The organism is Mesorhizobium sp. M0478 (genome assembly GCF_040321305.1).
Lineage (GTDB): Bacteria > Pseudomonadota > Alphaproteobacteria > Rhizobiales > Rhizobiaceae > Mesorhizobium.
In genome coordinates this window covers 1-57671 of sequence record NZ_JAMYRH010000008.1, presented here as the reverse complement: position 1 = coordinate 57671, position 57671 = coordinate 1, and the positions used below count along the sequence as shown (strand labels likewise).

Here is a 57671-nt window from a genome sequence, read left to right as displayed (position 1 = left end):
CAACGAACTCGCCGACCGGCACATCCGGGTTGTCGCGGTGCATGAAATAGAGGTCGACATGGTCGGTCTGCAGCCGGTCCAACGACTGGGCGAGCTGCTTGCCGATGACATCGGGATAGCAGAGCGGCGAGTGGGCGCCCTTGGCGATGATCACCGACTGCTCGCGCACGCCGCGATTCCTGAGCCACTGGCCAAGCAGCGTTTCGGTGTAGCCGCCGCCGTAGACGTAGCCGGTGTCGAACAGATTGCCGCCGGCCTCGAAGAAGGCGTCGAGCAGGATTGCGCCCGACGAGAAGGTGCGGAAATCCTCGAAGCCGAGCGCCACCACGGAGGCCGGCTTCGACAGGCCCGGAATCTTGCGCTTGCCGATGGCGGTGCCGCCGGTGCGCAGCGGCCGGCCCGAAAGGGTGTTGGTTCGCTTAGCCGGCTTTTCGATTTCATATTCGAGCCCTACGGCAGCGCGCCATTTGTCGAGCACACGCAGCGTGCCGAGACTGTCGGCCCAGCTCATGCCCGGCCAGGCGAACTCCTGTTTGCCGGCCAGGATCGCCTCGCCGGCGGCGTCGACCTCGAAGGAATAGAGATGGCGGGTTTCGTTGACGCTGATGGTCTCGCGCGTGTCGTCGGCGAGAATTACATCGATCCGGCCAGGGCCGCCATCGCGGTTGCCGCCGCCGGCGAACCAGAAATCCGGCACCTCGATGCGGCCCTTGGTGCCGAGGATGCGCAGGACATTGTCCTGTTTGAGCGAGATGCTGCAGGATACCTCGGCGACGATGCCACCGGGAAAATGCAGCAGCGCCGAGGCCCATTCGTCGACGCCGGACTTGCCGAGATGGGCGGTGCCGACAACCTTGTCCGGCTCGGCAAAGGGTTTTCCAGTCGCAGCCCCGGCAATCAGCCGCACCATCGAGACGGGATAGCCGCCAACATCGAGGATGCCGCCGCCGGCGAGATCGTTGGCGTAGAGCCGGTGCTCGGGCATGAAGCCCGGCATGGCGAAGCCGAAGCTCGACTTCATCAGCCTGACATCGCCGATGACGCCGCCCGACTTGATGAGTTCCACCAGCTTCGCCGTCTGCGGGTGCAGCCGGTACATGAACGCTTCGCCGAGGAAGGTGCCGGCCTTGCGCGCAGCATGGATCATGGCGTCGGCCTCGAAGGCGGTCAGCGCCAGCGGCTTTTCGCACAGCACATGCTTGCCGGCTTCCGCCGCCTTGATTGCCCATTCGGCATGGCCGGGATGCGGGATGGCGATATAGACGGCATCGACCTCGGGGTCGGCGAGCAGCGCGTCGTAACCGTCGAGGATGCGGGCGCCGGGAAACGTCTCGGCCAAGCCTGCCTTGCCGGGATTGCGGGCGCCGAGCGCCACGATCGTGCCGGTGCGCGAGCCTGCCACGCCGCGGGCGAACGCTTTGGCGATGTCGCCGGGCCCAAGTATCCCCCAGCGGATGGGCGCGGTTGCAGTCATGATCATTCTCCTTGCATAGCTGGAAGGTCAGCGCAGCCGCTGGCCGTTTTCATCGAACAGATAGGATTTGCGGATGGACACGGTGATCTCCTGGGTGTCGGGGACCTTTGCCGCGTCGCGCTGGATCACCAGGTCTTCGCCATGGGCGGTCCTGGCATAGATGAAGCTGGTGCCGCCGAGATGCTCGACCACGTCGATGCCGACAGTGAGGTCGGCGTCGCCTTCGCCGCCATTGCCGAAATGTTCGGGCCGCACGCCGACAATGACCTTGGCTCCTGTTTGCGGCACGGCGCCGGTCAATGGTTGCATAATGCGGGTCTTTTCCTCGCCCACCAGCTCGACGGTGACGCTGCTCGTGTTGCGCCCGACGACGCGGCCCTTGATGAAATTCATCTTCGGCGAGCCGACAAAGCCGGCGACGAACTGGTTGTCGGGATTGTCGTAGAGATCGAGCGGCCGGCCGATCTGCTCGACATGGCCACCGCGCAGCACCACGATCCGGTCGGCCAGCGTCATCGCTTCGGTCTGGTCGTGGGTGACATAGATCATCGTCGTGCCGAGCTCCTTGTGCAGGCGCGAGATCTCGACCCGCATCTGGACGCGCAGCTCGGCGTCGAGATTGCTCAACGGCTCGTCGAACAGGAAGACTTGCGGTTCGCGCACGATGGCGCGGCCGATGGCAACGCGCTGGCGCTGGCCGCCGGACAATTGCCTCGGCCGCCGCGCCATCAACTCTGTGATGCGCAGGATTTCGGAGGCCCGCTTCACCCGCCGCTCGGTGTCCTCCTTGGGGTTGCCGGTCATCCTGAGGCCAAAGCTCAGATTCTGCTCCACGCTCATGTGCGGGTAGAGCGCGTAGGACTGGAACACCATGGCGATGCCGCGCTCGGCCGGCTCGACATCGTTCATCACCTTGCCGCCAATGGCGATCTCGCCGCCGCTGATATCCTCCAGCCCGGCGATCATCCTGAGCAGCGTCGATTTTCCACAACCCGACGGGCCGACAAAGACGACGAACTCGCCATCGGCGATATCGATGTTGGCGCCATGGATGATCTCATAGACGCCGAAGCGTTTTACGACATTGGTGAGGGTGACTGCCGCCATATTCTGTTGTCCCTACTTGACGGCGCCGGCGGCGATGCCGGCGATGAAATGGCGCTGCAGCAGCACGAAGACGACCAGCATCGGTACGGTCAGCATGACGGCGCCGGCCATGATGCCGCCCCATGAGACCTTGGTCAGGCCGATCAGCGTGCCGAGCGCCACAGGGGCCGTCATCGCGCCGGGCTGGCTGTTGATCAAAAGCGGCCAGAGATAATTGTTCCACGAGGCGAGGAACAGGATGATGGCGAGCGCCGCCAGCATCGGCCGCGCCAGCGGCAAAGCGACGAACAGGAAGATACGCCATTCCTTGACGCCCTCGACACGTGCCGCGTCGAAAAGGTCGGCCGGCATCATCGAGAAAGCCTGGCGCATGAACAGCACGCCCAGCGAATTGAACAAGGGTGGCACGATCAGCGCAATCCAGGTGTTGGCGAGCTGGAAGTCGCGCGCCACCATGATGAATTGCGGGATCAGCACCACCGCATAGGGCAGCGTGATGGTGCCGAGGATGATCGCCACCACCGCGCCCTTGCCGAAGAACTGATAGCGGGCGAGCGCCCAGCCGGCCATCGAGGTCAGCAGCACCGAGAAGAAGGTGTAGGTCACCGCCACCGCCACCGAAATGCCGATAGCGCCGACGAAATTGGTGTCGCGCTGCAGGTTGTTGAAATTGTCGACGAAATTGCCGTGCGGCAGAAGCTCGATGCCGGGGCTGAAAATGCCGTTGTCGGGCATGGTCGAAAACACCACCATCATCCACAGCGGAAACAGCCAGATCACCGCCAGCGGTGTCAGGACCAGATGCAGCAGGACGCTGCGGCCGAGCCGGCGTTGCGACAGCGAACTCATTTCGGCTCCCCTCTCATTTCGGCTCTCGTGTCAGCCACAGCTGCACCAGCGTGATGGCGATTGCCAGCCCCGCCATGGTGTAGGCGACGGCCGAGGCGTAGCCGAAATTGAGCGAGCGAAAACCCTGGCGGTAGAGCAGCAGGCCAAGCGTCTCGGTGCCGCCGCCGGGGCCGCCGCGCTCCGTGATCAGGAACGGCTCGGTGAACAGCTGCATCGTGCCGATGATCGACAGCACGGCGCAAAACACGATGACCGGCTTGAGCAGCGGCAGCGTTATGTAGAAGAACTGCTTGAGCTTGCTGACGCGGTCGAGCGTCGCTGCTTCATAGACGTCCTCGGGGATCGACTGCAGGCCGGCGAGCAGGATGATGGCGTTGTAGCCGGCCCAGCGCCAGGTTACCGCGATCATGATCAGCGCCATGGCCGGTGTGACGTTGGAGAACCAGTCGATCTTGGCCAGGCCGACGCCGGCGAGGAGCTTGTTGATGATGCCGAAATCCAGGTTGAACATCAGCCGGAACACGGCGGAATAGGCGACCTCGCCGACCACCACCGGAGCGAAGAAGGCAAAGCGGTAGAGGCCACGTGCTTTCAGCAGCGGCGAGTTCAGCAGCACCGCCATGATGATCGCCAGCGAGATCATCACCGGCACCTGGATGACGAGGATGAGCAGCGTGTTCTTCAGCGCGTTGAAGAAAGCGGGGTCGCCGATCAGGCGGCCCCAGTTGAACGTCGGCGCAAAGCGCCAGGGCACCGTGCGCGTCGCCTGGAAGGAAATCATGAACGAGGAGATGATCGGCCACACCCAGAAGATGGCAAAGATCAGAAGGTAGGGCGTAAGGAAGCGATAGGCCGTGGCGTTCTGGTAGCGCATGGTTTCCTCCTCCTTCCTCTTTCCCGGTTGATATCCGGCGTGTTGTTAGCCGGCGGACGCCGCCGGCAATTGGCGAACTGTTGGGCGAGAGCGTCCCTTTCCCCGCCACTATACGGGGAGAGGATGCCGGCAGGCAGGTGAGGGGCAGCGCCAACAGTCCGGCAAATTGCCCTATATCTGGCCCGCCAGCATCACCGCCTTGGTCACTTGATCGGCAGTCCCGTCGCCGAAGCGATCTGGCTGGCGGCGTCGTCGAGGGCGGCCTTGGCATCGGGATAGCCGCCGCCGAGATATTTGGTCTGCACGGCGCGCATGATGATTTCGGCGTCGCTCTGGAAGGGCGTGCCGCGGCTCGGCACCACCTTGGGCAGCGTGGCGAGAATGTCCTTCCACACTGCCTGGCCGCCCCAATAGGGCAGGCCCTGCGAGACGTAGGGGTCGTCGAGGGCCGAGATCAGTGACGGCACCAGGCCGAAATCCCTGAGCATGGTGATCTGGCCTTCATTGGTCTCGAGCGTGTATTTCAGATAGGCGTAGGCGGCCTCCTTGTTCTTCGAGGCTGAGGTGATGGCGAGCGACGAGCCTCCGAGATTGGCGGCGCGCGGGCCGTCGGCGGTCAGGCTCGGCATCAGATAGACACCCCATTTGCCGTTTTCGCCGGCGGATTCGGTGCGGATGGTGCCCTCATACCAGCCGCCATAGACCTGGGTGGCGACGGTGCCGGCGGTGTTGTTGGTGATCTTGGTGCCCCAGTCGGCCGACGAGATGATGCCGGCGTCCTTCATGTCCTTGATCTTGGCCAGCGTGTCGACGCATTTCGGCTGGTTGACGGTGATCGACTGCCCATCGGCGGCGAAATAGCCGCAGCCCTGTTCGTTGGAAATCATGCGGAAAAATTCGGTGTCGCCGTTGAAATCGGCATTGGTCATGGTGACGCCGGGATTGGCGGCCTGGACCTTCTTGCCGGCGGCGATGAAATCGTCCCAGGTCTTGATCGAGGCCGGATCGACGCCGGCCTTCTCGTAGAAGTCGCGGCGGTAGAAGGCGGCTACCGGGCCGGAATCCCACGGCATGGCATAGGCCTTGTCGCCGACCTCCAGTTCGGTGCGCTTGAAGTCCGGGAATTTCTTCTGGTCGTCGGCGGTGTAGCCCAGCGTGTGCAAATCGACGAAGCAATCGGGGAACTGGCTCCAGTAATTCTCGGCCTCGCCGTTTTCGATCGAGACGATATCGGGCAGGCCGACGCCGCCGGCCGCGCAGCCGGCGATCGACTTGTCATAGGTCGGCTGGTTGCCGAGATCCTGAACGGTGACCTTGACGTCGGGATGCTGCTTGTTGAAGCCGGCCACCGTCGCCTTCAGCGACGAAGCGGCGATATTCCAGCTCCAGATCGTGATTTCGCCGGACTGCGCCAAAGCCGGGGTTGAGCCCAGGCCAAGCGCCAGCGCGGCACAGATCAGTGTCGTGCGCATTGAAATCCTCCCATTTCATTTGCTCTCTCTTCGCGAGCATGGCTAGACTAGGCGGCGCGGAAGGCTTGTCCCTGACAACGGGAATAAAAGATGGGCGGAAAGTAAGATGCCGGAACGGCCGTTTTACCAGCCTGGCGCCAGCAGCGTCGAAGGCCTGCCGATGGCTTTGCAGATGTTTCACAACCATCCGCTGGTGATGCTGAAGCCGCATTGGCATGCCCAGGTCGAGGTCAATTTCATCGTCCGCGGCAGCGTGCATTACCGCATGAACGAGCACGAGATCGCGCTCACGGCGGGCGACATGTGCCTGTTCTGGGGCGGGCTGCCGCACCAGATGGACGATCTCTCCGACGACGCCATCTATGCCGGCGCGCATCTGCCGCTGGTGCATTTCTTCCGCCTGCATCTGCCGACGGATGTCCGCCACAGGCTGATGACCGGCGCCACGCTGGTGACATCGGCGACCGACCAGGCCGACCATCACAATTTCGAGCGCTGGAACCGCTATTTCCGCTCGGGCGATGCGGCGATAACCGAGCACGCCGTGAACGAGCTGCTGCTGCGGTTGGAGCGGGTGCGCTTCGAGCCCTACCGGCTGGTGCCGGAAACCGCCATCGGCCAGGAACCCGGCGGCCCGTTCGACCAGCAATCGCTGCGCAATGTCGGTCGCATGTGCGACTTCATCGCCGAGAATTTCCTCTACGACATAGACTGCGTCGACATCGCGGCGGCGGCCGACATCCATCCCAAATACGCCATGAGCATTTTCAAGAAATCGACCGGCATGACGCTCAACGAATATATGAATCTGCTGCGGCTGAGCTACGCGCAGGCGCTGCTGATGCATGAAGACGCCAATGTGCTGCGCGTCGCCATGGATTCAGGCTTCGGCTCGCTCAGCGCCTTCAACAAATCCTTCCGCAAGCTGGCAGGGATGTCGCCCTCGGATTTTCGCCGGGGTGCGGTGGGCCGATAGGTTCAACGGTCATCTTGATCAACCCGCAGCCGTTCCGGGTGGAAACATGTGCAAGGCTAATCGCGACCGCCTTTGTCGGATGCGATCATCAACTTGGAGAAAGTTGTCAGCGACTTGGCGTTTCATGAGCGCCTTCCCCCACTCCGTCGCTGCTTCGCTCGACGGAGTGGGGTCGACCTGGCTCTGGCGTTGTCATTTCAAGCCGGGACCGGTGCCCTCCGCCCGAGGAAACCCGACAATTACCGCCAGCCCAGGCCGGCGATCCTCCAGCGCAATCGTTGCACCATGCAGGTCGGCGATTGCCCGCACCAGGCTGAGGCCAAGGCCGCTGCCGGGCGTGGTGCGGCTGGAGTCGAGCCGGTAGAGCCGCTGGAACACTTTTTCGCGCTCCTGCGCCGGGATGCCGGGGCCATTGTCGGCGACCTCAGCCAGAATGCGGTCGCCTTGCCGCCGCACCGATAGAAGGATTGCCGTGCCATCGGGGCAATGCCGCAGCGCGTTCTCAACCAGATTGGCAAACAATTGCGTCAGCAGGTCGCGGTCGCCGTGGACCAGGCATGGGGTGCCGTGGACGATCGTGGCCGACAGCGACTTGCCGTCATCCTCGGCGACACCGGCGTAGATTTCGGCAATGGCATCGATGACGCCGGTGAGGTCGAGATCGACAAAGCGCGACTTGCGGGCGCCGGCCTCGATCTGGGCAATACGCAACAGCGCATCGAAAGTATCGTTGATCTGCAGGCTTTCCCCACGTGCCTCCGCCAGCTCATCGGCAACGGCCTCACCCCGCGCGGTCCTGTCGGCCGCAGCTTCCAAAATCATCTGCAGCCGGTTGAGCGGCGTCTTCAGATCATGCGCGATGTCGGCGCTGACCTGGCGCATGCCGTCCACCAGCGCCGCCAGCCGCTCCAGCGCGGCGTTGACCTGGCGCGAGACGCCGTCAATGTCGTCGCCATTGCCGAGCAGTGGAATGCGGGCGTCGAGCCGGCCGTTGGAGACATCGTCCATGGTGGTGGCAATGCCGTCGAGGCGACGCTGCACACGCGACGCCAGCAAGGCGCCGCCAGCCACCGCCAGCCCTGAAATGATCAGGGTGGCCCAGCCGAAGCTCATCAAAACGATGCGTTCCAGCTCCTCGGTTTCGGAGAGCGAGAAGGCGATTGTCAGGCTGTTGGGCCCGACCGAACCGGTCCAGGCGCGGTACATAGTGTCCGGCGCAACGCCTGGCAGGGAAGCGGCAAAATCCGAAAAGCCATCGGGAAGGTCGGCGGCGGTGAAATTCCCGGCCAGGCGATTGCCGGCGGGATCGGTGAGCGAGAACAGCTGTTCCTTGCTCGGGCTGAGCGCGGCGTGGCTGTCGACTGCCGAAACCAGATCCTCCCGGTCGTTTCCGGCATAGGTCACCGCCACGACCGAATAGGTCTCCTTGACCGACTGGTCGAGCTGCTCGGCAAGATCCGCGCTCATCAGCTGGTAGACGATGGCGCCTGACAGGATGAAGGCGAGCACGAACAGCAAGGCGAAGGTCAGGGCCAGCCGAAACGGCGTGCTGCGCAGCAGGCGAGAGCCTGTCTCAGTCATAGTGCGTTTCAGTCATGGCAAGCTTCAGTCATGGCAAGTTTCTGTCATGCCGCGCCTCAGTCGTGAACACTGTAGCCAGTGTTGCGCACGGTGTGGATCAACGCGGTTTCGAACGGCCTGTCGATCTTGGCGCGCAGCCGGCTGATATGGGTTTCGACGACGCTGGTCTTGGGGTCGAAGTGAAAATCCCAGACCCGTTCCAGAAGCATGGTGCGGGTGATGACGCGGCCCTCGCCGCGCATCAGCACTTCGAGCAGGCTGAATTCGCGCGGCTGCAGGTCGATCGCCTGGCCCTGCCTGGTGACGCGGCGCTGGATCAGGTCCATTTCGAGGTCTGCGATGCGCAGCGTCGTCTTCAGCTCCTGCGCCGCAGGGCGACGGCCGAGCGCGTTGATGCGGGCGAGCAGTTCGGAAAAGGCGAATGGCTTGACGAGATAGTCGTCGCCGCCGGCCTCGAGCCCCTCGACGCGATCGTCGACGCCGCCGACCGAGGTGAGAAAGATCGCCGGCGTGCGCACGCCCGCTGCCCGCACCGCCTTGATCATCGACAGGCCGTCGAGGCCGGGCAGCATGCGGTCGACGACGATCACGTCATAGGCATCGCGTGTCGCGGCAAACAGCGCGTCGCGGCCATCGCGCCTGAGGTCGCAGATATGGCCTGCCTCGCCAAGGCCCTTGACGACATAGTCGGCGGTGCGTGGGTCGTCCTCGACAAGGAGAAGTCGCATCGTTGTTCCGATGGTTGGCGATTGAGCAGTTCGCGGCTCTCGAACCTTATCCGGTTGCGACAACAGGTCGACCACCAAGCACCCAGCCTTGCGGCTTTTTCTTGGCGGCAGATCGCTCCGCTCAGCAGGTTGCTCAAAGGAACATTGACACTCGAAAGCTGCGCTCTAGCGTGCGACACATCCGGTTACCCAATCAATTAGGCTAATCGAGTCAGGGGACAAGAAATGACGACGATTGCCGATGTCGCGCGCCATGCCGGAGTGTCGGTCGCAACCGTCTCGCATGTGATGAACCGCACGCGCCATGTCGAGCCGGAGACGGCCGAGCGCGTGCATTCGGCCATCGCCGCCTTGCGCTACAGTCCGAACACGCTGGCGCGCAGCCTGAGGCGCGGCGAGACCAAGACCATCGGCCTGCTGCTGCCGGACAATTCCAATCCGTTCTTCGCCGGCGTGGCACGCCAGATCGAGGATGCCGGCTTCCTTGCCGGCTATACGGTGATCCTGTGCAACTCCGACGGCAGCGCCGAGAAGGAGGAGCGCTACCTCCAGGTGCTGATGGCCAAGCAGATCGACGGGCTGATCTTTGCCGGCTCGTCCGATCATGCGCGGGTGTTCTCCAGCCTTCTGCCCGGCGTCCCGGCGGTGCTGATCGACCGCGAGATCCATTCGGTCAATGTCGATTCCGTGCTGGTCGATCACGATTATGGCGGCTATCTCGCCGGCCGCTATCTGGCCGGGCTCGGTCACGAGAAGATCGGCGTCATCGGCGGCCCGCGCGATTCCAGCTCCAGCCCCGCCCGCCTGCGCGGCTTCGCCAGGGCGCTGCAGGAAGCGGGCCTCGACCTGCCGCCGGCCTCGGTGGTGGATTCCGACTACCACTTCGCCGGCGGCCGCACGGCGATGGAGCGGCTGATGGCGCAGGCGCCGGGGATCACGGCGCTGTTTGCCTGTAACGATCTGATGGCCATGGGCGCGCTGACAGTGCTGCGCGGGCGCGGATTGCGGGTCCCCGGCGACATGTCGATGATCGGCTTCGACGACATACCCTATGCCGTCACCACCTGGCCGCCACTGACGACGATCGCACAGCCGGTCGAGAAGATCGGCACCCGCGCCGTCAGCCTGCTGCTCGAGCGGGTTGCCGAGCCGGCGGCGCATTCGCGCCGCGAAGTGCTCACCCCGGTGCTCGTCGAACGGGAGAGCTGCGCGCCGTTGCGCGGCTGAAGCCCTCAGGCGGCTGCCGGCTGCAGCGCTGCCCTGAGCAGCATGCCGAAGAGGTCGCGCGGCTCGTCGGGATCGGCGAGCAGGTCGAGCTCCTCGTAGAGGCCGGTGGCCTGAAGCTGGTCTCTGATATAGCGCAGTGCGGAAAAATCCTCGGTGGCGAAGCCGACGGAATCGAACAAGGTGATCTGTTCCGCCGTCTTGCGGCCTTCCGCCTTGCCGGTCATCACCTGCCACAACTCGGTCACCGGATGGTCGGCGTGGAGTTGCTGGATTTCGCCCTCGATGCGCGTCTGCGGCGGGAACTCGACGAAGATGTCGGAGCGCAAAAGGATGTCGCGGTGCAGTTCCGTCTTGCCGGGGCAGTCGCCGCCGACCGCGTTGATGTGCACGCCGGAACCGACCATGTTGTCGGTGAGGATGGTGGCGGACTGCTTGTCGGCGGTCACCGTGGTGATGATGTCGACGCCTTCCACCGCATCCTGGCCGGTGGCGCAGATGGTGATGTCGAAGCCCTTGCCGGCGAGGTTGCGGGCGCATTTCTCGGAAGCCGAGCGATCGATGTCATAGAGCCGCAGCCGGTCGATGCCGAGCAGCGCTTTGAAGGCGACAGCCTGGAATTCGGACTGGGCGCCGTTGCCGATGATGGCCATCGAGCGCGCGCCCCTGGGCGCCAGATATTTGGCAGCGACCGCGGAGGTGGCCGCGGTGCGCAGCGCCGTCAGGATCGTCATTTCGGTGAGCAGCATCGGATAGCCGGAGCCGACATCGGCGAGCACGCCGAAGGCGGTGACGGTCTGGCGGCCCTCGCGCATGTTCTTGGGGTGGCCGTTGACATATTTGAAGCCGTAGAGCCTGCCGTCGCTGGTCGGCATCAGCTCGATGACGCCGTCATGGCTGTGCGAGGCGATGCGCGGCGTCTTGTCGAACAGCTCCCAGCGGCGAAAATCCTCCTCGATATAGGCGGCGAGTTCGGTGAGGAACCGCTCGACGCCGATGGTCAGCACCAGCTTCATCATGCGGTCGACGCTGACGAAGGGGACGATGGCAAGGCGGGAAGGCTGGGTCATGCAATGCTTCCGGAATGGCTGCGGGTCGGGCGGTCCATGATGCGCCGGCCCATCAGGCTGGCGGCGAGGTCGACAATCAGCGTGGCGGTGCGGCCGCGCTCGTCGAGGAACGGGTTGAGCTCGACCAGATCAAGGCTGGAGACCAGGCCGCTGTCGGACAGCATCTCCATCACCAGATGCGCCTCGCGGAAGGTGGCGCCGCCGGGCACGGTGGTGCCGACGGCCGGCGCGATGGAGGGGTCGAGGAAGTCGACGTCGAGGCTGACATGCAGCAGGCCGTTTGCCTTTTCGACGATGGCCAGGAAGGCGCGCAGCAAAGGTGCGACGCCGTGCTCGTCAATGGTGCGCATGTCGTGCACGGTAACCCCCGCTTCGCTCAGCGCCCGGCGCTCCGCCGGATCGACGCTGCGCAGGCCCATGACGCAGATGTGGGCAGGGTCGACGGCGACAGGCAGGTCCGGGAAATAACCGTTGAAGCCCGGCCGGCCGCTGGCATAGGCGAGCGGCACGCCGTGCAGATTGCCGCTGACGGTGGTATCGAGCGTGTGGAAATCGGGATGTGCGTCGAGCCACAGCACGAAGAGCGGCCGGCCGCGTTCGGCGGCGCGGCGGGCTATGCCCGACACCGTGCCGGCCGATATCGCGTGGTCGCCGCCAAGGAAGATCGGCATGGCGTTCCGCGAAGCCGCATAGGCGGTCTCGGCTATCGCCGCGGTCCAGGCGGAAATCTCCGGTAGGGCCTTCAGCGCGAGATTGCCATGGACGATTGCGCGCACGGCGGCCGGTTGCACCGCGCCCCAGTCCTCGACCTCATGGCCGAGTTCCGACAGCACCGAGACAAGCCCGGCCGTGCGCAGCGCGCTCGGCCCCATCTCGCATCCCATCCTGCCGGCGCCGTCCTGCACCGGCGCGCCAACGATCCTGCAGCGCATGGTTTTTGGTGTCCTTGCAAATTGATTGGGCAATTGATGCGTGGAATGAACCATCCTGGACCGGCAGTTTGAACAGGCGAAATTGGCATTTCGAGAAGAATGATTTATCATTCCGATAAGTCGCTTTGGTCAAAGTGGGTAGAATCATGGACTTGCTTGACGAAAGGCTGGTCACGCTGCTCAGGCATGATGCCCGGCGCAGCATCTCCGATCTCGCGGTCGATCTCAGGGTGTCGCGCGCTACGGTCAGGGCGCGCATAGAGCGGCTGGAAAAGTCAGGTGAGATCATCGGCTACACGGTGGTGCTGCGCGCCGACGCCGTCGACCAGCGGATACGCGGCGTGATGATGATCGAGATCGAAGGCCATGCCGCGGATCGCGTGGTCCGGGCGCTTGGCGGCCTGGCCGAGGTTTCGACCATTCACACCACCAATGGCCGCTGGGACCTAGTGGTCGAACTCGGCACTGCATCGCTCACCGATTTCGACGCGGTGCTTAGGCGGATACGGCTCATCCCGGGGATAACCGGCAGCGAGACAAGTCTGCTGCTGGCAACGCCGAGGACGACAAGGGCAAGGTTGGCGTAGCCGTCCTTCCGGCCGGCGTGTTCACGCAAAGCTTTGTGACGGATCTGGCGAATGGGTCGCCTGGCTGACGAATCTCATTGGGGCCGCAGCTATCCTCCACATGACGGAGCAAGCCGGATGACGCGAGATTGCACCAGCTTGAACGGTGCAAGGACCGGACGCTTGCCACAGGCCAAGGCTGATGGCAGGATAAAAGGCCGCAACGTGCGGCCTCTGGCGGCCGTTGTGTTTCGATGGATTATGAAGCATTTTCCCAAGGTGCGGGTTCTCCTCACAATGTGCGGCAGCCTCGTTTCGCCTTGGTCGCCCTTGATTTTTCGCAATGTGCGCTTTGCCTGCCTCAGGCCGCAGGGCATTTAATTCCACGGGGTCAAGCCTCATGACAGAGATTTGTGCTCGGGCCGTCTATCGTCGGCGAAGACAAGGCATGGCGCCACAATCAGCGCCCCCTGGCATTCGTGACCAGGTGAAGAATGCCGTTGCGTACCTCTCGCCCCCATGTTTCAAAACAGGTCGATAGACCCGCGAGAATGGTTTCGAAGCCTGCGGGGTTGCCCACGGTCCGGCGAGAATTCTAAAAGACGTTCACAATGACACAGCACGCAAAAGACGCACGAATTCTCATGTACAGCCACGACACGTTCGGGCTCGGCCATTTGCAGCGTTGCCGAACGATCGCTCATTCGCTGGTCGGGGATTTCCGCGGACTTCAGGTGCTAATCATTTCGGGCGCCACCATCGCCGGCGCCTTCGACTACCGCGCCCGCGTCGACTTCGTGAAGATTCCCAGCGTCATCAAGCTGCGCAACGGCGAATACACCTCGCTGGAAAAGGACATCGATCTGCACGAGACGCTAAGGATGCGGCAGTCGATTATCCGCCACACGGCCGAGAGCTTCCGGCCGGATATCTTCATCGTTGACAAGGAACCGCTGGGGCTGCGCGGTGAGATCGAGGATACGCTGTCCTACCTCAAGACGCGGGGCACCACGCTCGTGCTTGGCCTGCGCGAGGTGATGGACGCGCCGCATTTGCTCGAAGCGGAGTGGGCACGCAGGGATGTGATGCGTAAGATTGGCCTGTTCTACGACAAGGTCTGGGTCTATGGCCCGCCGGATTTCTACGATCCGTTGACCGGCCTGGACGTGCCGCCGGCGGTCAGGGCAAAGATGAAGTTCGTCGGTTTCCTGCAACGGAGCCTGCAGCAGAACCAGTTGCCCGGCCACCGGCCCGAGGGCGACTATATCCTGGTTACCACCGGTGGCGGCGGTGACGGCGCCGACCTGATCCACAACGTCATCGAGGCCTATCAGCAGGATCCGCGATTGCAGCACCGGGCGCTGATCGTGCTTGGGCCCTACATGCCGGCGCGCAAGCGCAACAAGCTGGTCCGGAAGGGGGCCAAGATCCCCTATGTCAAGATCATCGAATTCGACAACCGGATGGAAGAGCTGATTGCCGGCGCCAAGGCGGTGGTGGCGATGGGCGGTTACAACACCTATTGCGAGATACTGTCTTTCGACAAGCCGGCGCTGATCGTGCCGCGCGTCACGCCGCGCGAGGAACAGCTGATCCGGGCACGGCGCGCAGCCGAACTCGGCCTCATCGAGATGCTTTTGCCCGAGGAGGCCGAGGATGCCCAGCGGTTTGCCGATGCGCTGCAGGTTTTGCCGGGCCGGCCGCGCCCATCGCAGAGCAATGCGCATCTGACGCTGGAAGGGCTGCCTCATATTTCCGAAATCGTCGCGGAACTGCTCGACCGGCGGGCCGGCCATCACCTTTCGGTCATTGAAGGCATGAACTGAGTTGCAACACCGCAAGATCGTCGTGGTTCTGAAGGGCTACCCGCGGCTGTCGGAAACCTTCATCGCGCAGGAGCTGCTCGGTCTGGAGCGTGCGGGGTTCGACCTGATACTTTTCGCGCTCAGGCGGCCGACCGACGCAAAACGTCATCCCGTGCATGACGAGATCAAGGCCCCCGTCCATTATCTGCCGGAATATCTGCACAGAGAGCCGCTGCGCGTGCTTCGGTCGCTGTTTGCCTGTCTGCCGCGGCCTGGCTTCTGGCGCGCGCTCAAATCGCTCGCTGCCGATATCCGCCGCGACTTTACCCGCAATCGCGCGCGGCGCTTCGGGCAAGCGCTGGTGCTGGCGGCCGAATGGCCGCAAGATGCCGGATGGCTGCATGCCCATTTCGCGCACACGCCGGCATCGGTGACGCGCTATGCCAGCCAGCTTCGTGGCTTGCCCTGGAGCTGCTCAGCCCATGCCAAGGACATCTGGACGTCGGCGGACTGGGATCTGGCCGGCAAGCTTTCCTCGGCGCGCTGGACGGTCACGTGCACGAAAACCGGCTTCGACCATCTGAAAAAACTCGCCAACGGCAGTTCGTCCGTGCATCTGAGCTATCATGGGCTCGACCTTGACCGCTTCGGCAGTTTCGGCGAGGCGCGAAAACAGCGTGACGGCTCGGCGCCGGCCGAACCGGTCATGATCTTGAGTGTCGGACGCGCCGTTGAAAAGAAAGGCTATGATACGTTGCTGGAGGCTCTTGCCCTCTTGCCTGGCGATCTGGCGTGGTGTTTCGAGCATATCGGTGGCGGCGAGGAACTGAAGCGGCTGAAGGCGCTGGCGCAAAGGCTCGGGCTGGAGGGGCGCGTCTCCTGGAAAGGCGCGCTGGCGCAGGAGGAGGTGCTTGAGCACTACCGCAGCGCCGACATCTTCGCTTTGGCCTGCAGGATCACCGCGGACGGCGACCGGGACGGCCTGCCGAATGTTCTGGTGGAGGCGGCCAGCCAGCGGCTTGCCTGCGTGTCGACCGATATTTCCGGCGTGCCGGAGCTTTTATCGTCGGATGAAACCGGGCTGCTGATTCCCTCGGAAAACCCGACTGCCCTGGCACAGGCGCTGGAGCGCCTGATCCGCGATCCCGTCCTGCGCGCCCGCCTCGGCGACGCCGCGGAGCGGCGCGTGCGAAGCAATTTCGACCATGTGGCAGGCATTGGACAGCTCAAGGAACTGTTCGAGCGGGAGTGGCGGGTCGCCGAATGAAGCGGCTGCGCGCTTTCTTCTATGTTCAGCACCTGCTCGGCATCGGCCATCTCGCGCGCGCCAGCCGCATTGCGGCGGCTCTGGTCGATGACGGGTTCGACGTCACCGTCGTGACCGGCGGAGCGCCGATCGCGGGATTTCCGGGATCGGGTGTAAAATCCGTGACCCTGCCGCCTGTCACCTCCGGTGACGAAGGGTTTTCCGGACTTGTCGACCTGCAGGGCAAAGCCATCGACGATGATTTCAAGACGCGGCGCTCAGAGATGCTGCTGCAGGCTTTCCGGAATTACAGGCCCGACATCGTCATTATCGAGGCGTTTCCCTTTGGACGCCGGCAGATGCGTTTCGAACTCTTGCCACTGATCGAGGCCATCGAAGCGACATCGCCAAGACCGCTGCTGGCGGCGTCCGTCCGCGACATCCTTCAGGAGCGCGTGAAGCCGAGCCGAAACGAAGAAACGGTCGATCTCGTCAACAGGCATTTCGATCTTGTCATGGTCCATGGCGATCCGGCTTTCGCAACCATCGACAAGACATTTCCGCTGGCTGGGGCGATCAGGGCCGAGGTCGCCTACACCGGGCTCGTTGCCGCGCCGCCGGCGCAAGCGGCCTCAGAGCGCTTCGACGTTCTGGTGTCGGTTGGCGGCGGGGCGGCCGGAAAGAGCCTTGTCAGATCCACCGTCGCGGCGGCGCGAAATGCCGATAACGCCTGGACATGGTGTTTGATCACCGGCCCAAACCTGCCGAAGGACGAGTTTGACGCGATTTCACGCGATGCCTCCCCACGCCTGTCCATCTTCCGGTTCCGCGAGGATTTCGCCAGCCTGCTGACCGGCGCCCGCCTGTCGGTCTCGCAGGCGGGTTACAACACGGTCTGCGATGTCATGCGCGCGGGGTGTCGCTCGCTGCTCGTTCCATTTGCAGCCGGCGGGGAAACCGAGCAGACGCGTCGCGCTCTGATGCTCGAAGAGCTCGGTCTTGCAACGGTGCTGACGGAACAGGACCTGACGCCTGAAGGTCTGGCGCATGCGATCGAGCAGGCGCTTGCCGGACCGCCGCCAGCCGCGCATCGTCTCGATCTGGAAGGGGCGCGGCGCTCGGCGCAAATCCTGTGCGAGCGCTTCAAACAGCTCCGATCAGCATGAAGCGTGTATAATTTTTTGTCGGCAATTCGCCGGAGAACCTGATCTGCCGCAGCGCCGCCATGGCTTCGAAGGCTGCAAGTGACGCCACGCAGTTGATGTGCGTCGGCTCGCTGAAATAATCGTTCGACTGCAGCAGCACGTTCGTACCCCGCGGAAGCAGGGCAAGCCAGGCGCTGAGATCGGCTATGTGTTCGCAGCTCGTATTGACCACCAGGTCAGGCCCGCCGGCGGCATAGTCGAGTGTGTACATATCTGCCGTCAGCGCTTGAAACCGCTCGCCGGCTTGCCGGTTGAGTGTCCGGGCGACCGCGCCGACTTCGGGATCGATGTCGATGCTGTCGATCGCCCCGATGTCGAAGCGGGCGTCATTGAAAAGCATCGCCGGCAATACGCCGTACCATCCACCCAGAACCCATATGCGCTCGAACCGGCCGCCGCAGCTTTCGAACAGCCTGTCGAGCGCCCACATCTTGCAGGCGACCTGCTTGTGGTTGAAGGCATTGGCGATATCGGCCTGCGGATGCTTGGCGATGACGCGCGCCAGCCCGGCCACGAGAGGGTGGTCGACATAGGCGGCAATTCCCCGCGTGAGGTCCAGGGCTTGCTCATGCCCACCCATGCCGGCATTGCGTGGTTGCGTGACATCCATCATATTCGTCTTCTATGTTGGGATTTCGGGCGACACAACGCAATCTTGCCTCTTGCAAGCCTGTTCGACTTGCGGACGCGACTGTGGCGCAAGCCGTTTCGCCATTGACCGGAGGAGGCCGATTGCATTTGTCCGGACCATCGGCGCCCATCCGTCTGGCGCGCAGCTGCCGCTTCGAACTGGTCGATGGCAGCGAAGACATGGCCGATACACCATTCGCCAGCAGGTGCCTTTACATTCTGCATCCTTCAAACTGACAATCGCATATGGAAACCAGCCTAGCCCGCTATATCTGGACGCACACCAGGAAGCAGCAGCTCTGGATATTGATGATCGTCGTGCTTTCGATGGTCCCGTATTTCATGTCGTTCGACCTGCCGAAGCTGATCGTCAACGGCCCGATCCAGGGCAAGGGGTTCGAGCAACCGGGCGCGACCCTGCCATTCATGAGGTTGCACTATAACCTGCCGTTCATCGGCGAGGTGCAGTTCTTCTCCGGTTTTCAGCTCGACCGCACGTCGACGCTGCTTGCGCTCAGCCTTGTTTTCCTCTTGCTGGTCGTCATCAACGGCTTGTTCAAGCTCTACATCAACACTTACAAGGGCCGGCTCGGCGAACGCATGCTGCGGCGTATTCGTTTCGATCTGGTCGATCGTGTGCTGCGGTTTCCGCCGGTTTACTTCAAGCGGGTGAAATCCGCCGAAGTGGCGACCATGGTGAAGGACGAGGTGGAGCCGCTGGGCGGCTTCATTGGCGATGCCTTCCTGCAGCCGGTGCTGCTCGGCGGCCAGGCGCTGACGGCCATGCTGTTCATCATGGTCCAGAACGTCTGGCTCGGAATGATAGCGGTCGTGATCGTGGCGATCCAGATCGTGCTTATCCCGCGAATGCGGCGGCGGCTGCTCGTGCTCGGGCGCCAGCGGCAGTTGACGGCGCGCGCGCTTTCAGGCCGGGTTGGCGAAATCGTCGACGGCATCGGCGCGGTTCACGTCCACGATACGTCGAACTACGAGCGCGCCGACATAGCAGCCCGGCTCGGGCTCATCTTCAAAATCCGCTTCGATCTTTACCAATGGAAATTCATGGTAAAGTTCCTCAACAATTTTCTCGCGCAGCTCACGCCCTTTCTGTTTTACATGATCGGTGGCTATCTGGTCATCCAGGGGAGGTTGGATGTCGGCCAGCTCGTGGCCGTGATCGGCGCTTACAAGGACTTGCCCGGACCGATGAAGGAACTGATCGACTGGGATCAGGACCGGCAGGATGTCCAGGTCAAATATCAGCAGGTCGTCGAACAGTTCACCGTCGAGAATATCATCGCGCCGGAAATCGGAGCACTGACGGTCGACGATCCCGATCCGATGACCAAGCCGCTGTCGGCGGTCAGCCTGTCGATAGCAGACGATGGCGGCGCAATGCTCCTCAATCGCATCTCGCTCGAGGTCAAGCCGGGTGAGACGGTGGCTCTGGTCAGCACCGCAACAGGGGGAGCGGAGGCGCTTGCGGAAGCCTTTGCGCGGCTGACCTGGCCGGACAGCGGAAGGATCGTTTCGGGCTCCGATGACTTGCTTGATCTCCCCGAAGCCGTGACCGGCCGGCGCATGTCCTACGCTTCGTCGGATGTTTTCCTGTTCCAGGCAAGCCTGCGCGACAATTTGCTCTACGGTTTGAAGCATGCGCCGCTGACATCGGTGACATATGACGGCGCAGCGGCGGACCAGCACCGTTGGAATATCGACGAGGCGCGCCGGTCGGGCAATCCGGATCTCGATATCCGCAGCGACTGGATCAACTATGCCTCCGCCGGCGCCACCGGCCCGCACGACCTCTTCGAAGCCGTGCGCCGGGTGCTCGACGCGGTTCTTCTGTCGCGCGACATTCTGGATCTTGGCTTGCGCTCTTCGGCCGACCTCAAGCGCCACACGAAGCTTGCCGAGCGGATCGTCGAATTGCGTGCGGCGCTGCGAACCCGGTTGGAGGAAGAAGGCCTGAGCGCGCTGGTGGTTCCTTTTGAACCGGGCGCCTACAACAAGGAAGCGACGATCGGCCAGAACCTGCTCTTCGGCGCTGCGGCCGGCCCCGAACTGGCTCACAAGGCACTGGCGTCCAATCCCTATTTTGCTTCCGTGCTGAAGCAAGCCGGCCTCGACCGCACGCTCTACGAAATGGGCATGGAGATCGCCGAACAGGCGATCGAGCTGTTTGCCGACCTGCCGCCCGAACACCAGTTCTTCCAGCAGCTCGCCTTCATGAGCGCCGAGGAGATACCCGCCTACGAAACCTTGCTGCAACGGCTCAAGAATCGCCCCTACGATGCGGTTTCGGAGAACGACCGCGCCATGATGGTCACGTTGAGCTTTGCCTATATCGAGCCCCGGCATCGCTTCGGCCTCTTGACCGACGAGCTGATGAGCAAGATCATCGCTGCACGCAACCAGTTCTATGAAAACCTGCCGGCCGAGCTGGAGAAAGCTGTCGAACGGTTTGACCCTGCCAAATACATCGCCGCGGCCACCGTCATGGACAACGTCCTGTTCGGGCGTGTCGGCAACAACCATCCCGACGCGCCGGACCGCATTCGCTCCATCGTCTATGATATTCTTGACGAACTGGGGCTTTATGCCGAGCTTCTGGATGTCGGCCTGGACTTCAACGTCGGCGCCGCCGGCAGGCGGCTGACCGGCGGACAGCGACAGAAGCTCGATGTTGCCCGCGCCTTGCTCAAGCGTCCCGATTTCCTCATTCTCAATCGGCCGCTGTCGGCGCTCGACCAGCGCGTGCAGGACAAGGTGCTGCGGAATGTGCTCGACGAAGCCAGACGCGACGGCCATTCGCCGGCAATTGTGTGGGTGGTGACGAATCCGGCAATGGCGACGATGTTCGACCGGGTTGTGGTCTTTGACTCAGGCCAATTGGTGGAAGACGGAACACACGAGACACTCTTGGCGGGAAACGGTATCTTCAAGGAACTTGTGTCATAGTCTGGCAAACGCGAATTCAGGAAGGTTTGCGACAATGCTGCTCAAGGATGAAGTTGGAATGCTGCAACGCGTTCCCTTGTTCTCTGGCATCGAGCCGACAAAGCTCAAGCTGCTCGCGTTCACGTCCGATCGCGTGAACTACAGTGCCGGCCAGATTCTTTTCCGGCAGGGCGACGAGGCAGACGCCGCCTATGTCATCCTTTCTGGCAGCGCGGATATTCTGGTCGATTCCGACAATGGGCCGATCAAAGTTGCCGAATTGCTGCCAAATTCGATCGTTGGCGAGATTGCCATATTGTGCAACAGCTCCCGTACTGCCACCGTCAAAGCGGCAAGTGAGCTGGAGGCCTTGAGAATCCGCAAGGACCATTTCCTGAGGCTTATGAAGGAGTTTCCCGAAATGACCATCGAGATATTGCGGGTTCTTGCCGATAGGCTAAGCAGTACGACCGCGGACCTGATCGACGCACGAACGGCCGAGAGCGATTCACAGTTGCACTGAAGCGGCGAGCCGCTCTGTTTCTTTGTTTGGATGCAGTTTCCGGAACCGTGTCACACCTTTCCTGGAACGACTCTGGCAGCAGTTGGTTGGCTACGATGGGCGAAAGGGTGCATGGACGACGATTTCTTCCTTGTCAGGTTTTGGGGCGTGCGCGGCAGCATTGCGGTGTCGGGGCCAGAATTTGCTCGCTATGGCGGCAACACGATCTGCATCGAGATGCAATGCGGCAATCATACGCTTCTGTTCGACGCGGGCTCCGGCCTGCGGCCTGCCGGCAGGACGCTTCGAGCGTCGGGCGTCACCGATTTCGACCTGTTTTTTACCCATTGCCATTACGATCACATCATCGGGCTGCCGGCTTTCAAGCCTATTTATGAACGAGGCATCAAAGTTACGCTTTGGTCCGGGCATCTCGCTGGACGCATGACGACGCGGCAGATGGTCGATGAATTCATTCGGCCGCCATGGTTTCCGGTGACACTCGGTGTCTGCAAGGCGAGCCTCGACTGCCGCGATTTCGCATCCGGAGACCTGCTTCGGCCACGCGAAGGAGTTGTTGTACGAACCGGTAGTCTTACCCATCCGGGCGGCTGCATCGGCTACCGGGTCGAATGGGGGGGCCGCGTCGTGGCGGTCATCACAGACACCGAGCACGAGCCGGGCAAACTCGACCAGGCGGTGCTCGGCCTGATCAGAGATGCCGACCTCGTCATTTACGACTGCACCTACACCGAGGAGGAAATGGAGCGCTACCGCGGCAACGGGCACTCGACATGGCAACAGGGCGTCAAGCTCTGCGAGGCGGCCGGCGCGCGCGGGCTTGCGCTGTTTCACCACGATCCGGCACGCACCGACGATGAGCTGGACGAGATGGAGAAACTGGCCAAAAACAGATTTGCCGGCGCTTTTGCGGCGCGGGATGGCCAGACGCTCACATTTCCAGTCTTGCACAAAAAGCGCTGAGCTATTTTCCGGCGCTGCGTTCTGTCAGTGTGCTGATCGGAAGCCATGCGCAGGCGTCGGTCCGCGCGGTGATCGTGAACAGCCGTTCGAGGAAAAGCCATGCCGATTCATCATGGACGAGATGGTGGGTGAGCAGGCCGACCGGTTCGCCGCCGTCGAATGCACGCTGCAATTGCGCGACGATGGCCTGAACCAAGAGACCATGATCGCGGCAGCCGCGCGTGCCATGCCAATCCATGATGTCGACATTGCTGTTGATGACCGCCAGGGAAGCCGGCCTTGGCGGCCCGAACACCGACAATGCCGCAAATCCTATCGATCCGAGGTCGGGTACCAGGCCGACATCGATCCGGTTCCAGGGCGGCACCAGCATCGGAACCGCACGTGCGCCGTGCAGGCCGGTTACACGCGACAGCCCGCCGGCCAGCTCATCCAGCACCACCTCGCGTGGCCGATGCGCGCCGAGCTCCTGCTTTTTTTGACCCTCGGGCGCATGATTTCGGTGCGCCCAGCCATGAATGGCGACCGTGGCATGCGGCGCCGCGTCAAGCCGGACGACAAGCTTCCCGTCGGTCTGGGCCGGAATGACGGCCAGAGTGACCGGAACCGCGAAGTCACCGGTGAGGTCGAGCAAGCGATCGAGTGCCGGCGTTGGATCCACGGCGTCATCGTCGCGCAGCCAGAACTCTGCCTTGCGGCCCGCCCGTTGCCGGTGCGCCAGCTCGTCCACCAGGGGCTGCCAAGTCGGGTCGGATGTCATGACAACGGGATCATCTTGAGAAGTTCCGCAAGACGGGCCTTTGCAGCACCGAGAGAGCGTTCTTCGAGAACGAAACGTCTGGCCTCTGCAGCCATGATGGTTCTTTCGTCATTATCGGCCAGAAGCCTTGCAATTGCGGAAGCGAACGCCGCCAGATCGCCCGGCGGGGTGAGAAACCCGGTCTGGCCATGCCGCACAACCTCCGGCACGCCGGCAATGTCCTGAGCCACCACCGGAAGGCCGGCGGCCTGTGCTTCAAGATAGGCAATGCCATAGGCCTCGCCGTAACCCGGCCAGACGTAGATTCCCCCGCGATAGAGGACATCCGGCACGGCGACCGGCTCAATCGCGCCAAGCCATTCGATACGGTCGGCGGGCAAGCCGGCGAATTGAGCCTTTACCTCGTCACGGGCAGGTCCGTCCCCGACGACCGACAGCGTCCAGGGGAGGTGGCCGATCAACCCGAGCGCCTGCGCCAGCATGCGATAGCTCAAGACCTTGTCGCCCGGGCGCATCATGGCGACGGTCACGAGGCGCGTCGGATAATCCAGTACCGGCATTTCGTGGAATGCCGATGTGTCGATGAAGGGTGAAAGCATACCGAGAGCGGCGTGGGGAACAGCATCCGCCAGCCCCTGGCGATCCCTTTGCGTGAAGCAGATGTTCAGCGCCGCCTGCTCGATGGCTCGCGCCACCAATGCCTGGCTATCGGCCCACGAACCGGCGTTGCGCCGTTCGGAATAGGAGGCTTCGGCCGTCACATAGGGGACAGCAAAGGCCAACGCCAGCTCGGGCCCGATCAGGTCGGGCGCCTTGTAGTAGGGATGATAGGAGAACCAGAGATCGGGCTTGCCGTCACGGTCCCAAAGCCTTGTCAGTCGCGCGGCTTCGTCCCGGGCCTCGATCATGAGCGCATCGAAACTTTTCGGTTCCGGCTGGCGTAGATAGAAGCGCAACTCCGATGCCAGTTCGACGCTATGCCCGCCATGCTGCAGCGCCTGGACCAGCATCCGTGCCATCTGGCGGTCGCCGGAGACAACGGGATGATTGGGCGACTTCAGCGGGGCGTAGAAGGCAATTCGCATCGCGCGATCCTATCATCGCAAAGCCTGCCCAAGTCAATTTCGAGGCATGATCGACTTCACCTTCAAGCGCAGGAATGTGCTATCTGATGCTTATGGAAACAGCAGTCGCGTCCGACCCGTTCGTCGCTTCTTTGCCGGTCTTCGCAAAGTTCGAAAGCGTTGCCGATATCGACAACTATCGGCCTCTCCCCGATGGCTGGGCGCTGGCCACCGCCGACATCGTCGGCTCGACCAAGGCGATCGAGGCCGGGCGCTACAAAACCGTCAATATGGCCGGCGCCAGCGTCATTTCGGCGCTGCTCAATGCACTGGGCCGGCAAGATCTTCCCTTCGTCTTCGGCGGCGACGGCGCGCTCGTGGCGTTTCCCGGCTCGGCGCTGGAGATCGCCCGTAACGCGCTGGCTTCTGTCCAGAGATGGGTGGCGGACGAACTGGACCTGACCTTGCGTGCCGCAATCGTGCCGATAAAGGACATAAGAGCGCAAGGCCTCGACGTTCGCGTGGCGAGGTTCCAGGCCTCCGAAGCAGCCTTCTATGCCATGTTCGCCGGCGGCGGCGGCAGTTGGGCGGAAGCCGAAATGAAAGCCGGGCGCTACCGCGTCGACCCCGCCCCGGCCGGCGCGCGGCCGGATCTGACCGGCCTCTCCTGCCGCTGGAACCCGATCGAAGCCCGGCATGGCGAAATTGTCTCGATCATAGCCGTGCCGGGGGCATCGCGCGACTTGCGTGGTTTCCAGTTTCTGGCTTCCGACATCATCGCCCTTGCCGGCAGGCAGGAGCGCGATGGCCACCCGGTGCCGGTGGACGGTCCGGCCTATAGTCTCTTGCCCGCCGGTCTCGATGTCGAGGCACGGGCCACGGCGCCGCCGGGGCGGCGGTGGCTGGCCAAGCTGTGGGTGATCTTCCTGATGACGCTTACGGCCGTCACCGACAAATTGGGCTGGACGATCGGCGGTTTCGACCCGAAGGTCTACAAGCGCGAGGTGGCCAGCAATTCGGATTTCCGCAAGTTCGACGACGGCTTGAAGATGACCATCGACGTCGACGCGGATGTGTTGCAGCGGATCGAGAACCGGCTGAAACAGGCGGAAGAGGCCGGCATCTGCAACTATGGCCTACACCGCCAGAAGTCGGCCTTGATGACATGCCTCGTCATCTCGCCGCTGCAGCGCGATCATGTTCACTTCATCGATGGCGCCGCCGGCGGCTATGCAATGGCTGCCGCAAGCCTGAAGGCGAAGGCGCCGGTCTGACGACGGCTTGGGGAAATCGATTTTCCGCAATGCGCCTCGGCCATGGTTCTTGAGACCCGGCGAGCCCGACGGTGCCTGAGCCGACCAATTTTTTGCGCGATGTCAGGATCGGGATTGCACTTCGCCGGCAGCCTCGCCACATAGTGTCGCAGGTGATTTGTGCGGTCGACGTCTGCTTGCTTCCTGCAAGGACAGTCATTTGGGATATTCTTCGCCGGCTTCTGCCCCCGAAGCCGGCTTCATTGACTTCGAGAATTTGCGGATCAAAGGAGATGGCTCGTCTTCGACGGGTTTCGAGATAGCATGAGCACAGCGCAAGCAGAAATTTCCAACATTCTCATGGATAAGGTTGCCGATTGGCTGACCCAATCGGCGTTGGCGGGCGACGACCTGGAAACATTGGTCAAGGGTTTTTGTGAACGGCTGGCTGCTGCCGGCCTGCCGCTGAAGCGGGTGCATTTGAGCTTTTCGATGCTGCATCCGCTTTATGACGCGCTCGGTTTCACCTGGATTCGCGGCCAAGGCCTGGAAGTGGAAGGCTTCCGGAGTGAGAACGGCGTCCATTCCGACAGATTCCTGACCAGCCCATACTACCATCTGCTCAGCAACAAGCTCGACCATCTGCGGCGCCGGCTCGACCCGTCGGTGCGGTCGGAGTTTCCTGTTTTCGATGAGCTCAGGCTTATGGGCGTCACCGATTACATGGCTTTCGTCCATCCCTTCAACGGCGATACAAGTCAGGGCATGTTGGGGTCCTGGTCCACCGACAGTGCTTCAGGCTTCAGCGACAGCATGATTTCGGCGCTGCTGCGGATCCAGAACCATCTCGCTATAGCAAGCAAGATGGCGGTGCTCACCAAGCTCGCCGACAACATGATGACCACGTATCTCGGCGGTGACGCCGGCAGGCGCGTGCTGGACGGCCAGATCAAGCGCGGCGAGGGCGATACAATCCGGGCCGCGCTGGTGATGGGCGATATGCGCGGGTCGACAAGGCTCGCCGAAACCTCCGGCCGCGAAGTCTATATCGATACGCTGAACCAGTTTTTCGATGCCATCGCAGCACCTTTCAATCGCAAAGGCGGGCAGATCATGAGTTTCCTGGGGGATGGATTCATTGCCGTCTACCCCTGCGAAAGGCACCGCGCGCAGTCAGAGATCGCCTGCCAGGCTGCTCTTGCGGCTGCGCACAAGGCCAGCATGCGCATGATGGAGCTCAATCTGCGCAGAAAAGAGCAAGGACTGGGCGATATAAAATTTGGTATCGGCCTGCATGTCGGCAATGTGATGTTCGGCAATGTCGGGCTTACCGACCGACTCACATTCTCCGTCTTCGGCTCGGCTGTAAACGAGGTCCAGCGTCTCCAGACCCTCACCAAGAAATATCCGCACAGCGTTCTCGCCAGCAAGGACTTCGCCGGTTATTGCGGGGCCAACAGTTGGCTGACGCTCGGCGAGGAGGAACTGGCGGGCAGCAAGCAGAAGCTGACGGTGCTTTCACCCGATCTGTCGGGTGCTCTCGCACTCGATGAAGACGCTGCGCTGCAGCCGTTTCACGATCGGATATCGGACGCCGAGCAGGTCATGCTGCTTCATCGCGATGCCGCGCGGCTGTCGGCGGGCGACCGGAGGAAGCTCCAGTAGTCACCACCATCCGATCTGGACGCCCTGGTATGCTGTCCGGCCGCCGGTCGCCGGGGAATTCGTTTCGAATCCAAGTTGCTCTGCGCTGACAATGCGCTAGTCTTGCTTTTTGGGGCCGGTCGGGAGGCGCCAGATTGGGGCTGGTGTGGGAATGGATGCAGGCGTTGATCTGCTGCGGATCGAAGATGTTGGCATCTCTTTTGCCATTGTCGGGGGACCGTTGCATGCCGTCAGGCGGGCAAATCTTCGCGTCCTGCCCGGCAAGGTCACCGCACTTGTCGGTGAGTCCGGTTCCGGAAAATCGGTTCTCAGCCAGGCGGTGATGGGCATCTTGCCGAACACGGCCCATGTTCGCGGCCGTATCCTGTTTTCCGATCCCAAAAAGCCCGGCACGACGCAGGATATCCTGCAGATGCCGCGAGACGGACCCGAAATCCGGGCGTTGAGAGGCAGCCGCATCGGCAAGATCTTTCAGGAGCCGATGACATCGCTGTCGCCGCTGCACACGATCGGCAACCAGGTCAGCGAATCCCTGCAGATTCATACGCACATGGACCGGACGGAGCGCAAGGCACGGACCGAGGAAATGCTCGGCCTCGTCGGGTTTCCCAATCCCAAGCGCGCCTACGACATGTATCCGTTCGAACTTTCGGGAGGATTGCGGCAACGCGCTATGATCGCCATGGCGCTTATCTGCCGGCCCGCTCTGTTGATCGCCGATGAGCCGACAACGGCGTTGGACGTCACCATCCAGGCGCAAATCCTGCAATTGCTTCGTGGACTCCAGACCAAGCTCAACATGGCAATGCTGCTGATCACACACGACCTCGGCGTGGTTGCCAATGTCGCCGACGAGGTGGTCGTCATGTACCATGGCGAGATCATGGAAGCGGGCCCTGTGGAGGCAATATTCCGCCGGCCAGGCCACCCTTACCTGAAGGGCCTCATGGCAGCCGTTCCGCATTTCGACCTGAAGCCTGGCGAAAGGCTGAAGGCGCTCCGCGAGGTGCCGGTGAATGTCGGGACCCTGCTGGGCAAGCAGACGGCGCCGGAAGCGAAAGGGCCGGACGACATTCTGCTGTCGGTCAGGGATCTGAAAAAGGTCTACACCATCCGCAACTCCGGATGGTTCAGCGGGAGCAATCAAACCTCTGTTCGCGCCGTGGACGGCGTGAGCTTCGACATCAGGCGGGGTGAGTGCCTGGGCCTGGTTGGCGAAAGCGGCTGCGGCAAAACCACCGTCAGCAAGATCCTGATGCGGGCCGTCACCCCTACCGGCGGCTCCGTGATCTTCAACGGCCGCGACGGACCGATCGACGTCCTGGAAGCAGAGGGAGACGCCCTGCGCTTGCTGCGGGCGAAACTCCAGATGGTCTTCCAGGATCCGGTTTCGTCGCTTTCGCCTCGCATGACAGTGGAAAACATCTTGAGCGAGCCGCTGGAAATCCATCAACGTGGCAATGCCGCGTCCCGGCTAGCCACAGTCAAGAGCCTGATGCAGGCAATCGGGCTCGATCCGCGCTTCATCCAGCGTTATCCCCACAGCTTCTCCGGCGGGCAGCGTCAGCGTATCGGCATTGCGCGCGCGTTGGCGCTGGGGCCTGAGCTGCTGATCTGCGACGAGCCGGTTTCGGCGCTCGATGTCTCCGTGCAGGCGCAGATCCTGAACCTTCTGAAGGACCTGCAGAAGGAACTGGGCCTGACCTACCTGTTCATATCCCACAATCTTGCGGTGGTGGACTACATGGCGGACCGCATCGCTGTGATGTGCGGCGGGCGTATCGTCGAGCTTGCACCGCGCGAAATTCTGCTCAGGAAACCGATCCACCCCTACACGCGCTCACTGCTCGCCGCAGTCCCCTTCCCTGATCTCGACCGGCCGATGGATTTCAAGATGCTGAACCTCGGCGGCGCTTCCGACACCAGCGCATGGGGACCGCAATTCCACGACGAGGGTGAGGAGGATACGCTGTCGCCGATCGATCTTGGCGGCGGCCACCTCGTGCTGGCCCGACGTTCGGCCGATATCAGCGAGCTACGCCATTGATCAGTCGTCGCACCGTCCTTGGACTGATGGCTTCGGCACTTCTTCCGGGCACGGCGCGTGCCGGAGATCTGGAGCCGGATTTTCTTCAGCCGCAGCTGACGGCCAAGGCGTTGCCGGCACTCGCTGAGCGCTTGCCCAAGAGCCCGCGCGCGTTGAACCTCGCTGCGATGGGCCGGCAGCCCGGCCAGTATGGCGGCACGCTGCGTACGATCATCGGCAGCCAGAAAGATATCCGGATGATGACGATCTACGGGTATTCCCGGCTGGTCGGTTATGACGAAAAACTTAATTTGCATGCCGACATTCTCGAAAGTTTCGACGTAGCGGATGATCGCATCTTCACTTTCAAGATACGGGAAGGCCATAAATGGTCCGACGGCAGCCTGCTGACGCCGGAGGATTTTCGCTATTGCTGGGAAGATGTCTGGCTGAACGATGAGCTTTCGCAAGGGGGGCTCGCCCCGACCCTGCTGGCGGACGGCCAGCCGCCGCGCTTCGAGATCGTCGATCCGCTGACGGTGCGCTACAGTTGGGACGCGCCCAATCCCGACTTCCTGCCCAAGCTCGCTGCTGCCGCGCCGATATCGCTCGTTCTGCCGGCCGCCTATCTCAAGCAGTTCCACAAGAAATACCAGGATCCATTCCGGCTCGCCGGCCTGATGAAGGAGAACCGGGCCAAGAAATGGACGCTCCTGCATATCCGCATGTCGCGGCAGTATCGCCCAGAGAACCCGGAATTGCCGACGCTCGATCCCTGGCGGAACCGGACCAAGCCGCCAGCCGAGCAGTTTATCTTCGAGCGCAACCCGTTCTTTCATCGAATAGACGAGAATGGCCGGCAACTGCCCTATGTCGACCAGATCATCATGAATGTCAGCTCGTCGGCGATCATCTCGGCCAAGACCGGTGCGGGGGAGAGCGACCTGCAATGCATGGGAATTGACTTCAGCGATTACTCCTTCCTGAAGGATGCGGAGAAGCGCTACCCGGTGAAGATGCATCTATGGAAACGCACTCAGGGCTCGCGGCTGGCGCTGCTGCCCAATCTGAATTGTGCCGACCCGGTGTGGCGTGCCCTTTTGAGAGACGTGCGCGTGCGCCGCGCACTTTCGCTTGCTGTAGACAGGCGTGAGATCAACATGGCCGTGTTCTATGGATTGGCGCAGGAAAGTGCCGATACGGTGTTGCCGGAGAGCCCGCTCTACCGGCCGGAATACGCGAAAGCCTGGATCGCCCATGATCCCGACAAGGCCAATGCCCTGCTAGACGAGGTCGGGCTTCAGGCCCGTGACGATGACGGCGTGCGGATGCTTCCGGATGGACGCTCTGCGCAGATCATCGTGGAAACGGCCGGCGAAAGCACGCTGGAAACCGACGCGCTCGAACTTATCACCGATCACTGGCGCAAGATCGGCATCGCTTTGTTCATCCGGACTTCGCAGCGCGACATCTTCCGCAGCCGCGCGCTTGGCGGCCAGATCATGATGTCGATGTGGTCGGGCATCGACAATGGCGTGCCGACCGCCGACATGAATCCGTACCAACTGGCCCCCACCATCGACGACCAATTGCAGTGGCCGCTCTGGGGTGCTCACTATCTGTCCCATGGCAAGATGGGTGAGGCGCCCGATCTTCCTGAAGTGGTCGAGTTGATGGCTTTGCTCAAGCGATGGAACGGATCGACCGAAGCCAGCGAGCGCGCCGAAATCTGGAACTCCATGCTGTCGATCTACACCGATCAGGTGTTTTCAATAGGCACGGTGAACGCAACGCATCAGCCGATTCTGGTATCCTCGCGGCTGCGCAACCTGCCTGACAAGGCACTTTTCGGCTATGACCCGACCTCCTATTTCGGTGTCTACATGCCGGACACATTCTGGCTTGGAGGCTCCTGAGCGTGCTTCGATATCTTGTCTGGCGCATCGCCGTGATGGTTCCAACGCTGCTGGTCATATCGGCGCTGGTGTTCACCATCATCGAACTTCCACCGGGCGATTATTTCGACAGCTATGTCGCTGAGCTTCGGGCCCAGGGCGAAGCGGTGGATTCCGACCGCATCCAGATGATGCGCAAGGAATATGGTTTCGACCAGCCGCCGGTCATTCGCTACTTCTACTGGGTGGGCGGGATGCTGCACGGCGATTTCGGCTATTCCTTCGAATATGAGCTGCCGGTTCGCGACGTCGTCGGCGACCGAATGTGGCTGACCGTGCTGGTTTCCTTCGTCACGATCATCTTCACCTGGCTCATCGCCTTTCCGATCGGCATGTACTCCGCCACGCATCAATACAGCTGGGGCGACTACGGCCTGACTTTCTTCGGCCTTCTCGGCCTTGCCATTCCGAATTTCATGCTGGCGCTGATCCTGATGTATTTCGCCAACATCTGGTTCGGCACGTCCATCGGCCACCTCATGGACCAGCAATATCTCGGCGAGCCGATGAGCTGGGCCAAGGCGAAGTCGATCCTCGCCCATCTCTGGATCCCGGTCCTGATCATCGGCACCGGCGGCACGGCGAGCATGATCCGGCGGCTGCGCGCCAATCTGCTCGACGAACTGCACAAGCAATATGTCGTTACGGCGCGCGCCAAGGGCCTGCATCCGTTCAAGGCGCTGGTCAAATATCCGCTGCGCATGGCGCTCAACTTCTTCATTTCCGACATCGGCTCGATCCTGCCGGCCATCATCTCCGGCGCTGAGATCACGGCTATCGTTCTGTCTTTGGAAACGACCGGGCCGATGCTGATCAAGGCGCTGCAAAGCCAGGATATGTATCTGGCAGGGTCATTCCTGATGTTCCTTGCCTTCCTGACGGTTATCGGCGTGCTGATTTCCGACCTGGCGCTGGCGCTGCTTGATCCACGAATTCGTTTGCAGGGTGGCAGCACCAAATGAAGCAGGACTCGCCGCTGCCCGCTCCGGGTGCTCCACTGCAACACTACATTTCCGGCGCGCCTTTCGACCTGCAGTCGGTCGAGGCGATGACGCCGGAGCAATCGAAGGTCTTTCAGGCATCGCAGTTGCGGCTGATGTGGTGGAAATTCCGCAAACACCGGCTTGCGCTTATATCCGGCATATTCCTGGCAGTGCTGTATTTAGGGATACTGATCTGCGAGTTCCTGGCGCCCTACAATCTGCACTCGCGCAACATGGACTACATCTATGCGCCGCCGCAGCACGTGCACCTGTTCCACAATGGCGAGTTCGTCGGGCCGTTCGTCTATGGCCGCCAGATGACGCTGGATATGGACACGCTCAAGCGGAACTACATCGAGAACCACGACGACGTTCAACGGCTCCGTTTCTTCTGCAAGGGCGACACTTATCGGTTCTGGGGCCTGATCGAAGGTGACAGGCATTTTGTCTGTCCTGCCGAAAACGGGCAGCTGTTTCTGGCGGGCACCGACAGGCTGGGGCGCGACGTGCTCTCGCGCATGATCTATGGCGCACGCATTTCACTGACTATCGGCCTCGTCGGCATCAGTTTCAGCTTCCTGCTCGGCATCGTCATCGGCGGACTGGCCGGCTATCACGGCGGTATCTTCGACTTGATCGTCCAACGGATAATCGAAGTCCTGCAATCGATTCCCAGCATTCCGCTATGGCTGGCCCTGGCGGCGATCATGCCGATAACGTGGAGTCCGATCCTGATCTATTTCGGCATCACCGTCATCCTCGGGCTGCTCGACTGGACCGGACTGGCGCGAGCCGTGCGTTCAAAGCTTCTGGCCTTGCGCGAGGAGGATTACGTTCTGGCCGCGCAGTTGATGGGCGCGGGGAGCAGCCGCATCATCAGGCGGCATCTCATTCCCGGCTTCATGTCGCATCTGATCGCGACGGCGACGCTCTCCATCCCTGGCATGATCCTGGGCGAAACGGCGCTGAGCTTCCTCGGGCTCGGCTTGAGGGCGCCGATAACCAGCTGGGGCATCCTGCTCACCGAGGCGCGCAGCGTCAGCGTGATCGCGTTCTATCCATGGCTGCTTTTGCCGATGCTGCCCGTCATCCTCGTCATCATGGCGTTCAACTTCCTCGGCGACGGCTTGCGGGACGCCGCAGACCCCTACAAGTGATATCGCTGTTCCACCGCCCGGCCTGCCGAACACTCCACCCGGTATGACGCTTGTCGGCGGCCGGTTGCGTTATTGCAGGGTTCGTCGTTCGCCTTTATATGCAGCAAGCCTCGATCGGGGCTGCTGGTTCAGGACACACAATCGCATATGAGTCGCCTCGATAATTTCATCAGCAGGATGACCGCGCAGCGCGACATTCTCAATCGAATCTGCCCCGAGGTGGCGAAGATGGAGGGGCTTGTGCTTGAGCTCGGCCTCGGCAATGGCCGGACATTCCACCATCTGCGCGAGCTTCTGCCCGGGCGCCGGATCGTGGTGTTCGACCGCGAAGTTGGCGCGCACACTAGCTCAATTCCCGAAGCTGAAAACCTCGTGCTCGGCGAAATACGCGAGACGGGCCGCAAGTTCATTGGCATCGAAGCCGCCCTTGTTCATGCCGACATTGGCACCGGCTATGACGATCGCGATGCAGTGACCGCTACCTGGCTTCCCGATCTGATTGCGAGCCTGCTTCGCGTCGGCGGCTTCGCGGTCAGTGGCACGCCGCTCGATCACCCGCTGCTGCAACACCTCCCGGCGCCCACTTCGGAGCCCGCCGACCGTTATTTCCTCTGCAAGCGCGTGTGAGCGGTAGAGAACTCTTCAGGGGATCGTATAAACCGCAATCTCCCGCTCGATGCCGCGCAGCGAGACCTCGTGCGGCACGGGCGTCAGCGCGTTCCTGTGCAACAGATCGGCGGTGAGATTATCGTCGACCACCGCACGCGTGGCGAAGATCGCCTGTGCGTTGGCGAGGTTCTGGACCCGCGAAGCAATGTTGACCGTCTGGCCGAAATAATCCTGCCGCTCGTTCATGGACACGGCTATGCAGGGGCCGGCATGAACACCGATCTTGAGCAGAAGGTCCTCGCGCCCGCTTTTGTCATTGAGCGCCCGCATGGCGTCGCGCATCCGCAGCGCCGCGGCAATCGCACGGTCAGGCGTCGCGAAGGTCGCCATCACCGCATCGCCGATCGTCTTCACAACCGCGCCTGCCTCCGCCGCGACGATCTCGTGCAGAACCTGGAAATGCTCGCGCACGAGATCGAAGGCTGAAAGATCGCCCACCCGCTCGTAAAGCTCGGTCGATCCGCGCAGATCGGTGAACAGGAAGGTCAGGCTGGTGATCTTCAGGCGCTGGTTGATGTCGAGCGTATCCGTGCGATAGAGATCCCGGAACGTCTGGTTGGTGAGCAGGCGCTTGGCGGTCACGAAGGGCCGGCGCTTGCCCAGGAAATCATGCAATACCGGGCAGGCGATGAAGACCGTCGGCAGCACGCGCGTGTCGGTCCTGTTTTCCAGCGAAATGCGCAATGGGCCGGGTTGCATCTCCAGCGTCTGGCTCTGGACATGGTCGCGGTCGAAGGCCAGAGAGAGGTTTCGCCGCTCTTTTGCCGGTTCGCCCTTCGCGTCGATGAACTGGGCCGAATGCGTGACCGGCTCGAAGACGATGATGAATTGGGGCGGAAGCTGGATGTGCAGAACCGCCTTTTCACCGGGCGCAAGCTCGATATCTTCCAGCGAGAACGCTTCCATCTTTTCCGCCAGATCCTCGTCCGGCAGATCGGCCCCGGACGCCCAGTAGATCTGGCGGTAATATTCCACCAACGGCAGTTCGTGTGGATTGTGGGCGGCAATCCTGCGCACGCGGGGACTGACGGTGAATGTCACCTCGACCATCTCGTCGAGGGTCGGCGAATAGCCCTGGGAGCACAGCGCGCAGGTGTATTCGTCCTTCTGCATGGTTTTCAGCGTGGCGTTGGTGTCGAGCACGCCGCCACAGCCGGGGCACAGAACATTCCAGGAAATGTCGAAGATGCCCACCCGCGCCGCATGGAGAAAGGCGCTTATGGTGCGTTCCTCGTCGAGGCCATGCTTGCTGGCGAAGGCCAGCGCATTGATCCGGCAAAGTTCGCGGTCCTTGCCCTCGGCGATGGTTTGCCGGATTGCGTCGATTGCCTGCGGATCGACATCGGTCGATTGCCGCAGAAGCGAGAACAGATCCTGAGCTTCGGTCATCGTGCAGGCTCCGGAAATTGCGCCGTTAGGGCATGATGCCGAAAAGTGTGAAGCGGTTTTCGGACGACATCATGCTCTATTTCCTGATTTAGAGGCGGATTCAGATTTCAGGTCGGACAGACCTGAAATCATCCGGCTCTAGGCGTGTTGGCCGGACCGATCTTCGACCCGAACGCTCCATCATACTGCGAAACGGACCGTACGGCCATTCGAATGGACAAGCCTGGTGACAGGTCAATTTCCATTTGTTGAATTCCAAACTATGATAGCCCATGGGGCATTCATCTCTGGGGTTTTCTCCATGCCGACACGCGACAACCCGCCATTTCCGGCGGCCCTTCGCCTTTTCTCGGCGGGGGTCATCATCGTCCTGATCGTTGGGGCCGGCCTGTTTTTCGCGCCTGCGCTGGTCAAGCCGCGCTGGCCCTGGGCCGTCACGCCGTTCAATGCCCGCTTCCTCGGCGGCTTCTACACCGCCGAAATGGCAGTGATGGCGGCGCTGCTGGTCTGGAATCGCTGGTCGCCCGGCAGGCTCGTGCTGGTCATGGCCTTCATTTTCACCGTCATCGTGTCGGCGGCTTCGTTCATCAATCTCGGCTATTTCAACTTCGAGCGCAAAGCCCCCTGGCTCTGGTTTCTGGTCTATCTTACGTCAGCCGCGGTATCCGGGCTGTTCCTGTGGCGGGCAAGGGCCCGCCCTTCTGCAAAAGGCGTGATCTTAAACCCCGCATGGCGCGCCTACCTACCGGTGGAAATGACGATCCTCGGGGTCTACGGCGTCGGCCTGTTGCTGTTTCCCCTGACATTCGGTGGCTTCTGGCCATGGCCGATCGATGCCTTCCACGCCCAGGTCTACAGTGCCATCTTCCTCGCGGGTGCAGGCGGCACCTATCTCCTCTGGAGAAGTGCGCCGCGTGAGGAATTGCTGGTGCTCGGCCTGGCGCAGTTTCTGGTTGGCCTGCTTGCCGTTCTTGGCCTCGTCATCACCGACGCCGCCGTGCACCGGATCGACTGGACGGCGGCCGGGACATTGTGCTGGCTTGCCCTTTTCGGCTGGATCGGCATCAGCGGTATCCTCAAATTCTACGCCGCCCCCCGGCATTTTGCCGCGCAATCGGCATAGGTCGCAGAGACGGCTGGATTTTCAGGTGACGTCCGGTGCATCGTGCCGGGCATATTGCCTCTGTCCTTTGTTCTGACGCAATTCCGGACGGAAAACCGCTCACACTTTTCCTGGAATTGCTGTAGCCGGAAAAGCCATGACCAGCACGCCACCCCTAGAGAAAATCCAGCCGCAGCTCCGGGCCGTCCGGCCAAGCGATGCCGAGGCGCTTTGCGCTATCTTCAATATGCCGGGCTTCCGCTGGGGCACACTCAGGATGCCATTCGAGATGGTGGAGCAGGTGGAGCGGCGCATCGCCAAGTCCGGCCCGGAAACCACCTGGATCGTTGCCGAGTCGGACGGCAAGGTTGTCGGCCATGGCAGCCTGGTCGCGCAGGGTTCGCCGCGCCGCTCGCATATCGGCGAGATCAATATCGGCCTTGACGATGGTTTTGTCGGCAGAGGCATCGGCTCTGCCATCCTAGGCGCGCTGCTTGACGTGGCCGACAATTGGCGCGCCCTTAAGCGGGTCGAGTTGACTGTCTATGCCGACAACGAACCGGCCATCCGTCTCTACACAAGCCATGGCTTCGAGGTCGAAGGCCGGCATGTGAAGGCCGGTTTTACCGACGGGCAGTACCACGACCTCCTGAGCATGGCCCGGCTGCGGTTCTGATGACCACCGTCCCTGCCCTTGCCCCTCCGGTGGACATTTTGGCCGTGCTGTCGCTGCTCTGCCCGGAGGTCGTGCGTGACATCGAGCAGAACTGGAATGCACCGGTTTCCGATTATGCCCGCCATCTGTGGCGGCCGGTGGAAAGGCCTGGATCGGCCCCGTCGATTGCTGCCCGCTCGATCCTGCGCGACGTCCTGCAGCAGCGCCTCGGTGCGATCATGCAGCCTGAAGCGATCGGCAAGGCCCTCAACGAATTCGACCACAGACCGGTTATCCAGTCCGGCCTGCACTGCCTGCTTCTGATGGATCGCATCACCTTCGATGCCCTGCTGCTTGCCTGGCTCGGCGCGGTCGAAAACAGGCTGTCGGCTTTTTTCGGCTTCATGGGAACGACCATGACCATGGAGACAACCGGCCGGGAGGGGCCGGGATGGCTCGATGTCGGCGACGACAAGGTCAATTTGTTTGGCATGGGGCGCCACAAACTGTGCCGCAAAAGCGCCTGCGCGGCCGGTCCCGTCGCCCTCAACGGGCGCGCGCTCGAAACGGTGGGCAATGAGACGGATGCCAGAAGCTGGCTGGGCACGCTGCTTGCCAGCCAGGACAAGGTGTTTGCAACCGCCGCCGATGCGCTGACAGAACTCAACGAGGATCTGGTCGCCGATTGGGATCGTTCCGGCATGGCTCGGCCGGTTTTCATCGATGATAGGCTGGCCGCGACTGTCGTGTCGCGGCATCTGGAAGATGAAGGCAGCCTTCTTTCCAGGCTGCTCCTCGAGCCCGCAAGGCGCCGGCGTCTCGACTATGCCTTGCAAGAAGCCGCATCGGGCCCATTTGGCAGGTTCCTGCCCAATGCCACGGACTATTTCTGGGGCATCCGCGAGCAGCGCGTGCGCAAGCTCGTCCTCGAGAACGGGCGGCTGATCGAGCCTGACAGGCCGCATGGTCTTTCCATCCCGTTCGAGCGGCCGCATCTCCAGCAGGCACTGCTGGACGGCCTGCTTTTGCCGGACTTGTTCCTGATGTTCCTTGCCCTTGCCATATTGCCGCGCGTGCGGGTTGTGGGCGGCCTGAGACAGATTGGCTATGTCGCGCTTTTCCACTCGATCCTGCTGGCTGCGCTTGATGAAAACGCGCCAGAAGAGCGCGATCTGGCCGCCGAGCTGCAGGTTCGGGAAAATGCCTGGGGCATGCGGGTCATCGATGAAAAGATCTCGGTCCGCGAGCAGCTTGCCGGACTGCCGGAAGGGGCGCTGTTCCCGGACCTGCTGCGGCAATACCGGTTGCGGACATTTGCCGAGACGACCGATGACCTGAAACCGGTTCGCGAAAACGCCCGATGGCGCAAGATCGGCCGGGCCTCGGGCTCTGATCCGGCCGGGCTTTAGCCCGTCATTGCACCACGCCGGCCTTGCGGAGCCCCTCTACCATCAGTTCGAAATCGGCAGGGTTCTTGTAAGGCAAGACCTTGCGACGGTGTTCCAGCGAATAGGCGGGATTGACGCGAAGCAGGTCCTGCCATGCCGTATGGGCCTCCTCCAAACGGCCCAGATGGCCGTAGCATGCGGCCAGAAGCGCACGCGAGACGTCGGTGACAGCGTTGCGAGCCAGCCGTTGCAGCAAGAGGTCGACGGCCTCTTCGTACCTTCCCAGTTGAAACGATGTCAAAGCCTGGAAGTGCAGAAGCACATCCGGAAAGTATGGATTCAAGGTCTTTCCCCGGGCGAAACTCTCTAGCGCCTCCGCGGGTCTACCCGAATAATACAGCGCCTCGCCGCGGGCGACGTGCGCTTCGGCGAAGTTCGGATTGAGGGCTATCGCGCGCTCGACCTCGCCGATGGCTTCATCGTGCCGCCGTGTGTAAAGCTTGGCCGATGCCAGCGCCCAGTGCGCCCAGGGATCGCTGTCATCCAGCGTTACCGCTCGCGTTGCTGCCTCTTCCGCTTGCGCCATCGAGTCCGACGCACCCCACCTGTTGAGGTAATCGAGCCCGTACGTGAGGGCTAGGAAAGCGTGGGCAGAGGCAAATTTCGGGTCCAGTTCGATGGCCCGCTGCAAGAGCTCGCGGGCCGCGACGTTCGTGTCCTTCGTCAGCCGGTGCCACAGCTCCCGGCCCCGCAGGAAACAGTCATACGCCTCCGGGTTGCGCTGGTGTTCGGGCGCCAGCCGCAGACGGTCATCCTCGGTCAGATTGAGCGCCAGCGCACCGACGATGTGCTGCGTCACGTCATCCTGCACGGCGAATATGTCAGTCAGATCGCGATCGAACCGCTCCGCCCAAAGATGGCCGCCTGAGATTGCATCGATGAGCTGCGCGGTGATGCGTACCTTGTTCCCCGACTTGCGTACGCTGCCTTCAAGGACATAGCGCACGCCGAGCTTCGTGCCGACATCCTGCACATGGACGTTCTGGCCCTTGAAGATGAACGACGAATTGCGAGCGATGACGAAGAGCTGTGACAGTTTGGACAGCGCCGTGATGATGTCTTCGGAGATGCCGTCGGCGAAGTAGTCCTGTTCGGCATCACCGCTCATATTGGCGAACGGCAGCACGGCGATCGACAGTTTCGGCGGCGCTGCCGCAGCCGGAGGGCTCGTCGGGGTTTGCGAGGTCACGGCCACCTTGGCCCCGGCGCCGACCTGCAGCGAATACACCCGGATCGGCTCGGCGATGTTCTTGAGCTGTGTGCTGCCGAGATCGCTGACCGAGAGGTCAAGCCTGGCCTTGACCTGGCGATAGGCATCCTCGGACAGGCAGATGGCGCCGGGCGCCGCAACGCCCTCCAGACGCGAGGCGATGTTGACGCCGTCACCCATCAGGTCGCCATCGCTCTCTTCGACCACGTCGCCCAGATGGATGCCTATCCTGAACTCGATGCGGCGCTCCTGCGGTACGCCGGCATTGCGCTCAACCATACCGTTTTGAATCTCAACGGCGCAGCGCACGGCATCGACCACACTGCGAAACTCAACCAGTGCCCCATCTCCGGTACGCTTGATAACCCGCCCGTGGTGCACTGCAATGATCGGATCGATCAGGTCGCTGCGCAGTGCCCGCAACCGCGCCAAGGTACGATCTTCGTCCGCGCTCGCGAGCCGGCTGTATCCGACCACATCTGCAGCCAGGATTGCGGCCAGCTTACGGTTCTCGCTCATGGGTCGCCTCCTCATCTCCATCATAGCAGGAAGACGGCGGGACGAGGAAATTTTCGCAAATCACGGCCACGCAGCCGCCCGTATCGGCAGTGCTCCACCGCCGAACCCAGACCGATGCCCATTTGCGCTGCCGCTTGCCGGTTGACGACTATCGGTTCATCCTTGTGAATACCCCGGCCGTGACGAGCGTGGCGAGATCACGCGTCATGGCCCAAGGTCAAAGAGATAGAGCATGATGTCGTCCGAAAACCGCTTCACACTCTTCGGCATCATGCTCTGGTGAGGTGTCCATGAACTGCTCGGGCTGCGGTTTCGAGATCGAGGGCGGTTACGCCTTCTGTCCGAAGTGTGGCCGCCGCCAGCCCGTGCCATGCGCCAGTTGCGGCTACGCCTGCGCACCTGATTTCGAGTTCTGTCCTAAATGTGGGGCAAGCGTCGGTGCGTCCGCAAAAGCTGCCGAACGGCCTGCTCCGACACCAAGCCGCACCATTGCGCAGCCCTCTCGAGCTCCATCGCCGAACATCGAAAGCGAAGAGGGGCCGCATTCCGTCTCCGACGCCGATCGACGAACGGTAACGGTGCTGTTCGCCGATCTCTGCGGCTTCACGACACTCAGCGAGCAGCTCGACCCCGAGGTCATGCAGGCGCTGCAGAACGGACTGTTCAAGGAATTGACGGCGGCCGTGCAAGGCTTTGGTGGTTTCGTCGACAAATTCATCGGCGACGCTCTGCTCGCCTTATTCGGTGCGCCGGTCGCGCATGAGGACGATCCGGAACGTGCGCTTCGAGCCGCTCTCGACATGATCGCCCGGACGGCGCGGCTCGGTGAAAGCACCCGCCACTCCGGCTCGCCGCTGCTGCTCCACATAGGCATAAACACGGGTCCGGTCGTTACTGGCGGATTGGGCATCGGCACCGCCAAATCCTATTCGGTGACCGGCGACACGGTGAATACGGCGCAACGCCTGCAATCGCTGGCTGCACCGGGTGAGGTGCTGGTGGGCGAACTCACGCACAGGCTGACCCGGCATGCCTTCTCGTACGAGTCGCTGGGCGATGTCGTCTTTCGCGGCAAGGCTGGCAGTGTGCTCGTCCACCGACTGGATGCACCGCTTGCGGCGCCGCGTGCAGCGCGCGGGCTCGAGGCGCTCGGCCTCAGTGCGCCCATAATAGGTCGTGATGCGGAGCTCAACAGAATGCTGGCGAGCCTTGACTTGGCGTGCGGCGGCTCGGCCCAGCTTGTCCGCCTCGTCGGCGAAGCCGGTATCGGGAAGTCGCGGTTGGTGAAGGAGTTCGTCGCCCGCGTCGGCGACGAGGATCGTTTTCGCAACGTCGCCGTGCGGCAGGCCACGTGCTCACCGCTGGGTGAACAATCATTTGGCGCCCTGGGTGCAGTGGTGCGCAGCGCTGCCGGGATGATGCAAAACGACAATGGGGACGAAATGCGGGGCAAGCTCGCAGCCTTGCTTGCCGATCTCGGCCTGCAGGGCGAGGAGGCGAAGCGGCTGATGCCTTTGCTCTACCATGTGCTTGGCCTCGGCGACCCCGATGCCACCTTGCAGCATGTCGAGCCCGAGCAGCTGCGGCGGCAAATTCTCTACGCGGTCCGCACAATCATGGAACGGCGGCTTGCGTTGTCGCCGCTGTTGATTGTCGTCGAAGACCTGCACTGGGCCGACTCCGTCTCGCTCGAGGCACTGCGTTTCGTGATGGACAGACTGGAACGCACGCGGCTGATGTTGCTGGTCACGCATCGTCCGGCGTCGGACAACGACCAACTCGACTCAAGTCGGGTCAGCCACACAGCGCTCAGGCTTTCGCCGCTCGACAGCGATGACGGACGCCGCCTGGTGGCGGCGCTTTTCGGCGAGAGCTGGGTAAACGCCGCAGGAGGGCTTCTCGACCAGATCCTCGAGCGCGCGGGCGGCAACCCGCTTTTCTTGGAGGAGATCGTTCGCGGCCTTATCGATCGCGGTGTATTGGTGCGCGAGGGCCAGCAATGGCGGACCGTGGCAGGCGAAGTCGCAACCGGCATCCCCGCCACGATCCAGGCAATGTTGCTTGCTCGCGTCGACCGGCTGCCGCAAGAGGTGCGCCGGTTGGCCCAGGAAGCCGCGGTAATCGGCCCGCGCTTCGATGCCACGCTTCTGAAAGCCGTGGCAGCCGACCCCGGCCGACTGGAAGCGGGCTGCGAACTGCTTTGCGATGCGGAAATCATCGAGGAAGTTGCCGGATCAGGCTCGGTCTCGTCGCAAAGCTACCGCTTTACGCAAACATTGCTGCAGGACGTGATCTACCAGAATCTGCTCCTGCAACGCCGGACCGACATCCACCGCCGGGTAGGTGCCGCCCTGGAGCAACTGTGCGGCGACAAGCCGGAACGGTTCGAGGATCTGGCCGTGCTCGGTCATCATTTCGCTCAGAGCGCCGAGCGGGAGAGGGGCGCGCATTACCTGCAGGCGGCGGGAGATCGCGCTCGCATGATATACGCCAATGACGACGCCCTTCGTTTCTACGAGCGAGCACTGACTGCGTTGGGCGCGATCGGGCAAACACCGCTCAAACTGGCAATTGCAGAGCGCATTGCCGATTTGAGCGGCCCGGCAGGCCGCCGCGAGATTGCACACCGCCACTACGAGGCGGTGCTGCAGGCCTATCGCGAGTCAGCCGATCGTGTCGCGGCGGCGCGCGTTTTGCGCAAGATCGGTCGGCTGTTTTGGGACGTGGGCAAGCGGGACGACGCGGAATCGCGCTACGCTGAAGCGGCAGCGCTCCTCGATGGAGCGGATGCCCCGATCGAGCAGGCGCATCTCTGGCAAGAACGTGGCCGACAGGCGTTCCGCAGCGGAGATCACACTCTCGCGGCAAAATGGGCAGACGCGGCGCTGGATTGCGTACGCTCTCTGACAACGGAACATGTCTCCGATGATGCCACCCTCGTGACCGCCGAGGCACTTAATACCAAGGCTGTTGCGCTGGCTCGCCTTGGGCGAAACCATGAAGCCGTGCGTGAGGTTGAGCGCAGCATTGAATTGGCCGAAGCCGCCGGTCTGCTGGGCGCGGCCTGCCGCGGCTACACCAATCTCGGGGTGCTCTACACGACCATCGATCCGGCGAAGGCGATGGAGGTCTGTCGGCGCGGTCTTGAAGTGGCGCGCCGTATTGGCGATTTGGGTTTCCAGGCGCGCCTCCTCGCCAATCTGGCGGTAGCTTGTTGTACTTTCACGGATCGCTGTCCAACGGAGGGCGTGCCTGCTGCCGAGAAGGCCATCGAGATTGACCGGGCGCTCGACCAGCGCGAGCACCTGCCAGTGCCGTTGATCGTGCTTGGGCAGATCCACCAGTGCAACGGCCATCCGGAACTGGCGATCGGCTTGTTCCACGAAGCACTGGAGGTAGCCCGCGAAACGGGCGAGCCCCAACTGCTGTTTCCGTGCTATGATGGACTCGCAACGCTTAATCTCGACCTCGACAATCTGGCCGAGGCCGAACGCTACTTTTCCCTGGCGCAGGGTATATGCGCCCAGCACGGGCTCGACCCGGAAGCGCTTGTGGTGCTGCCTTTTCTCGACTAGCCGGGATAGGGGGTTGGACATGTCCGCGCCTAGTGGATTGATACCGCTTCAACCGGGCGACCGGGCGCCGAACCTGATACTCGACGCCATTACCCAGGAAGGCAAGATTGCGCTTGACGACTTTCGCGGGCAAAAACCGGTGCTGGTCGGCCTGTTTCGAGGTCTGCATTGTGCGTTTTGCCGGCGCCACATCGCCGCTCAGGCGCGTCTCGATCCGGAGCTGCGCGAAAAGGGCGTGGAGAGCCTGACGGTGGTCAACACGCCGATCGAACGGGCGCGGCTCTATTTCCGCTACCATCCAATGCCGAACCTGCTTGCGGCGTCGGACCCGGAACGCGCTTCACATCGTGCTTTTGGACTGCCCAATCTCGAATTCACCGAGAACGAGACGAACTGGCCGTACAAGGTCGCGATGGCAGCGGCACAGGACATGCGGGTCGACATACCTGGCGAATTGCCCGGTCCCATGGATCCGATGACAGCCGCCGCAATCCTCGACAAGAAGGACCACTACGAACTGACCGAAGCCGACGAGCAGATGATGGCCACGGGACACGGACAACTGGTTGGTCAGTTCCTGCTGGACCGGCAGGGGATCGTCCGCTGGAGCTTCACGGAGGTCCCGGAGGGTGGGCGATACATGTTTGGCGCCCCAAACCCGAAGGAGCTGATGTCAGCCGTGTCGCAAGTCGCCCAATAATGAACTGACAAGTTCACCGTTTATCCGAGCACGGCCTCGACAGTGGCGACAAAGTCATCGAGCGAGCGGTCGCCGCGAATCTCGATGCGCGGAAGGTCGATGAGATCGCTATGGAGGTCCGCCGGCCCGTGCCTGCGGCCGAAGCCTACTCGATAGCCGCACTCCCTAGCCAGCCGGCCAAGCCGTCGGTCGGTGACGGAGAAGGGGGCCGCGAACGCCCTGGTTGGCCGGCCGGTCCAGCGTTCGATGAACAGACGAGAGCGCAGGAGCTCGGCGGCCAGGTCAGCGCTCGACAGACCATCTATGGCGCGATGCGTCGCCATATGGCTGCCGAAGAAGGCGCCTTCGGCAGCGAGGTGTCGCACCGTCCCGGCGCCCATAAGCGGCGTCGGCGGACCGATGTCGGTGTCCCACTTTGCACTTTCGCCCACCAGGTCCGTCACCAGGAACACTTCCGCGTTCAGGTCGTTGGCGCGCAAGATCGGCCAGGCATGGTCGGCGAAGTTCTGGAAGCCGTCATCGAAAGTGATGAGCACCGGGCGGCCGACGAAAGGCTGACGGTTGGCGATGGATGCTTCCAGCTGCTCGGAGCCAATGGCGTGAAAGCCATTGGCGCGCAGCCATCCCATCTGGCTGGCGAATGCGGCGGGCGTGAGCCGAAAGCGAGCGAGCGCGGCCGGACCTTCATCGGCAACGCCGTGATACATGAGGACAGGGATATGCTGGCGCTGCTCGTTACGTGCGACGTCGCGGCGCAAGGCTCGCGCCCCACCCCAGACGATATTTCGCGCGACGCCGATTTCGATGGGCGCGCGGATCGGCACATGATCGATCACCGGGTCCGTCGCCACATCGCCCGGCGATAGGCGGCGGAAGCGGTCTATGCGGTAGAGCTCGGTCTGGATCGATTGCTCGAGCACCAGGCCTTCGGTCGCTGCCAGCGTCTCGGAGATCGCCTGGGCACCGAATGTGTTCCAGTCGAAGCCCGTCTTTTCGACATTGTCACGCAGCACGAATGCGTGTGCGCTGATGAAACTACCGCCAGGCGCCAACGCCTCGGCAAATTTCTTGGCGATGCGCCGCAACTCGGCGAGATCGTCCAGATAGTAGAGCACCTCCGAACAGAAGATCAGATCCATCTCACCCGGCAGCGTGTCGGCAGCGAAATCGAGTACGCCGAACTCGACATTCGCCTGATTGTTGCATCGGGCGCGGGCTCGCTCGATGGCTATGGCGGAGATGTCGGTTGCGGTCAGATGGCCCACGCGCGGCGCCAGCTGCCGCGTGAAATGGCCCTCCGCACAGGCCAGCTCAAGCGCCCGGCCGATGGGACCGGCAGGCAGGATCTCGATCTGCCGCTCATATTTTTCCTGCTCATAGAGCGAGCTGTAGTTCCAGGGATCCTCGGTCGCGAAATAGCTGTTCCAGAACGCCGTGCGATCCTTGTCGTGCTTGTCCGCGACCCGTGCGCGGCGCGGCGTAACAGGCTCTGACGGTTCAGCGCTCGACCGAACCAGGTCATGCGCCTGTGCGGCCAATTGCGCGAGTTTGCCGAAGTGGCTGTCCTGATCGGGCTCGCTTCCCGCCATGGCAAACGATACCTCGGCTGCAGGCGTGTTTGACGTGGTCGCGCCGGCGCCCTTTTGCGGTGCAGGCGATCCTCCCGCAAGCCGCTCAGCAGGCACTACATCCAGGATCAATTCAATCCAATGATCGCTCGTCACCGTCCCGAGTGCACCGAACTGCACGACAGCCTCGATCCGGCCATCCAGCATCAGATGGGCATAGATCTGATCGATGCCTTCCGGCAGTTCGGTCGCGGTCGGATTGCGAGCGTCGACGCGAATTCCGAGCGTTCGCGCCAGCCTGCGCGGCGTGGCAAGATCGTCGGGTTCGAGAAGCATTTGCTCAAGCTGGTACTGGACGCGGCGAGCCGCTGCGGGATTGTCCCAGATCTTGCCGAGTTCGATGATCAACGCGGTGGTTGCGCTGCCGAACCTCGCCCATCCGGCAGCCAATTGCGCCGGCACCGACAGGCTTCCTGCCATGAGGCCATCGAAGATTACCTTGGCAATCTCATGCGCCCACTTGCGTCCCGCCGGGAGTGCGCGCAGGGGCTGCGGGTCGATCAAGCGCGAGCCTGAGCCGCATTCGGACGCGGCGTTCCGCAACGCCAGCCAAGCAAGCGCTTCAGATGCGGTGCCGCCTTTCGCCGAAATTGAACCCGAGGGATTGTGCGCCACGCCGTCTTACCTGCGCCTGGTTCTGAGGGAGAACAAGTGTCCCGCAACGCGCTTACATCGCCGGTCTGGAAAAAGCAAAAGGCGCCCCGAAAGGCGCCTCTTCATCGCTTGATTCCCCTAGAGGAAACTGGAGCGGGTGAAGCGATTCGAACGCTCGACCCCAACCTTGGCAAGGTTGTGCTCTACCCCTGAGCTACACCCGCTCACACGGCCCTTTGGCCGCAAGCCGGGCCTATATGGCTGAAGAGCGCGGCGATTGCAACAGGGAAATGACGGGCTTTTTGGTCGCGCCAAATCGCTTGGCGGAACCTTGTCGGCCACGCGGGTGGTTCATCGACTTCCCGCATGACGGTCTTGTCTCGGCGGCATCATTGGCCGTAAACGGCTTTGCCGCGCGCCGATACAGGGGAAGACCACCAATGCCGAAGACCGAAGCCGAGCTTTTCGCCTTTCTTGCCGATCTCGGCATATCAGTGTCGACCGTGCGCCATCCGCCGCTCTATACGGTGGCCGATTCGCAGTCGCTGCGCGGCGAGATACCGGGCGGGCACACGAAAAATCTGTTTCTCAAGGACAAGAAGGACAATTTCTTCCTGGTCAGCGTCGGCGAGGAGGCGGTCGTCGACCTGAAGCAGATCCACACGATGATCGGCGCCGCCGGCCGGGTGTCGTTCGGCAAGCCGGAGATGCTGATGGAGCTGCTCGGTGTCATTCCGGGCGCGGTCACCGTGTTCGGGCTGATCAACGACACCGAAAGACGGGTCAAAGTGGTGCTCGACCAGGATTTGATAGCACATGCGACAGTCAACGCGCATCCGCTGACCAATGAGGCGACGACGTCGATCGCGTCCGCCGACCTCATCAGATTCGTCGAGGCAACCGGACATGATGCTGCTATCTTGAAAGTCTCGGCTTGATCGCCACATGGATGGCGAAAACTGACCTCTAGTTAAGGACGTCGCGCTGCTCCGCTGGGCGCGATCGGAAGGGCGACGACATGAGCGACAACAACAATCCGTTTGGCGGCCAATTCGGCGGCAATTCTGGCCAGTACACCACGTCCGTGCAATATGGCGGCGCCGAGCCGGCCAAGTCGGCACTTGGCCCGACACCCGGCGCAGCACCTGCCGCTGGCGAGCTGATCAAGGACACCACGACCGCCACTTTCGCCGCCGACGTCATCCAGGAATCGCGCAAACAGCCGGTACTGGTCGATTTCTGGGCGCCGTGGTGCGGGCCCTGCAAGCAGCTCACGCCGCTTCTGGAAAAGGCGGTCAAGGCCGCCGGCGGCAAGGTCAAGCTGGTCAAAATGAACATTGACGATCATCCCTCGATCGCCGGCCAGCTCGGCATCCAGTCGATCCCGGCGGTCATCGCCTTCAAGGACGGCCAGCCTGTCGACGGCTTCATGGGCGCCATCCCCGAGAGCCAGATCGCCGAGTTCATCACCAAGGTCGGCGGCAAGGGCAATGGCGCGCCGCCGGTGGCCGAAGCACTGGCCGCGGCGGCGGAAGCGCATGCGGCGGGCGATGCGCAGACCGCAGCCGACATTTACGACGCCATCCTGGCGCAAGCGCCGGAGACGATCGAGGCGATTGCCGGGCTGGGCGAGCTTCTGTTCGAGGCCGGCGACAGCGACGGCGCCGAGGCGCTGCTGGCAACGGCGCCGGAGGCCAAGAAAAATGCGCCGGCACTTGCCGCGCTGCGTGCCAAGATGACGCTGGCTGCGGAAGCGGCAGCACTTGGCAATCCAGCTGAATTCGAGCAGCGACTGGCCGCCAATCCCGGCGACCACCAGGCGCGTTTCGACCTCGCCATGATCCAGAACGCCAGGGGCGAGCGCCATGCGGCGGCCGACAATCTTCTGGCGATTATAAAAGCCGACCGGACGTGGAACGAGGACGGCGCCAGGGCGCAGCTGCTGAAACTGTTCGAGGCCTGGGGCATGACCGACGAGGCGACGCTGGCGGCACGGCGCAAATTGTCGTCGCTGCTGTTTTCCTGAGCCGTTTGCCGGCCAAATTGCCGGGGCGTGGCTGTCGGGCCTTGCGGTCGGCGGCCGCCGCGCCAGATTAGGCCGATAACATCGCGCCCGAAGCGGGTCGGAGGAGTGAAGGTGCAGGTCGGAAACGCATTTTACCGGGTCGGCAAGGATCTGCCGGCAACCATTCCGGTGTTTCCGCTTGCCGGCGCGCTGCTGCTGCCGGGCGGGCGCATGCCGCTCAACATCTTCGAGCCGCGCTACCTGCAGATGGTGGATGAGGCGATCGCCGGCGCGCGGCTGATCGGCATCGTCCAGCCCAGCCTCAATGGCGCGTTGCGCGCCGACGGGGAGCCGGAACTGTGCAATGTCGGCTGCGCCGGGCGCATCATCTCGATGGCCGAGAGCGGCGACGGCCGCTATCTGGTTTCGCTGCAGGGCGTCTGCCGTTTCCGCATCACCAGCGAATTGCCGGTGAAGACGCCTTTCCGGCAATGCAAGCTGGCGCCGTTCCTCACCGATCTTGCCGAAGACCAGGCGGCAAGCGAGGTCGACCGGCCGGCGCTGTTGAAAGCGTTTCGCGCTTATCTGCAGGCCAACGATCTCGAAGCCGATTGGGAAAGCGTCAGCCGCGCCGAGAACACCATGCTGGTCAATGCGCTGTCGATGATGGCGCCCTACGGACCGGCCGAGAAACAGGCGCTGCTGGAGGCGCCCGACCTGAAAGCCCGCGCGGAGACGCTGATCGCCATCACCGAAATGGCGCTGGCGCGCGAGAATGAGGACTTTGGCTCCAGCCTGCAATAAGGGCTGAGCCGATGGCTGAAGGGGGATCCAATGGCTGCGGATGGGCGTGACGGCAAGTCGGTCAATGTCGATCCAAAATTGCTGGAGCTGCTGGCCTGCCCGCTGACCAAGGGGCCGCTGGCCTGGGACCCGGTGCGCGGCGAGTTGATCTCGCGGATCGCCAAGCTCGCTTATCCCGTGCGCGACGGCATCCCGATCATGCTGCCCTCGGAGGCGCGGACGATTTCGGCGGAAGACGTGCTGTCGCCGCCGCGATTGGGTGGGCCGGGCTGAGGGACCAGGGGTGGTTCAAACGGACCTCAGCCTAAGAAGCCATTCTGTTGGCGATCCTTCGCGCCCCCCTCTGCCCTTGCCGGCATTAATGTCATGGGCTCCCGACCGCCCTGCACTTGCCTACTGAAAATTCCGCCCCTTGGGCATGACCCTTTCAGCTTTGTCCGAGAGGGTGGCAATGTCGGGCCGGGCAGCCGGCGTCATCTCTTCCAGCAGCACCGTCAGCCACGGCGTCAAATCCTCGATCTTTTCGGCGACGATGTGGATGACGTCGGATTCCGACTGCAGCTTGCCGGTGACCTTGACGAAGCGCGCGCCCATGACGATGGGCCGGAAACGGGTAAAGGTCCGCTCCCAGAAAATGACGTTGGCGACGGCCTTGTCGTCTTCCAGCGTCAGGAAGATCGCATTGCCCTTGCCGGGCCGCTGCCGCACCAGCACCAGGCCGGCGACCGAGACCCGCCTGCCGTCGCGCACCGAGCCGAGATTGGCATTGGGAATGACGTCGGCGCGGTCGAGCCGCTCGCGCAGGAAGGCGACCGGATGCGCCTTCAGCGACAGGCCGAGCGCGCGGTAGTCGTGGATGACGTGCTCGCCGAGCGGCATTGTCGGCAGTTTTGTCTCGGGCTCGAGTTCGCGCAGCCGGATCGCCGGCTGGTCGAACAGCGGCAGCCGTTCGGCGGCGCTCTTGCCATCCAGCGCGCGCACCGCCCACAAGGCTTCACGACGATCGAGGCCGAGTGAGCGGAAGGCGTCAGCCTGCGCCAGTCTTTCGATTTCGCCGACATCGAGGCCCGAGCGCAGCCAGACATCCCTGACGCTTGTAAAGCCGGCGCCGCGCCGCGCGGTGAAAGCTTCCATACGCTTCTCGGCCAAGCCCTTGATCTGACGGAAGCCAAGCCGGACGGCGTACCGGGTCTTGATGACACCGCGCATTTCGGCATGGCGCCCCAGGATGCGGCCCGGATCGAATTGGGCTTTCTCCAGGGTGCAGTCCCAGTCGGAAAAATTGACGTCGACGTCGCGGATATCGACGCCATGGTCGCGCGCGTCGCGCACCAGCTGGGCCGGCTGGTAAAACCCCATCGGCTGCGAATTCAGGATCGCGGCGCAGAACACGTCGGGATAAAAGGTCTTGAACCAGCAGGAGGCATAGACGAGCAAAGCGAAGGAGGCGGCGTGGCTTTCGGGAAAGCCGTATTCGCCGAAGCCTTCGATCTGCTTGAAGCAGCGCTCGGCGAAGTCCTTGGTGTATCCCTTGCCGACCATGCCGTCGATCATGCGCTGGCGGTAATTGCCGATGGTGCCGGTGCGCTTGAAGGTGGCCATGGCGCGGCGTAGTTCGTCGGCTTCGCCGGGTTTGAAACCACCGGCGACGATTGCAATATTCATCGCCTGTTCCTGAAACAGCGGCACGCCGAGTGTCTTCTTGAGAATAGCCTCCAGCTCTGGCTTTTGATATTCAGCCGCTTCCTTGCCCTGCCGACGGCGCAGATAGGGGTGCACCATGTCGCCCTGGATCGGGCCGGGCCGCACGATCGCCACCTCGATGACCAGGTCGTAGAATTCGCGCGGGCGTAGACGCGGCAGCATCGACATCTGCGCGCGCGATTCGATCTGGAAGACGCCGAGTGTGTCGGCGCGGCAGATCATGTCGTACACGTCGTTCTCTTCCGGCGGCAGGGTGGCCAGCACATAGGGTCGGCCGTAATCATCCCGGGCCTTCGGATAATGGTCGGTGAGCAAGGTGAAGGCGCGCTTCAGGCAGGTCAGCATGCCGAGCGCCAGAATATCGACCTTCAGGATCTTCACCGCGTCGAGATCGTCCTTATCCCACTCGACCATCTTGCGCTCGTCCATTGCCGTCTTGACGATGGGGACGATCTCGTCGAGCCGGTCGCGGGTAATGACGAAGCCGCCGACATGCTGCGACAGATGCCGGGGAAAGCCCATGATCTCGTTGGCGTGGGCGATCACGTGACGGGTCGAGGTCTCGTTGCGGTCGAGGCCGCCGGCATGCGCCTCCTTCTCGCCGAGCTCCGAGGTCGACCAGCCCCAGATCGAACTGGAGAGCGCAATGCGGACATCGTCCGACAGGCCCATGGCCTTGGCCACCTCGCGCAGCGCCGAGCGGCCGCGATAGCTGATGACGGCGGCAGCCAGCGCGGTGCGCTTGGCGCTGTATTTGGAGTAGATGTACTGGATCACCTCCTCACGCCGCTCATGCTCGAAATCGACGTCGATGTCGGGCGGCTCGTTGCGCTCCTCGGAAATGAAGCGCTCGAACAACGTGTCGATGCGTTCGGGGCCGACCTCGGTGATGCCAATGCAGTAGCAGACGATCGAGTTGGCGGCCGAGCCTCTGCCCTGGCACAGAATGCCCTCATTGCGGGCGAACTGGACGATGTCGTAAACGGTCAGGAAATAGCGCGCATAATTCAGACGCTCGATCAGAGCGAGCTCCTCACTGATGCGCTGCAAGACGGAAGGGGGGACGCCCGCCGGATAGCGCGTGGCGGCCCCCTCCCTGGCCAGACGCTCTAGCTCGGCCTGCGGCCCAAGCCCTGATTGCGTCGGCTCGTCGGGATAATTGTACTGGAGGTCGCTGAGCGAGAAGGTCAGTTCGCCGGCAAAGCGCAGCGTCTCGGCCAGCGCCCGTGGATGGCGGCGGAAGAGACGGGCCATTTCCAGCGGCGGCTTCAGATGGCGCTCGGCGTTGGCCGTCAGCTCCAGCCCGACCTCGGCGACCGGCAAATTGAGGCGGATGGCGGTGAGCACATCTTGCAGCGAGCGGCGCTCGGCGCTGTGATAAAGCACGTCGTTGGTCGCCATCAGCGGCACGCCGGCGATGTCCGCCATGCCCGCCGCCTGCTCGATGCGGAAACGGTCATTGCCGCGATAATCCGGCGCCATGCCTAGCCGCAAATTAGCGCCGAAACGGTCTTTCAGTTGACGGACCAATGCCAGGGGATCGTCGGCATTCGCCGAGAGATCCGGCAGCACCGCCAGCGACAGCAGGTCGCCCCATTCGAGCAGGTCGCTGCGCTGGAGAAGGGTCGCGCCCTTCTCGTTTTCATCGCGCAAATTGGCTTGCGTCAGCATGCGGCAGAGATGGCCCCAGCCCTTGCGGTTCTGCGGATAGGCGAGAATGTCCGGCGTGCCGTCGCCGAACACCAGGCGGCAACCGGGGTGATAGGCGAGCTTCTCGACCTTGGCCTGCTGCCAGGCGCGCACGACGCCGGCCACCGTGTTGCGGTCTGCCAGTCCGATCGAGGAAAAGCCGAGGAATTTGGCCGCCACCACCAGCTCCTCCGGCTTGGAGGCGCCGCGCAGGAAGGAGAAGTTCGACTGGATGCCGAATTCCGCATAGGGGATGACGGTCAGTGCGTTCATGCGAAGACCCCATGCATGAACCAGCGCGGCGGCACCTGCGGGTTGCCATAGAGGCCTTGCCGGTAGAGCCAGTAGCGGCGGCCGTCGGCATCCTCGATCCGGAAATAGTCACGCGTCGATGTGAGCGGATCGCTTGACGTTTCACGCCACCATTCCGGCGCGATGCGTTCCGGCCCCTCGGCGCGCGCGACCCGGTAGAGCGCGCGGCGCCAGCGGAAATTCATCGGCGGACCCTCAGGCATTTCGGTGGCCGGCACCTCGATCGGCTCGGGCGAACGGAACAGCCGGATCGGCCGTTCCGGCGGGAAGATGGTTGCGCGCGGCGCGTCTTTCGAGCCCGGCTTCCTGAGCGGTGTTTTGCGTTGTGGCGCTTCCGAGAACGGGATGGTGGCGATGGCGCGCTCCGGCAGATGGCTCTCGAGGGCGACCGGTTTCAGCACCGCACTGTCGCCGAGCCTGGCGCGGATGCGGTCGGCAAAGAGTGCCATGTCGGCGCCGTCATCCTCGGTCTCGCCGGTCAAATCGGCCTGCTGCATGTCGAAGCCGGCGGCCGCCAGCACCGAAAGCCGCACCAGGTCGAAGCCGTAGCCGGCATCGATGTCCTGTTCGAGCGCGGCCAGCCGCTCATGGAACAGGCGCTGGATAAGCTTGGGTTCGCGCAACGGTCGCGAGGTACCGACAGCGATGCGGCTGACGGCGCCGTCGACGCGAAACAAAAGCAGCGCCAGCATCCTTGCGCCCTCGCCGCGGCGTTCGAGATCGGCCTTCAGCGTCACCGCCAGCAAGAGCACCAGCCGTTCGATCTCGGCGGTCAGCACGACCGGCTCGGCCAGGTGGCGTTCGACCGAAAGCGGGGCCACGGGCAGGCGCGGCGATACCGCCTCGTCGAGGCGGCCGAGCGCCTGGTCGAGCCGCAACAGCAAGGTCGGGCCGAAGCGACGGGCGAGCGGCGCGCGCGGCGCTGCCATGACCGCGCCGGCGGTCCGCAGGCCGACGCTTTCCAAGCTGGCGCGGATATCGGCCTCGATGCGCAGTGCCGCCAGCGGCAAGGGGGCGAGCAGCGCTTCCTCCTCGCCGGAGACAACGATGCGGTTGCCGCAGAAGCGCGCCGCCGCCCAGGCTGCACCCGGCGTCGCGGCCAACCCTGCGCGGACATCGAAACCCTGCTGGAAAAACCGCGCAAGGATGTCGTCCAGCATGGCGCGCTCGCCGCCGAACAGATGCGTGCAGCCGGTGACGTCGAGATAAAGGCCATCAGTACCGTCGAGCGCCACCAGCGGCGTATAGCGATCGCACCAGTCGGCGAGGCCTTCGAGCAGCCGGCGATCGGCGTCCGGATCGGCCTCGACGATGTCGATCGAGGGATGCATGGCGCGCGCATCGGCAATGCCCATGCCAGGCTTCAGATGCAGCGCCTCAGCCCGCTCGTCGAGGGCCGATATGCGCTGGGCGTTGCGGTCGCGATGGCTGATCACGAGCGGTGGGTGAGATGGCGGCAGATGATCCGAAGGCCGGGAACGCCACGACCGTCCCAGGCGCTGGCGCAGGATCCGTTCTGCCGCCAGATGCGGGAACCACAGCGACAGAATTCTCTGCCCGTTTTTCGCGGGGCTTTCTTTCTTCGAATGCGTGTTCATCGGGGTTCCACTCCAGTGTGAATTGTCCAGGCAGAGCGGTGCGGCTCTTGCCGATGCTGACGGTGAAGGCAGGCCGGCCGATCGAGCCGGCGAGCGACCCGGCGATCGTCCGGCGGCTCGCCGCTGGTGCAGCCGACACGATGAGGCGCACCGGGGCGGCGGTCGGCTCGGCTTCGCCGGCCTGGCGCAGCAGGAACACCGGCCGGCCGGCGTTTTGGGCGCGCGCGTGCAGCCGGCGCGTCGCGGTGAGGTCGAGCCGCTGCGGGCTGCCACGGATTTCGAGGATGATTGCGGCGAGCGCCGTCATCTTCGCGGCCTCCTCGGCTACCCACAGCGCATCGGTGAGTTTCGGCGCCTCGGAAAACAGCAATTGCTCCGGTGCGATACCGAACATGCCCTGCAATCCCCTGGCATAGGGAAAGCCGGCCTCGCGAAAAATCTCCGATGTGCCGATCCACAGCACGGGCAAGGGCTGGCCCTTGAGGATCAGGCTGACAAGCGACAGCACAAAGCCGGCGACGGCCCCGGCATTGCGGGTCTCAAGGCCATGGATTTCACTCAAGGCGGCTTTCGGCAGGCCGCCGCTCAGCGCCGCATCGAGGTGCTCGACGCCGGTCGCCAGGAAAGCATTCGGCGAAGCCACGGCAAGCCCGCGCCGGATGATGGTGACATCGGCATTAGGTTCGGGCGCACCGCCGATAGCGCTGTCAGCGCGCGCACGAGGTCGCTCGCCGGCCGGCGCGGCCAGGCGCTCGGGCAGCGTTCCCTCGATCTTCGCGATCTGGCGGCGCAGGGCAAAAACAGTCTCCCGCGCCACGGCTGATGTCGCCATGACGGTCAATTTCTCTCATAATTGTTCCTGTTATGTTCTTATAGATTCCAGAGGGTGCCGAAAGAGTCAAGCGGAGTCAGAAGGAATTTATTCCTTGATCAAAGGTGGCGAGGCCAACCTTGGACTTTGGTCGCAGCCATTCGGCGCAAAGAATTGGCCAGGTACCCGTCCATTTGCCGAGTCCGGAGGGAAAGCCTATATGCCGGATCAAAGGACAAAGCATGGCCCGCATCTACAAGACCCGCACCTGGCACGATGAACTCTCGCCTTCGATCGAGGAGATCGAGTTTCTGGCGCTGGAGGCGTACGCACATCTGCCCGACGATTTTCGCAAGCTGACCGGCGAGATCGTCATCATGATCGCCGAATTCCCGACCGACGAGATCATGGACGATCTGTCGCTGGAGACGCCGTTCGACCTGCTCGGCCTGTTCGAGGGCCGCGGCATCGCCGAGCGCTGGAACCCGCAGACCGGCGAAGGCCCGAACCGCATCACCCTCTACCGCCGCGCCATCCTCGACTACTGGGCCGAGAACGAAGAGACGCTGGGCGACATCGTCACCCATGTGCTGATCCACGAGATCGGTCACCATTTCGGCCTGTCGGACGACGATATGGAAAAGCTTGAAGAGGCGGCGGAGTAAGGCTGTGCGATATTCAGGTGGCGAGCCGGCCTGCGAACGGCAGCTTCCTGCGCTTCCGGTGCTCGCGTACTTTAAGTACGCTCCGCTCCGGTTCTCGGAAACCACTGTTCTCGGCTCGGCCTGACCTGAATCTCGACACAGCCTGCGTCCGTGCCTGGCAAAGCCTACCAGTCGCTCAGCTTGGTATCCGGCCCGTATTCCTGGCCGTCGATATCCTTCACCACCGCCTGGCCGCAGCGCATCGATTTGGTCTTCTTGTCGTAGGCGTAGGTCGGCGAGCCGTACAGGTGCCAGCCCTTGTTCAGCGCCGCGGTCACCTTGTGGCAGAAGGTTGAATCGTCGGGGGCGGACAAAAAGCGGTAAAGTCTCATGGGTCAGATCCTGTCGTGAGTTCGTCTTTTCGGGGCGGATCATGCGCCGATGGCGGCGGCCTTCGCCAGCAATTTCTCGGCCTGCGCCAGGTGCAGCCGCTCGACCATCCTGCCGTTCAAAGCAATCACGCCCTTGCCGGCATTTTCCGGCAAGGCGAAGGCATCCTTCACCGCGCGCGCCTGGGCCAAGGCTTCGGGCGCGGGCGCAAAGGCTCGGTTGGCGGTTTCGATCTGGGCGGGGTGGATCAGCGTCTTGCCATCGAACCCCATGGCAGCGGCTTCCGTGCATTCGCGCGCAAACGCGTCGAGGTCGCGAAAATCGTTGGAGACGCCGTCGAGCATGTCGATGCCGCCGGCCCGCGCCGCCAGCACCATCTGCATCAGCCAAGGCACGAGGTAGCGCCGATCAGGCGTCGCCAGAATGCCGGTTTCCTTGACCAGATCGTTCGTTCCGGCCAGGAAACAAGCTAGGCGCGAGGCCGGGTCGCGGCCGAGTTCGGCAATGGCGCCGATGTTGAGCATGGCCTTGGGCGTCTCGATCATCGCCCAGAGCTCGACGCTGTCGGGGGCAAAATTATCGTCGAGCACGTCGCCGACTTCGAGGATGTCACGCGGCGTGGCGACCTTGGACAACAGGATGCCGTCGGGCTCGAATTTCGCCGCGGCCAGCAAATCGTCGTTGCCCCATTCGCTGGACAGCGCGTTGACGCGCACGATCATTTCGCAGCGGCGCCCATGCTGATTGGCAACTGGTCGGCTGGCGAAAATGCCGGCCAATTTGTCCCGCGCTGCGATCTTGTCTGAGGGCGCGACGGCGTCTTCGAGGTCGATGATCACGGCATCGCAGGCCAGCGTCGCGATCTTGGCCAGCGCCTTGTCGTTGGAGGCGGGGACGTAAAGCACCGAGCGGCGCGGGAGGTAAGGTTCGCTTGTCATGGCCGATCTATGCCGCGTGGGGGCGGGTGAGGCAAGCGTCCGACCGGTACCTGATGACGAGCCAACCGCGAAAGCTTGCGCTGCCCCGCCCGTCCCGCAGCAGTTGCGGAAGGGGGCCTTTCCTCTCCCCCGTCGATCGGGGGAGAGGTGTCGAGCGCAGCGCGACGGGGTGGGGGGGGGCGGTTGATGAAAAACAATGTTGAAAAATAGGTCGGCGCGCCGCCGGCGGGCGTGCGGTTTTTGACGACGTGGTTGTGGG

46 protein-coding genes and 1 tRNA gene (1 of these 47 running past the window's edge) are annotated in these 57671 nt (G+C 62.8%); 26 read left to right on the top strand and 21 right to left on the bottom strand.

The features are described from left to right. From NKI64_RS19540 to NKI64_RS19520, 5 genes are all read right to left on the bottom strand, one after another. Positions 1 to 1474, bottom strand: the 5' portion of a protein-coding gene (locus NKI64_RS19540; RefSeq protein WP_352669494.1) for an aldo/keto reductase. The gene continues 563 nt to the left of window position 1, outside the view; 1474 of the gene's 2037 nt are visible here — the first part of the coding sequence; the start codon lies at positions 1472 to 1474; the stop codon falls past the left edge of the window. Between the two features lie 27 nt (positions 1475 to 1501). Continuing rightward, a complete protein-coding gene (locus NKI64_RS19535) occupies positions 1502 to 2581 on the bottom strand; it encodes an ABC transporter ATP-binding protein (protein WP_023726711.1) in 1080 nt (359 codons plus the stop codon). 12 nt (positions 2582 to 2593) lie between these two features. After that, positions 2594 to 3430: a carbohydrate ABC transporter permease gene (locus NKI64_RS19530; protein ID WP_023672164.1), complete on the bottom strand. Its 837-nt coding sequence runs from the start codon at positions 3428 to 3430 to the stop codon at positions 2594 to 2596. A gap of 13 nt (positions 3431 to 3443) precedes the next feature. After that, on the bottom strand, positions 3444 to 4304 hold the full coding sequence (locus NKI64_RS19525; protein ID WP_023672163.1) for a carbohydrate ABC transporter permease: 861 nt from the start codon (positions 4302 to 4304) through the stop codon (positions 3444 to 3446). Between the two features lie 203 nt (positions 4305 to 4507). Further along, positions 4508 to 5776 carry an ABC transporter substrate-binding protein gene (locus NKI64_RS19520; RefSeq protein WP_023685055.1) on the bottom strand — a complete coding sequence of 423 codons (1269 nt, stop codon included), beginning with the start codon at positions 5774 to 5776 and terminating at the stop codon, positions 4508 to 4510. Between the two features lie 106 nt (positions 5777 to 5882). Here NKI64_RS19520 and NKI64_RS19515 point away from each other — a divergent pair, with 106 nt between their 5' ends. Beyond that, positions 5883 to 6752 (top strand): helix-turn-helix domain-containing protein, encoded by an 870-nt coding sequence (locus tag NKI64_RS19515; RefSeq protein WP_023831916.1) that lies wholly within the window; start codon positions 5883 to 5885, stop codon positions 6750 to 6752. Between the two features lie 192 nt (positions 6753 to 6944). On the opposite strand, the gene NKI64_RS19510 is transcribed toward NKI64_RS19515, so the two are convergent. Both NKI64_RS19510 and NKI64_RS19505 read right to left on the bottom strand, forming a co-directional pair. Next, complete coding sequence (locus NKI64_RS19510; RefSeq protein ID WP_023692904.1) at positions 6945 to 8333, bottom strand: HAMP domain-containing sensor histidine kinase; 1389 nt, start codon at positions 8331 to 8333, stop codon at positions 6945 to 6947. A 56-nt stretch (positions 8334 to 8389) separates the two neighbouring features. Beyond that, positions 8390 to 9061: a winged helix-turn-helix domain-containing protein gene (locus tag NKI64_RS19505; RefSeq protein WP_352669487.1), complete on the bottom strand. Its 672-nt coding sequence runs from the start codon at positions 9059 to 9061 to the stop codon at positions 8390 to 8392. A gap of 225 nt (positions 9062 to 9286) precedes the next feature. Here NKI64_RS19505 and NKI64_RS19500 point away from each other — a divergent pair, with 225 nt between their 5' ends. Beyond that, the gene (locus NKI64_RS19500; protein ID WP_023726706.1) at positions 9287 to 10288 is read left to right on the top strand and encodes a LacI family DNA-binding transcriptional regulator; all 1002 of its coding nucleotides are present in this window, start codon (positions 9287 to 9289) and stop codon (positions 10286 to 10288) included. 5 nt (positions 10289 to 10293) lie between these two features. Here the strand turns inward: NKI64_RS19500 and ocd are convergent, their stop codons facing one another. Both ocd and rocF read right to left on the bottom strand, forming a co-directional pair. Continuing rightward, entirely contained in the window at positions 10294 to 11355 is a 1062-nt protein-coding gene (gene ocd / locus NKI64_RS19495; protein WP_352669484.1) for an ornithine cyclodeaminase, read from the bottom strand. Continuing rightward, positions 11352 to 12287, bottom strand: coding sequence for an arginase (gene rocF / locus NKI64_RS19490; RefSeq protein ID WP_023672153.1), 936 nt, complete (start codon positions 12285 to 12287; stop codon positions 11352 to 11354). The genes ocd and rocF overlap by 4 nt, the downstream gene beginning before the upstream one ends. Before the next feature lie 146 nt (positions 12288 to 12433). Here rocF and NKI64_RS19485 point away from each other — a divergent pair, with 146 nt between their 5' ends. From NKI64_RS19485 to NKI64_RS19470, 4 genes are all read left to right on the top strand, one after another. Beyond that, positions 12434 to 12874: an Lrp/AsnC family transcriptional regulator gene (locus NKI64_RS19485; RefSeq protein WP_352669480.1), complete on the top strand. Its 441-nt coding sequence runs from the start codon at positions 12434 to 12436 to the stop codon at positions 12872 to 12874. 590 nt (positions 12875 to 13464) lie between these two features. Next, on the top strand, positions 13465 to 14679 hold the full coding sequence (locus NKI64_RS19480; protein WP_023752843.1) for a glycosyltransferase family protein: 1215 nt from the start codon (positions 13465 to 13467) through the stop codon (positions 14677 to 14679). A 1-nt stretch (position 14680) separates the two neighbouring features. Next, entirely contained in the window at positions 14681 to 15925 is a 1245-nt protein-coding gene (locus NKI64_RS19475) for a glycosyltransferase (protein WP_352669477.1), read from the top strand. Beyond that, a complete protein-coding gene (locus tag NKI64_RS19470) occupies positions 15922 to 17070 on the top strand; it encodes a glycosyltransferase family protein (RefSeq protein WP_023740144.1) in 1149 nt (382 codons plus the stop codon). Before NKI64_RS19475 ends, NKI64_RS19470 begins: the two co-directional genes overlap by 4 nt. Here NKI64_RS19470 and NKI64_RS19465 read toward each other — a convergent pair. Then, positions 17048 to 17719, bottom strand: coding sequence for a class I SAM-dependent methyltransferase (locus tag NKI64_RS19465; RefSeq protein WP_081726163.1), 672 nt, complete (start codon positions 17717 to 17719; stop codon positions 17048 to 17050). The two genes, NKI64_RS19470 and NKI64_RS19465, sit on opposite strands and share 23 nt — an antisense overlap. 266 nt (positions 17720 to 17985) lie before the next feature. On the opposite strand from NKI64_RS19465, the gene NKI64_RS19460 reads away from it, so the two are divergent. The 3 genes from NKI64_RS19460 (at position 17986) to NKI64_RS19450 (ending at position 22165) form a co-directional block, all read left to right on the top strand. Next, positions 17986 to 20700 (top strand): ABC transporter transmembrane domain-containing protein, encoded by a 2715-nt coding sequence (locus NKI64_RS19460; RefSeq protein ID WP_023687623.1) that lies wholly within the window; start codon positions 17986 to 17988, stop codon positions 20698 to 20700. Between the two features lie 34 nt (positions 20701 to 20734). After that, complete coding sequence (locus tag NKI64_RS19455; protein WP_023672144.1) at positions 20735 to 21202, top strand: cyclic nucleotide-binding domain-containing protein; 468 nt, start codon at positions 20735 to 20737, stop codon at positions 21200 to 21202. A gap of 111 nt (positions 21203 to 21313) precedes the next feature. Beyond that, the gene (locus NKI64_RS19450; protein ID WP_352669474.1) at positions 21314 to 22165 is read left to right on the top strand and encodes an MBL fold metallo-hydrolase; all 852 of its coding nucleotides are present in this window, start codon (positions 21314 to 21316) and stop codon (positions 22163 to 22165) included. Between the two features lies 1 nt (position 22166). On the opposite strand, the gene NKI64_RS19445 is transcribed toward NKI64_RS19450, so the two are convergent. Next, positions 22167 to 22925 carry a polysaccharide deacetylase family protein gene (locus NKI64_RS19445; protein WP_352669471.1) on the bottom strand — a complete coding sequence of 253 codons (759 nt, stop codon included), beginning with the start codon at positions 22923 to 22925 and terminating at the stop codon, positions 22167 to 22169. After that, the gene (locus tag NKI64_RS19440) at positions 22922 to 24010 is read right to left on the bottom strand and encodes a glycosyltransferase family 4 protein (RefSeq protein ID WP_023834527.1); all 1089 of its coding nucleotides are present in this window, start codon (positions 24008 to 24010) and stop codon (positions 22922 to 22924) included. The genes NKI64_RS19445 and NKI64_RS19440 overlap by 4 nt, the downstream gene beginning before the upstream one ends. Positions 24011 to 24084: 74 nt before the next feature. Between NKI64_RS19440 and NKI64_RS19435 the strand changes: the two genes are divergently transcribed. From NKI64_RS19435 to NKI64_RS19405, 7 genes are all read left to right on the top strand, one after another. Next, positions 24085 to 25263, top strand: coding sequence for a DUF3095 domain-containing protein (locus NKI64_RS19435; protein WP_031196755.1), 1179 nt, complete (start codon positions 24085 to 24087; stop codon positions 25261 to 25263). Positions 25264 to 25566: 303 nt separating this feature from the next. Further along, on the top strand, positions 25567 to 26907 hold the full coding sequence (locus NKI64_RS19430) for an adenylate/guanylate cyclase domain-containing protein (protein ID WP_023672139.1): 1341 nt from the start codon (positions 25567 to 25569) through the stop codon (positions 26905 to 26907). A 151-nt stretch (positions 26908 to 27058) separates the two neighbouring features. Next, positions 27059 to 28954, top strand: coding sequence for an ABC transporter ATP-binding protein (locus tag NKI64_RS19425; RefSeq protein ID WP_023745921.1), 1896 nt, complete (start codon positions 27059 to 27061; stop codon positions 28952 to 28954). Further along, complete coding sequence (locus tag NKI64_RS19420) at positions 28951 to 30849, top strand: ABC transporter substrate-binding protein (RefSeq protein WP_023740137.1); 1899 nt, start codon at positions 28951 to 28953, stop codon at positions 30847 to 30849. The genes NKI64_RS19425 and NKI64_RS19420 overlap by 4 nt, the downstream gene beginning before the upstream one ends. Before the next feature lie 2 nt (positions 30850 to 30851). Further along, positions 30852 to 31850: an ABC transporter permease gene (locus tag NKI64_RS19415; RefSeq protein WP_023672136.1), complete on the top strand. Its 999-nt coding sequence runs from the start codon at positions 30852 to 30854 to the stop codon at positions 31848 to 31850. Beyond that, positions 31847 to 33028: an ABC transporter permease gene (locus tag NKI64_RS19410; RefSeq protein WP_031193182.1), complete on the top strand. Its 1182-nt coding sequence runs from the start codon at positions 31847 to 31849 to the stop codon at positions 33026 to 33028. The genes NKI64_RS19415 and NKI64_RS19410 overlap by 4 nt, the downstream gene beginning before the upstream one ends. Positions 33029 to 33175: 147 nt before the next feature. Further along, positions 33176 to 33655 carry a class I SAM-dependent methyltransferase gene (locus NKI64_RS19405; protein ID WP_023672134.1) on the top strand — a complete coding sequence of 160 codons (480 nt, stop codon included), beginning with the start codon at positions 33176 to 33178 and terminating at the stop codon, positions 33653 to 33655. Between the two features lie 15 nt (positions 33656 to 33670). On the opposite strand, the gene NKI64_RS19400 is transcribed toward NKI64_RS19405, so the two are convergent. Then, entirely contained in the window at positions 33671 to 35086 is a 1416-nt protein-coding gene (locus NKI64_RS19400; protein ID WP_023685078.1) for an adenylate/guanylate cyclase domain-containing protein, read from the bottom strand. Positions 35087 to 35387: 301 nt separating this feature from the next. Here NKI64_RS19400 and NKI64_RS19395 point away from each other — a divergent pair, with 301 nt between their 5' ends. From NKI64_RS19395 to NKI64_RS19385, 3 genes are all read left to right on the top strand, one after another. Then, on the top strand, positions 35388 to 36209 hold the full coding sequence (locus NKI64_RS19395) for a hypothetical protein (RefSeq protein WP_352669466.1): 822 nt from the start codon (positions 35388 to 35390) through the stop codon (positions 36207 to 36209). A 136-nt stretch (positions 36210 to 36345) separates the two neighbouring features. Then, on the top strand, positions 36346 to 36864 hold the full coding sequence (locus tag NKI64_RS19390) for a GNAT family N-acetyltransferase (protein WP_023672131.1): 519 nt from the start codon (positions 36346 to 36348) through the stop codon (positions 36862 to 36864). Beyond that, entirely contained in the window at positions 36864 to 38252 is a 1389-nt protein-coding gene (locus tag NKI64_RS19385) for a hypothetical protein (protein ID WP_352669463.1), read from the top strand. The genes NKI64_RS19390 and NKI64_RS19385 overlap by 1 nt, the downstream gene beginning before the upstream one ends. A gap of 4 nt (positions 38253 to 38256) precedes the next feature. On the opposite strand, the gene NKI64_RS19380 is transcribed toward NKI64_RS19385, so the two are convergent. Next, positions 38257 to 40020: an adenylate/guanylate cyclase domain-containing protein gene (locus tag NKI64_RS19380; RefSeq protein WP_023687631.1), complete on the bottom strand. Its 1764-nt coding sequence runs from the start codon at positions 40018 to 40020 to the stop codon at positions 38257 to 38259. A gap of 290 nt (positions 40021 to 40310) precedes the next feature. Here NKI64_RS19380 and NKI64_RS19375 point away from each other — a divergent pair, with 290 nt between their 5' ends. Together NKI64_RS19375 and NKI64_RS19370 are read left to right on the top strand one after the other, a co-directional pair. Continuing rightward, positions 40311 to 43595, top strand: coding sequence for an adenylate/guanylate cyclase domain-containing protein (locus NKI64_RS19375; RefSeq protein WP_352669460.1), 3285 nt, complete (start codon positions 40311 to 40313; stop codon positions 43593 to 43595). Positions 43596 to 43614: 19 nt separating this feature from the next. Next, on the top strand, positions 43615 to 44295 hold the full coding sequence (locus NKI64_RS19370; protein ID WP_023672127.1) for a redoxin domain-containing protein: 681 nt from the start codon (positions 43615 to 43617) through the stop codon (positions 44293 to 44295). A gap of 20 nt (positions 44296 to 44315) precedes the next feature. Here NKI64_RS19370 and NKI64_RS19365 read toward each other — a convergent pair whose 3' ends face one another. Further along, the gene (locus NKI64_RS19365; protein ID WP_352669457.1) at positions 44316 to 46538 is read right to left on the bottom strand and encodes an SAM-dependent methyltransferase; all 2223 of its coding nucleotides are present in this window, start codon (positions 46536 to 46538) and stop codon (positions 44316 to 44318) included. A 128-nt stretch (positions 46539 to 46666) separates the two neighbouring features. Next, positions 46667 to 46741, bottom strand: a tRNA-Gly gene (locus NKI64_RS19360). 216 nt (positions 46742 to 46957) lie between these two features. Here NKI64_RS19360 and NKI64_RS19355 point away from each other — a divergent pair. The 4 genes from NKI64_RS19355 (at position 46958) to NKI64_RS19340 (ending at position 49599) form a co-directional block, all read left to right on the top strand. Further along, positions 46958 to 47455 (top strand): prolyl-tRNA synthetase associated domain-containing protein, encoded by a 498-nt coding sequence (locus NKI64_RS19355; RefSeq protein ID WP_023672125.1) that lies wholly within the window; start codon positions 46958 to 46960, stop codon positions 47453 to 47455. An 80-nt stretch (positions 47456 to 47535) separates the two neighbouring features. Then, entirely contained in the window at positions 47536 to 48543 is a 1008-nt protein-coding gene (gene trxA, locus NKI64_RS19350; RefSeq protein WP_023736734.1) for a thioredoxin, read from the top strand. Positions 48544 to 48654: 111 nt separating this feature from the next. Further along, positions 48655 to 49326, top strand: coding sequence for an LON peptidase substrate-binding domain-containing protein (locus NKI64_RS19345; protein ID WP_023685086.1), 672 nt, complete (start codon positions 48655 to 48657; stop codon positions 49324 to 49326). A gap of 30 nt (positions 49327 to 49356) precedes the next feature. Continuing rightward, a complete protein-coding gene (locus tag NKI64_RS19340; protein ID WP_023687636.1) occupies positions 49357 to 49599 on the top strand; it encodes a Trm112 family protein in 243 nt (80 codons plus the stop codon). Positions 49600 to 49719: 120 nt separating this feature from the next. Here the strand turns inward: NKI64_RS19340 and NKI64_RS19335 are convergent, their stop codons facing one another. From NKI64_RS19335 to NKI64_RS19325, 3 genes are read right to left on the bottom strand one after another with little or no spacing between them, the layout of a single operon-like run. Next, a complete protein-coding gene (locus NKI64_RS19335; RefSeq protein WP_352669453.1) occupies positions 49720 to 52992 on the bottom strand; it encodes an error-prone DNA polymerase in 3273 nt (1090 codons plus the stop codon). Continuing rightward, entirely contained in the window at positions 52989 to 54467 is a 1479-nt protein-coding gene (locus NKI64_RS19330; RefSeq protein ID WP_023706803.1) for a DUF6504 family protein, read from the bottom strand. Before NKI64_RS19330 ends, NKI64_RS19335 begins: the two co-directional genes overlap by 4 nt. Then, a complete protein-coding gene (locus NKI64_RS19325; RefSeq protein WP_023706804.1) occupies positions 54409 to 55461 on the bottom strand; it encodes an ImuA family protein in 1053 nt (350 codons plus the stop codon). The genes NKI64_RS19330 and NKI64_RS19325 overlap by 59 nt, the downstream gene beginning before the upstream one ends. 221 nt (positions 55462 to 55682) lie before the next feature. On the opposite strand from NKI64_RS19325, the gene NKI64_RS19320 reads away from it, so the two are divergent. Then, on the top strand, positions 55683 to 56105 hold the full coding sequence (locus NKI64_RS19320) for a metallopeptidase family protein (RefSeq protein WP_023673918.1): 423 nt from the start codon (positions 55683 to 55685) through the stop codon (positions 56103 to 56105). A 164-nt stretch (positions 56106 to 56269) separates the two neighbouring features. Here the strand turns inward: NKI64_RS19320 and NKI64_RS19315 are convergent, their stop codons facing one another. Both NKI64_RS19315 and NKI64_RS19310 read right to left on the bottom strand, forming a co-directional pair. Next, positions 56270 to 56476: a DUF1737 domain-containing protein gene (locus NKI64_RS19315; protein ID WP_023673921.1), complete on the bottom strand. Its 207-nt coding sequence runs from the start codon at positions 56474 to 56476 to the stop codon at positions 56270 to 56272. A 39-nt stretch (positions 56477 to 56515) separates the two neighbouring features. Next, complete coding sequence (locus NKI64_RS19310) at positions 56516 to 57412, bottom strand: HpcH/HpaI aldolase/citrate lyase family protein (protein WP_352669449.1); 897 nt, start codon at positions 57410 to 57412, stop codon at positions 56516 to 56518. Positions 57413 to 57671: the final 259 nt, after the last annotated feature.

Excerpts from the sequence above, each read along its gene's own strand:
- NKI64_RS19535 (WP_023726711.1), bottom strand. The coding sequence starts at position 2,581 with ATGGCGGCAGTCACCCTCACCAATGTCGTAAAACGCTTCGGCGTCTAT.
- NKI64_RS19530 (WP_023672164.1), bottom strand. The coding sequence starts at position 3,430 with ATGAGTTCGCTGTCGCAACGCCGGCTCGGCCGCAGCGTCCTGCTGCAT.
- NKI64_RS19525 (WP_023672163.1), bottom strand. The coding sequence starts at position 4,304 with ATGCGCTACCAGAACGCCACGGCCTATCGCTTCCTTACGCCCTACCTT.
- NKI64_RS19520 (WP_023685055.1), bottom strand. The coding sequence starts at position 5,776 with ATGCGCACGACACTGATCTGTGCCGCGCTGGCGCTTGGCCTGGGCTCA.
- NKI64_RS19515 (WP_023831916.1), top strand. The coding sequence starts at position 5,883 with ATGCCGGAACGGCCGTTTTACCAGCCTGGCGCCAGCAGCGTCGAAGGC.
- NKI64_RS19510 (WP_023692904.1), bottom strand. The coding sequence starts at position 8,333 with ATGACTGAGACAGGCTCTCGCCTGCTGCGCAGCACGCCGTTTCGGCTG.
- NKI64_RS19505 (WP_352669487.1), bottom strand. The coding sequence starts at position 9,061 with ATGCGACTTCTCCTTGTCGAGGACGACCCACGCACCGCCGACTATGTC.
- NKI64_RS19500 (WP_023726706.1), top strand. The coding sequence starts at position 9,287 with ATGACGACGATTGCCGATGTCGCGCGCCATGCCGGAGTGTCGGTCGCA.
- ocd (WP_352669484.1), bottom strand. The coding sequence starts at position 11,355 with ATGACCCAGCCTTCCCGCCTTGCCATCGTCCCCTTCGTCAGCGTCGAC.
- rocF (WP_023672153.1), bottom strand. The coding sequence starts at position 12,287 with ATGCGCTGCAGGATCGTTGGCGCGCCGGTGCAGGACGGCGCCGGCAGG.
- NKI64_RS19485 (WP_352669480.1), top strand. The coding sequence starts at position 12,434 with ATGGACTTGCTTGACGAAAGGCTGGTCACGCTGCTCAGGCATGATGCC.
- NKI64_RS19480 (WP_023752843.1), top strand. The coding sequence starts at position 13,465 with ATGACACAGCACGCAAAAGACGCACGAATTCTCATGTACAGCCACGAC.
- NKI64_RS19470 (WP_023740144.1), top strand. The coding sequence starts at position 15,922 with ATGAAGCGGCTGCGCGCTTTCTTCTATGTTCAGCACCTGCTCGGCATC.
- NKI64_RS19465 (WP_081726163.1), bottom strand. The coding sequence starts at position 17,719 with ATGGATGTCACGCAACCACGCAATGCCGGCATGGGTGGGCATGAGCAA.
- NKI64_RS19460 (WP_023687623.1), top strand. The coding sequence starts at position 17,986 with ATGGAAACCAGCCTAGCCCGCTATATCTGGACGCACACCAGGAAGCAG.
- NKI64_RS19455 (WP_023672144.1), top strand. The coding sequence starts at position 20,735 with ATGCTGCTCAAGGATGAAGTTGGAATGCTGCAACGCGTTCCCTTGTTC.
- NKI64_RS19450 (WP_352669474.1), top strand. The coding sequence starts at position 21,314 with ATGGACGACGATTTCTTCCTTGTCAGGTTTTGGGGCGTGCGCGGCAGC.
- NKI64_RS19445 (WP_352669471.1), bottom strand. The coding sequence starts at position 22,925 with ATGACATCCGACCCGACTTGGCAGCCCCTGGTGGACGAGCTGGCGCAC.
- NKI64_RS19440 (WP_023834527.1), bottom strand. The coding sequence starts at position 24,010 with ATGCGAATTGCCTTCTACGCCCCGCTGAAGTCGCCCAATCATCCCGTT.
- NKI64_RS19435 (WP_031196755.1), top strand. The coding sequence starts at position 24,085 with ATGTGCTATCTGATGCTTATGGAAACAGCAGTCGCGTCCGACCCGTTC.
- NKI64_RS19430 (WP_023672139.1), top strand. The coding sequence starts at position 25,567 with ATGAGCACAGCGCAAGCAGAAATTTCCAACATTCTCATGGATAAGGTT.
- NKI64_RS19425 (WP_023745921.1), top strand. The coding sequence starts at position 27,059 with ATGGATGCAGGCGTTGATCTGCTGCGGATCGAAGATGTTGGCATCTCT.
- NKI64_RS19410 (WP_031193182.1), top strand. The coding sequence starts at position 31,847 with ATGAAGCAGGACTCGCCGCTGCCCGCTCCGGGTGCTCCACTGCAACAC.
- NKI64_RS19405 (WP_023672134.1), top strand. The coding sequence starts at position 33,176 with ATGAGTCGCCTCGATAATTTCATCAGCAGGATGACCGCGCAGCGCGAC.
- NKI64_RS19400 (WP_023685078.1), bottom strand. The coding sequence starts at position 35,086 with ATGACCGAAGCTCAGGATCTGTTCTCGCTTCTGCGGCAATCGACCGAT.
- NKI64_RS19395 (WP_352669466.1), top strand. The coding sequence starts at position 35,388 with ATGCCGACACGCGACAACCCGCCATTTCCGGCGGCCCTTCGCCTTTTC.
- NKI64_RS19390 (WP_023672131.1), top strand. The coding sequence starts at position 36,346 with ATGACCAGCACGCCACCCCTAGAGAAAATCCAGCCGCAGCTCCGGGCC.
- NKI64_RS19385 (WP_352669463.1), top strand. The coding sequence starts at position 36,864 with ATGACCACCGTCCCTGCCCTTGCCCCTCCGGTGGACATTTTGGCCGTG.
- NKI64_RS19380 (WP_023687631.1), bottom strand. The coding sequence starts at position 40,020 with ATGAGCGAGAACCGTAAGCTGGCCGCAATCCTGGCTGCAGATGTGGTC.
- NKI64_RS19375 (WP_352669460.1), top strand. The coding sequence starts at position 40,311 with ATGAACTGCTCGGGCTGCGGTTTCGAGATCGAGGGCGGTTACGCCTTC.
- NKI64_RS19370 (WP_023672127.1), top strand. The coding sequence starts at position 43,615 with ATGTCCGCGCCTAGTGGATTGATACCGCTTCAACCGGGCGACCGGGCG.
- NKI64_RS19355 (WP_023672125.1), top strand. The coding sequence starts at position 46,958 with ATGCCGAAGACCGAAGCCGAGCTTTTCGCCTTTCTTGCCGATCTCGGC.
- trxA (WP_023736734.1), top strand. The coding sequence starts at position 47,536 with ATGAGCGACAACAACAATCCGTTTGGCGGCCAATTCGGCGGCAATTCT.
- NKI64_RS19340 (WP_023687636.1), top strand. The coding sequence starts at position 49,357 with ATGGCTGCGGATGGGCGTGACGGCAAGTCGGTCAATGTCGATCCAAAA.
- NKI64_RS19335 (WP_352669453.1), bottom strand. The coding sequence starts at position 52,992 with ATGAACGCACTGACCGTCATCCCCTATGCGGAATTCGGCATCCAGTCG.
- NKI64_RS19325 (WP_023706804.1), bottom strand. The coding sequence starts at position 55,461 with ATGGCGACATCAGCCGTGGCGCGGGAGACTGTTTTTGCCCTGCGCCGC.
- NKI64_RS19320 (WP_023673918.1), top strand. The coding sequence starts at position 55,683 with ATGGCCCGCATCTACAAGACCCGCACCTGGCACGATGAACTCTCGCCT.
- NKI64_RS19315 (WP_023673921.1), bottom strand. The coding sequence starts at position 56,476 with ATGAGACTTTACCGCTTTTTGTCCGCCCCCGACGATTCAACCTTCTGC.
- NKI64_RS19310 (WP_352669449.1), bottom strand. The coding sequence starts at position 57,412 with ATGACAAGCGAACCTTACCTCCCGCGCCGCTCGGTGCTTTACGTCCCC.